Annotated in this window: 36 protein-coding genes (1 of these 36 cut by a window edge); 7 read left to right on the top strand and 29 right to left on the bottom strand. The window is 59.9% G+C overall.

What is annotated here, in order from left to right:
* Positions 1-416 precede the first annotated feature (416 nt).
* The 9 genes from ACFSR7_RS10275 to ACFSR7_RS10235 form a co-directional block, all read right to left on the bottom strand.
* Positions 417-2,012 (bottom strand): glycoside hydrolase family 78 protein, encoded by a 1,596-nt coding sequence (locus ACFSR7_RS10275; RefSeq protein ID WP_378161149.1) that lies wholly within the window; start codon positions 2,010-2,012, stop codon positions 417-419.
* Complete coding sequence (locus tag ACFSR7_RS10270; RefSeq protein ID WP_378161147.1) at positions 2,009-4,534, bottom strand: beta-mannosidase; 2,526 nt, start codon at positions 4,532-4,534, stop codon at positions 2,009-2,011. The genes ACFSR7_RS10275 and ACFSR7_RS10270 overlap by 4 nt, the downstream gene beginning before the upstream one ends.
* Positions 4,531-5,352, bottom strand: coding sequence for a carbohydrate ABC transporter permease (locus ACFSR7_RS10265; RefSeq protein WP_378161145.1), 822 nt, complete (start codon positions 5,350-5,352; stop codon positions 4,531-4,533). The genes ACFSR7_RS10270 and ACFSR7_RS10265 overlap by 4 nt, the downstream gene beginning before the upstream one ends.
* Positions 5,336-6,229: a carbohydrate ABC transporter permease gene (locus ACFSR7_RS10260; RefSeq protein ID WP_378161143.1), complete on the bottom strand. Its 894-nt coding sequence runs from the start codon at positions 6,227-6,229 to the stop codon at positions 5,336-5,338. The genes ACFSR7_RS10265 and ACFSR7_RS10260 overlap by 17 nt, the downstream gene beginning before the upstream one ends.
* Positions 6,230-6,313: 84 nt before the next feature.
* Positions 6,314-7,654, bottom strand: coding sequence for an ABC transporter substrate-binding protein (locus ACFSR7_RS10255; protein WP_378161141.1), 1,341 nt, complete (start codon positions 7,652-7,654; stop codon positions 6,314-6,316).
* A 533-nt stretch (positions 7,655-8,187) separates the two neighbouring features.
* On the bottom strand, positions 8,188-10,182 hold the full coding sequence (locus ACFSR7_RS10250; RefSeq protein WP_378161139.1) for a cache domain-containing sensor histidine kinase: 1,995 nt from the start codon (positions 10,180-10,182) through the stop codon (positions 8,188-8,190).
* Positions 10,175-10,924, bottom strand: coding sequence for a response regulator transcription factor (locus tag ACFSR7_RS10245; protein ID WP_378161137.1), 750 nt, complete (start codon positions 10,922-10,924; stop codon positions 10,175-10,177). Before ACFSR7_RS10245 ends, ACFSR7_RS10250 begins: the two co-directional genes overlap by 8 nt.
* Before the next feature lie 143 nt (positions 10,925-11,067).
* Complete coding sequence (locus tag ACFSR7_RS10240; protein ID WP_378161135.1) at positions 11,068-14,967, bottom strand: fibronectin type III domain-containing protein; 3,900 nt, start codon at positions 14,965-14,967, stop codon at positions 11,068-11,070.
* Between the two features lie 244 nt (positions 14,968-15,211).
* Positions 15,212-16,408: an ROK family protein gene (locus ACFSR7_RS10235; RefSeq protein WP_378161134.1), complete on the bottom strand. Its 1,197-nt coding sequence runs from the start codon at positions 16,406-16,408 to the stop codon at positions 15,212-15,214.
* Positions 16,409-16,636: 228 nt separating this feature from the next.
* Here ACFSR7_RS10235 and ACFSR7_RS10230 point away from each other — a divergent pair, with 228 nt between their 5' ends.
* The 4 genes from ACFSR7_RS10230 to ACFSR7_RS10215 are packed head-to-tail and all read left to right on the top strand — an operon-like array spanning position 16,637 to position 20,309.
* Complete coding sequence (locus ACFSR7_RS10230) at positions 16,637-17,236, top strand: chromate transporter (protein WP_378161132.1); 600 nt, start codon at positions 16,637-16,639, stop codon at positions 17,234-17,236.
* A 23-nt stretch (positions 17,237-17,259) separates the two neighbouring features.
* Positions 17,260-17,802: a chromate transporter gene (locus tag ACFSR7_RS10225; RefSeq protein ID WP_378161131.1), complete on the top strand. Its 543-nt coding sequence runs from the start codon at positions 17,260-17,262 to the stop codon at positions 17,800-17,802.
* A 37-nt stretch (positions 17,803-17,839) separates the two neighbouring features.
* The gene (locus ACFSR7_RS10220) at positions 17,840-18,841 is read left to right on the top strand and encodes a formylglycine-generating enzyme family protein (RefSeq protein ID WP_378161129.1); all 1,002 of its coding nucleotides are present in this window, start codon (positions 17,840-17,842) and stop codon (positions 18,839-18,841) included.
* 13 nt (positions 18,842-18,854) lie between these two features.
* Complete coding sequence (locus tag ACFSR7_RS10215; RefSeq protein ID WP_378161127.1) at positions 18,855-20,309, top strand: sulfatase family protein; 1,455 nt, start codon at positions 18,855-18,857, stop codon at positions 20,307-20,309.
* A gap of 183 nt (positions 20,310-20,492) precedes the next feature.
* Here the strand turns inward: ACFSR7_RS10215 and ACFSR7_RS10210 are convergent, their stop codons facing one another.
* The 4 genes from ACFSR7_RS10210 to ACFSR7_RS10195 form a co-directional block, all read right to left on the bottom strand.
* Positions 20,493-22,520 carry a hypothetical protein gene (locus ACFSR7_RS10210; RefSeq protein ID WP_378161125.1) on the bottom strand — a complete coding sequence of 676 codons (2,028 nt, stop codon included), beginning with the start codon at positions 22,518-22,520 and terminating at the stop codon, positions 20,493-20,495.
* Between the two features lie 156 nt (positions 22,521-22,676).
* Positions 22,677-24,320: an extracellular solute-binding protein gene (locus ACFSR7_RS10205; RefSeq protein WP_378161123.1), complete on the bottom strand. Its 1,644-nt coding sequence runs from the start codon at positions 24,318-24,320 to the stop codon at positions 22,677-22,679.
* Between the two features lie 83 nt (positions 24,321-24,403).
* Positions 24,404-25,303 carry a carbohydrate ABC transporter permease gene (locus tag ACFSR7_RS10200; RefSeq protein ID WP_282906879.1) on the bottom strand — a complete coding sequence of 300 codons (900 nt, stop codon included), beginning with the start codon at positions 25,301-25,303 and terminating at the stop codon, positions 24,404-24,406.
* 25 nt (positions 25,304-25,328) lie between these two features.
* A complete protein-coding gene (locus tag ACFSR7_RS10195; RefSeq protein WP_378161120.1) occupies positions 25,329-26,270 on the bottom strand; it encodes an ABC transporter permease in 942 nt (313 codons plus the stop codon).
* Positions 26,271-26,520: 250 nt separating this feature from the next.
* Between ACFSR7_RS10195 and ACFSR7_RS10190 the strand changes: the two genes are divergently transcribed.
* Both ACFSR7_RS10190 and ACFSR7_RS10185 read left to right on the top strand, forming a co-directional pair.
* Positions 26,521-27,951, top strand: a complete 1,431-nt coding sequence (locus ACFSR7_RS10190) for a response regulator transcription factor (RefSeq protein ID WP_378161118.1) — start codon at positions 26,521-26,523, stop codon at positions 27,949-27,951.
* Entirely contained in the window at positions 27,948-29,762 is a 1,815-nt protein-coding gene (locus ACFSR7_RS10185; RefSeq protein ID WP_378161116.1) for a cache domain-containing sensor histidine kinase, read from the top strand. Before ACFSR7_RS10190 ends, ACFSR7_RS10185 begins: the two co-directional genes overlap by 4 nt.
* Before the next feature lie 63 nt (positions 29,763-29,825).
* Here ACFSR7_RS10185 and ACFSR7_RS10180 read toward each other — a convergent pair whose 3' ends face one another.
* From ACFSR7_RS10180 to ACFSR7_RS10110, 15 genes are all read right to left on the bottom strand, one after another.
* Positions 29,826-30,518 carry an LrgB family protein gene (locus ACFSR7_RS10180; RefSeq protein ID WP_378161113.1) on the bottom strand — a complete coding sequence of 231 codons (693 nt, stop codon included), beginning with the start codon at positions 30,516-30,518 and terminating at the stop codon, positions 29,826-29,828.
* Positions 30,515-30,895 (bottom strand): CidA/LrgA family protein, encoded by a 381-nt coding sequence (locus ACFSR7_RS10175; RefSeq protein WP_378161111.1) that lies wholly within the window; start codon positions 30,893-30,895, stop codon positions 30,515-30,517. Before ACFSR7_RS10175 ends, ACFSR7_RS10180 begins: the two co-directional genes overlap by 4 nt.
* A complete protein-coding gene (locus ACFSR7_RS10170) occupies positions 30,895-31,269 on the bottom strand; it encodes a hypothetical protein (RefSeq protein ID WP_378161110.1) in 375 nt (124 codons plus the stop codon). The genes ACFSR7_RS10175 and ACFSR7_RS10170 overlap by 1 nt, the downstream gene beginning before the upstream one ends.
* Positions 31,270-31,568: 299 nt before the next feature.
* Positions 31,569-35,381, bottom strand: coding sequence for a discoidin domain-containing protein (locus ACFSR7_RS10165; RefSeq protein ID WP_378161108.1), 3,813 nt, complete (start codon positions 35,379-35,381; stop codon positions 31,569-31,571).
* A gap of 185 nt (positions 35,382-35,566) precedes the next feature.
* Positions 35,567-36,949 carry an alpha-L-fucosidase gene (locus tag ACFSR7_RS10160; RefSeq protein WP_378161106.1) on the bottom strand — a complete coding sequence of 461 codons (1,383 nt, stop codon included), beginning with the start codon at positions 36,947-36,949 and terminating at the stop codon, positions 35,567-35,569.
* 72 nt (positions 36,950-37,021) lie between these two features.
* Entirely contained in the window at positions 37,022-38,584 is a 1,563-nt protein-coding gene (locus ACFSR7_RS10155; protein ID WP_378161104.1) for an ABC transporter substrate-binding protein, read from the bottom strand.
* An 83-nt stretch (positions 38,585-38,667) separates the two neighbouring features.
* Positions 38,668-39,582: a carbohydrate ABC transporter permease gene (locus ACFSR7_RS10150; protein ID WP_378161102.1), complete on the bottom strand. Its 915-nt coding sequence runs from the start codon at positions 39,580-39,582 to the stop codon at positions 38,668-38,670.
* A 17-nt stretch (positions 39,583-39,599) separates the two neighbouring features.
* Complete coding sequence (locus ACFSR7_RS10145; protein ID WP_378161100.1) at positions 39,600-40,529, bottom strand: ABC transporter permease; 930 nt, start codon at positions 40,527-40,529, stop codon at positions 39,600-39,602.
* Between the two features lie 239 nt (positions 40,530-40,768).
* On the bottom strand, positions 40,769-42,346 hold the full coding sequence (locus ACFSR7_RS10140; protein ID WP_378161098.1) for a response regulator: 1,578 nt from the start codon (positions 42,344-42,346) through the stop codon (positions 40,769-40,771).
* A 6-nt stretch (positions 42,347-42,352) separates the two neighbouring features.
* A complete protein-coding gene (locus tag ACFSR7_RS10135; protein ID WP_378161096.1) occupies positions 42,353-44,173 on the bottom strand; it encodes a sensor histidine kinase in 1,821 nt (606 codons plus the stop codon).
* A gap of 329 nt (positions 44,174-44,502) precedes the next feature.
* Positions 44,503-45,885, bottom strand: coding sequence for a sulfatase family protein (locus tag ACFSR7_RS10130; protein ID WP_378161094.1), 1,383 nt, complete (start codon positions 45,883-45,885; stop codon positions 44,503-44,505).
* A 25-nt stretch (positions 45,886-45,910) separates the two neighbouring features.
* On the bottom strand, positions 45,911-46,735 hold the full coding sequence (locus tag ACFSR7_RS10125) for a carbohydrate ABC transporter permease (RefSeq protein WP_378161092.1): 825 nt from the start codon (positions 46,733-46,735) through the stop codon (positions 45,911-45,913).
* Positions 46,732-47,655 (bottom strand): carbohydrate ABC transporter permease, encoded by a 924-nt coding sequence (locus ACFSR7_RS10120; RefSeq protein WP_378161090.1) that lies wholly within the window; start codon positions 47,653-47,655, stop codon positions 46,732-46,734. The genes ACFSR7_RS10125 and ACFSR7_RS10120 overlap by 4 nt, the downstream gene beginning before the upstream one ends.
* 28 nt (positions 47,656-47,683) lie before the next feature.
* The gene (locus ACFSR7_RS10115) at positions 47,684-49,222 is read right to left on the bottom strand and encodes an ABC transporter substrate-binding protein (protein WP_378161178.1); all 1,539 of its coding nucleotides are present in this window, start codon (positions 49,220-49,222) and stop codon (positions 47,684-47,686) included.
* A gap of 118 nt (positions 49,223-49,340) precedes the next feature.
* Positions 49,341-50,192, bottom strand: a complete 852-nt coding sequence (locus tag ACFSR7_RS10110) for a helix-turn-helix domain-containing protein (RefSeq protein WP_378161088.1) — start codon at positions 50,190-50,192, stop codon at positions 49,341-49,343.
* Positions 50,193-50,607: 415 nt separating this feature from the next.
* On the opposite strand from ACFSR7_RS10110, the gene ACFSR7_RS10105 reads away from it, so the two are divergent.
* Positions 50,608-50,967 (top strand): hypothetical protein, encoded by a 360-nt coding sequence (locus ACFSR7_RS10105; protein ID WP_378161086.1) that lies wholly within the window; start codon positions 50,608-50,610, stop codon positions 50,965-50,967.
* Positions 50,968-51,553: 586 nt separating this feature from the next.
* Here ACFSR7_RS10105 and ACFSR7_RS10100 read toward each other — a convergent pair.
* Positions 51,554-56,249: the 3' portion of a glycosyl hydrolase gene (locus ACFSR7_RS10100; RefSeq protein WP_378161084.1), read on the bottom strand. 1,739 nt of this gene lie beyond the right edge of the window; only the last 4,696 of its 6,435 coding nucleotides appear in the window; its start codon lies beyond the right edge, outside the window; the stop codon is at positions 51,554-51,556.

Here is a 56,249-nt window from a genome sequence, read left to right as displayed (position 1 = left end):
GCGCATCCGCGAAGCAAAACCAGCCGCTTAACCTCAAAAAAAAGGACTTCCCCAACATTGGCCTCACGCTTGGCTCCATGACCAAATTAATTATGAAATTGACTTAATATACATCTTTTTTCGCCGATCGCTATCCTTTCGAGAAGAAAAGATGCAGATCTGCAGGTATTTTCCTCCATCTGCCCCCTTTCCGGCTTGTGCTTTGAATTTACCTGCACATTTGCAGGCATTTCATCACGTGTCGCGAGTCGGTAGAAAATACATGTACGAATGCAGGTTTTTCGACCCGCCATACATCAAAACTCCCCGGCACCGAAGGCGCGTTTACCTGTTACGAATCGCCGCCAAATTTTTAATTGCTGATCTAGCAACAAAAAGGACGCCTAAACAGCCCCAAGGTTGTTAGGCGTCCTTCCTTATTCGCTTGTCAGCCTGCGAATCTGCGCTTGCGCCCAGATGAACCAGCTTGCCTGCTCCTGGTTGCCTCCGTCCTGGATGTAGGCTTCTCCGCGGGAAAACGGAAGGAAGTTGAACGCTTCCCCGAAAAACGGGGCCGTGTTGTATGTTTCCAACCATTCTTGCAAGAGGGACAGCCGATTCCAATCGCCGCTCGCGGCATAGAAATAACAAGCCCACGCCAACCCTTTGCCGATGACCTGCGCGCCGGCATTCGCCGTATTCGGCGTGATGTACGTATGAAGCATGCGGAATTCGCCCCACATAAACGAACCTTGGCGTTCATAGGCTTGCAACGTATTGCGCACCTTCTCCCCTGCGCCCGGCACGGCGGCCGGAATCGGCGCCAGATTCACGAAGGAATAGCCTTGCAGCAGCCGGTCCGCGCTGTCCCGGCCACGCAGCTCTCCAAAAACGGAGCGACGCTCCTCGTCAACCGCTGACAATCGCCCGTCAATTCCCGTCTGCAGCGCCGCCGCATACGCCTCCAGCGCCGAAGCCGTATCGCGATCCGCCAGCCGCCGTGCAACGCCCGCAACCTTGGTCAGGGCCTGCACGGCAAACTGATTGGTAATCAAGTCGTACACGCTCATATGCACATTCTCGCGGGCATGTTCGTAGGCCGGGTTCCAGAGCAGGTTCAGCTCCGGATCGAAATACGGCTCCTTCAAGTAATAGAGAGCGAATCCGCTTATGAGCGGGTAATACTTGCGTTCCGTCTCCCTGTCATCCGCCAGCTGCACATAATCCGCCCAGGCCATCAGAAGCTGATAATGGCCGTCCGGTTGGTCAAGCATGACCGGCGGACTTCCGTCAGCGAACATGATTTGCGGCGCCCGTTCCACCCCGCAGGCATCGATCCGGTCCAGCAGGGACGCGAGCACCTTGCGCGCTTCGGAGAAATCAGACAATACGAGCAAAGCGAATAGATGTGCGGCCGTGTCTCTCACGAATTGCCCCGGATAAGCGCCGGTGACGGAAGTCGGCACGTACCCGCCGGGCGTCGTTCGGCTATAAAGACTGTCCAGCGTGGTCCGATAGATCGCTTCGTTGCGCTCGCCGAACACCCGGCGCGCCGCCGCCGTTTTGGCATCGGGCAGATCGTCCGTCATCTTGAACGCGGCCGCTTCCGAAAAGGCGGACATCTCCGTCTCGCCGTCCCCGATCTGCACCTTCCAATAGTAGGTACGCCCGGCCAACAGCGCCGGCCCCGCATACCGCACTTTGCCGCGCGCACAAATGTCCGGGTCTCCCCACTGTCTAACGATGCCCGTATCCCATTGGTCCGCTGTTGCCGGCAGCAGCAGCTCGGGGCACGATGCCACCAGCAGCCGAAAAGCGCGCTCTTCGCGGCTGCCTTCGATCGTCCAGCGGAACAAGGGCGTATTCGAGCGAACGGCCCCCGTCTCCGTCAATGGTCCGATAGCAAGGCCAACCGGCTGATCAGGGCTCGTTTCGTTCGTTTCGTTCGTTTCGTTCGTTTCGTTCGTTTCGTTTGTTTCGTTCGTTACATTCGTCCCGCTTGCGCTATTCATTCCGTTTGTCATTCCGCTCATCGCTCCACCCCCGACCGCACCGACACTTGCGCATGGCGCAGCGGGTCCAGGCCGGCAATCTTCACGATTCTCCGCTGTCCTGGCAGCAAATCAAAATAATTGTCGGACGGGACCGCATCGTTCCCAGGGCCAAAATCGAAATGAACGGCGTGGGCGAATACGTCCGTCGAGACCTCCACCGTCCATTGTCCGTCTTCAATCGAGACCGGAGCGAGCCTTAACGTCGGCATCGGCAGCCGCATTTCCCTGTACGTGTTCGTCCGCAGCCACGCCGGCTCGGCAATATCCGTTGACAGCGGCAGAACGTAGCGAACGCCTGTGAGATTATCGAACGCGCCTTTGGGGAAACGAAGCGTCCGGCTGCGGGAAAACGGCTTTAAAACGACCGCTGCCGTTTCTGCATTTTTGACGGTGCCGTCGAATGATCGATAGCCGTATTCCAAACGAAACTCGACCTCGGCGGCCGTATCGTTGCAGCCGGTGACCTCGACTTCCCCGCCCACTTCTCGCAAAATAAACCGGACCGGCGCAAACGCCCGCTTCACGAAATAATAAGCGATTTTCCGACGGCGATAGTAATCGACGATGGACCAGCCGACTTCGCCCCAGCAATCGTTGTACATCCAGAACAGGCTGCCCGAGCAATCTTCCTTCTGCCGGATCGCCTCCAGCGAATATTGCAGCATCAGTCCTTGCGTCAGCCCCGCGTAATGCAGATAGCCGTCCAGCTCCAGCTTTTCCGGATCCGCGTAGTGCTTGGCGATGCCCGCCGGCACCGTTTTTTTCTCGTGCACGTTCGTATGGTTGTCCCAGATCGCGCTCGAGCGGTCCGGTTCGTGCGGTCCGAAGTATTGCCGGATCGACGCGAGGCCCGGCGGGCCGATATAGCCGTATTCGGAGATGAATTTGCCGCTCAGCTTATCGTATTCCTCGGGCGCGATCCGCTTCTCCATCTCTTCGTTCATCGTGCATTCGAACCAGTGATGGCGGTCTCCCGCCTCGCTGCCGTTGGGGTGCGCGCCGCCGTAAGGCGAGCTGTTCCAATACGGAATAAGCGGGCTATTCCTGCGCACGACGGCCGGCGCAATATAGTTGTAGCAGAACGCGCCTCCGAAATATTCCGCCTGCTTTTCCCCGGTCCACCACTCGTCGAAAGCCCAATGGTTTTCGTTGCTGCCGCACCACAAAGCCAGCGAAGCATGGTTGCGCAGCCGCCGCGTCTGATAATCCATCTCGCGCTCCACTTCGCCGCGGAACCATGCCAGCCGATCCGGATACGCGGCGCAGGCGAACATAAAGTCCTGCCAGACCAGCAATCCCATACGGTCGCACAGCTCGTAAAAGCAATCCGGCTCGTAGCGCCCGCCGCCCCATACGCGAATCAGGTTAAAATTCGCTTGCGCGGCCTCGCCGAGCAGCTTCTCGTATGCGGTGACGCCAACCCTCGCATAGATGGAATCCGGCGGAATCCAGTTGGCGCCTTTGCCGTACAACGCAACGCCGTTAATCTCGATGGCGAATCGCCGCTCCGCCCCGCCGCCTATCCGCTCCTGGTTCAACCGGATCGTCCGCACGCCGAACGCAACCGGCGGGTGCTCTGCCCGCTCATCCTCGACCGTCATGGCGACCTGGACGGCGTACAGCTGCTGCTCGCCCATGCCGCTCGGCCACCACAGCTTGACCTCGGGTATCCGTCCGTCCAGCCTGATGTAATTCAGTCCGGAAGCCAGCGGCACTTCCGCGATCATCGTCTCGATCAGCGCCTCCCCGTCGTAGAGACCGATCTCGAACCGAGCCTCGCGGGTCGCATAAGAATGAAACTGATCCGCTTCCACCGTCACCGTAATACAGCCGTCGTCCCCTTCGACGCGCGTATCGACCGCGACCGAACGAATCGCCGCAAACCGGTGGAAGCGCAAAGTCACGTCCCCCATGATGCCGCAGCTGGCCAGGCGCGGCCCCCAATCCCAGCCGAACACGTACTGCGGCTTGCGCAGCATAATTCTCCCGGCTTCTCCGCGGCCGTTAAAGCCTTCCATGCCGATCGTGTTCTTCAGCTTGGCGACATCGGCTTCGCTGTGCAGCTCGCTGCCCGTCGTCAGGCGCACGACGAGCTCGTTGTCCCCCGCGCGCAGCCATGCCTTTACATCGCGGCTAAAAGGATAGAATGCGCTGCGATGATGCCCCAGGCGGCGGCCGTTCAAGAAAAGGTCCGCTTCGCAATCGAGCGATTCAAGCTCCAGCTCCGCCACGCAAGCATCCGCCAGATCGGCCTCGTCCACGCGGAAGCTTTTTCTGAACCACCACGATCGCCGTTCCACCCATTCGCTGTCGAAGCAATGATTGGCGGTCAACGGCTCCTCGATGATCCCTTCGCGGATCAGCGGCATTCGGACATCGCACGGCAGATCGGCCGCCAGCCAGCCGTCATTGTCCAGAAGCACCCGCTTCAGCTCGTCGGCCCCCACATGCAGCTCGCAGGCTTTCACCCGCCACGCTTCGTTTAACGACTGCTGCTTCATTTGACCGCTCCCATCGCGATGCCGGAGAAGATCCAGCGTTGAAAGATTAGATAGACCAACACGGAAGGCACGGTAATGACCAGAATGCCCGCCGACATGTAATTCCACAGCACCATCCGGTCGCCGGTGAATCCGATCAGCAGCGTGGCCACCGTACGCAGATGCGCGGACGGCATGTACAAATACGGAATGTACATGTCGTTAAAGACGCCGATGATTTTCAGGATGGCCACGGTCGCGGTCGCAGGCGCCAGCAGCGGAAGGAAAATGCGGTAATAGACTTTAAAATACGAAGCCCCCTCGATCATCGCGGCTTCGTCCAGGCTGTAGGGGAGCGTCCTAGAAAACTGCAGGAACATGTAAATTTGAATGATGTCCGTGCCCACGTAGAGCAGGGTCGGCGCGAGCAGCGTATCGTAGACGCCAAGCTGGTTCACCAGCGAGAACCGGGCGACCTCGGTCGTGATGCCGGGTACGATCAGGGCGATCATATACACAAACAAGATGAGCGGTTTGGCCTTGAAACGGAATCGGCCGAGCACATAAGCCACCATCGACCCGAGCAGTATATTGCCGACGACGCTCACCGCGATCAGAACGAGGGAATTGCCGAACGCCGTACCGACGTTGCCGACCTGAAAAAAGTAGGCGTAGTTGGACAGGTGCAGGAAGCTGTCGGGCAACGCGAACGGCCGATTCAGCAGCAGCTCTTCGTTGGACTTGAAGGAAGTGAAGAGCACGATCAGAATCGGCGCGATAAAGAGCAGGCTCACCGATCCTATCAGGGCATAGATCAACGTTTTATTTAAAATCTTCATGGTTGTCGCCCTTTTCCCTTACTAGAATATGCTGCGTCAGCTGCACGACCAGCACGATCGCGATCAGCACGACCGCCATTGCGGAAGCCAGCCCATAGCGGCTGAACTGGAACGCCTCGTGCACCGAGTACAGCGCAAAGGTCATGCTCGCGTATCCCGGGCCGCCCTGTCCGGTCAGCAGGAACGGTTGCTCGAACGTCTGCACGCTGCCGGTGAACACCAGAAATACCGACAGCTTCGCGATATCGCTGATGCACGGCAGCGTGATGAACCGGAACGATTGCCACCTTCCCGCGCCGTCGATGACGGCCGCTTCGTACAGATCGTCGGGTATCGATTGCAAGGCGGCGATCAGGATGACCATATAGAAACCGACGGTTTTCCAGACGACGATCAGCGCCAGCGAGACATTGACCACGGAAGGGTCGCTTAGCCAGCGCTGCTCCAAAAATCCGAGCCCGAGCGCTCGCAGGGCGACGTTGATCGCTCCCGATTCGGTCTCGTACAGGAAGCCGAACATAAAGGAAACGGCGGTGGCGTTCAAAATAAACGGTGCGAAAACGATTGAGCGGAAGCCTTTGGCAAACCTGAGCTTGCCGGTGAGCAGCACCGCCAGGAACAACGAGAACGCAACCCCGACAAGACCGGTCAGGAAATAAATCAGGTTGTTGCGCAGCGACACCCATACTTCCTTGGATTGCACGACCTCGCGGTAGTTGTCCAAGCCGATCCACCTCGCGCCGTCCAGGCCGTTCCAATCCGTAAAGCTCAGTTGGAAGAGCTTAAACGTCGGATACAGGACGAACATGGCATAGAGGGCGAGCGGCACGAGGAGAAACGACGACACGAACACCCTTTTTTTCATCTGCAAACTCATCGGGTTCACTCCTGCTCCTCCCGATCAAGCCGGGGTCGGGAGCGCAGGCTTTCCCGACCTCCGGGCCGACCGGGGCTTTTGCTATTATTTGGCCGAAGCGACGGCTTTCTTGAATTTGCCGTTCAGGTCCTTGACCACCTGGTCCACCGTTCTGCCGGCGACCAGCTCCTGCAGCGATTTGTACAGCGTGATGCCGGAGTTGTTCCATACTTTGATCGCTTTTTCTTGCTGCGGCGCAAGCGTCACGATGTTCAATCGATAGTCCTTCACGAAGCCGGCCCACGGGATGGAGGAATTGTCCGCATCCTTGAGCGGGGAGAGCATGCCGCTGTAGGTCATGAATTCCGAATCGTACTTGCTGTAGTACCAGTCCAGAAACGCGAGCGCCGCGTCCATGCTCTTGGTATTCTTGTTGATTGCCATCGGCAGGTCCGGCGAAGCCGTCAGCATGGTCGTATCGGCGGGCGTTTCGGATACCGGGAAGGGGAAGATCGCAAAGTGGGTCATGTCCACGCCTTTTTCGCTCAGGTTCTGATACAGCCACGTGCCCATCAGCATCATCGCCGACTTGCCCGAGACGAAATCGTTGGTGGCGGCGTCGAACCCGACGGACAGCGGATCCTTCTCGAAATAGCCCTTGTCCACCAAATCCTTCAAAATGCCGAAGCTCTTGACGTAGCCGCTATCCGCGGTGAACGGTTCCTCCTGCTCGGCAAACGCATTGTAGATGTTCGTATCGTTGCCGATGATCGGAGCGAGCTGCTGGTACGGATCCAGTGGCCACGCGTCTTTGGCGCCGGAGGACAACGGGATGTACTTGCCGCTGTCCTTGATCTTATGGCTCACTTCCAGAAACGCCGAGTACGTCTTCGGTACTTCCAGTCCGAGCTCCGCGAAAATATCCTTGTTGTACCAGACGACCGGCGTCAGCATCAAACCGCGCGGCACCGTATAGTTTTTGCCGTCCGGCGCGACCAGCGAATCCATGCCGATCAGCTTGTCGGCGATGGGCAGATCGTTGAGCGGGACAAAAAACTTGGACCACTGATCCCGGCTCAGGTGCGTATCCGTCACGTTGACGATGTCCGGCAAGCTGTTGGAAGCGGCTCTGATCTTGATCGTCTGATTGTCCGTGAAGCCCTCGATCTTCAGCTCGACGCCCGGATAATCCGCCATGAACCGGTCGGCCATATCCTTCAGCTTCGTGTCGACGATATTCGTTTCCCACGTCAGAAAAGTAAGCTTGCCCGTTACTGTCGGCTGCTCCGGCGAGCCGGAGGCCTGCCCGGTCGCTTGTCCGGACGAGGACGGCGCGCTTGCGCTTGCGCTGCCGCCCGGCGCGTTGTCCTTGCTGCCGCCGCAGCCCGCGAGCAAGCCTGTCAGCGTCATTGCGAGCGCGAGCGATACGATTTTGCTTTTTTTCATTGTTCAAGTCCCCCCGCTGGTTGTTGTGCCGCAAGTTCATTGTAAAGCGCTTGCAGAATACTTATAATGGACTCGATTTATGTTTATCTGGATTGGATTAAGGCCTTTGTCCGGCGTTCAGGACGCATAAGAAAAACCGGCAGAGCTCGCCCTGACGGTCCTATTGGTGCTTTCTGTCGCGCGTTCCGCTGCTCTCGATCGCGTTCTGCGGCGTTCCTCTCCAAGCCAGCCGCAATACCTGCAAAAATACATCATATTTCGCCTATACCGCGCACTTCAGAACGAAAAGATGCAAATACGCATTTATTTTCCTGATTTAGCGAGACTGCCGGCGCATTCTTCAAAATTACCTGTATATTGCATCAATTTCATCTAGCGTCGCTGTTCGGTAGAAAATAGATGTACAAATGCTGGTTTTTCTCCCGACACAACCGTCAGAGAGAGCGCGCTCTCCCCTTCGAAGAACGTCCGCCGTTCCTATCTTCACCAGCCCGCCGAATTCCCTGAACCGTCGGCAACCCCCCACCTTCGGTCTACTTGCGCAGCAGCTCAAGCGCGAGCGCGCCGTCCTTCGCCTGCAACGGAAGGGTCAGCGTCACGCAAGTGCCGGCCCCCTCCTCGCTCTCCACGCTTAAGCCATAGGCGTCGCCGTAGTAGAGCTTGAGGCGCTCGTTGACGTTCCCCATGCCGAGTCCGCCGACCTCCGCCGCCTGGAAATCCCGATCGTGGGCCGCAGTCTCTGTTTTTGCTGTCATTGCCGCCCCCCCCGTCTCCGCTGCCATCGTCCCCGCAGCCGCCATCGCCGTACCTGCCGATGCAGCGCCCGACCGCATGGCCGCCGCGCCTCTCTTCTGCTTCGCCTGAAGCTCCGCGCGCTGCTGCGCGTTCATTCCGCAGCCGTTGTCGCGAATCCTGAACTGCGCCGTCTGACCGTTCACCGTTCCCGACAAGCTCAGCAGACCGCCTGCCGGCGTATCGGCAAAGCCGTGAACGATCGCGTTTTCCACGATCGGCTGGAAGACGAATTTGAGAATCTCGCAAGCGTACAACCGCTCGTCGAATTGCACCTCCCATGCGAAGCGGTTGCCGAACCGGATTTTCTGCAGCTCGACGTAGCTGGTCAGATGGTCCAGCTCCTTCTTCAGCGATACGGTCTCGTCCGCGTTCTCGGTAATGTAATAACGGTAAAACTTCCCGAGCATGCGCGCCATCCGCGACGTGTCCGCATCGTCGTTCAGCTCCGCCATCATGTGGATCGATTCCAGCGTGTTGAAGAGAAAATGCGGATGAATCTGCAGCTTGAGCGCGTGCAGCTCGGCCTCCTTCTGCTTCAGCTGCGCGACGAACAGCATCCGGATCAGGCCGTTTATTTTTTTGATCATTTTGTTGAACTCGTGGCTGATCTGAAAAATTTCATTTTTGTCGCCCTTGCGCAGCTTCATATGCAAATTGCCTTGCTGCACCCGCTTCATGGTCGCGCTAAGACGCTTAATCGGCAGCGTCAGCCGTACCGCGAACCAGACGGACACGATCAGCGCGATCAGCACGCAGCCCGACATGAGCAGCAGCGCATAGATCGTCGTCGTCGTGTTGGAGACGTTCAGCTCTTTTTTCGGAAAAAAGGAAATGACCGACCAGCCCGTCTCCGATACCGCCGTTCTCGTCCGAACGTAAGATTCGCCCCCGATGGTTAACTGATCGGCCGTACCGTCCCCGCTGTCGTCCAGCACCTGCGCAGCGATCAGGCTGCTTTGGTCCGCGGCTCCGCCGGAATCGTAGATGAATTGTCCATCCTCGTCGACCACGATCGTCCGCTGCCGATTCACGACGTTCAGCGCCTGGAACAACGGAGCCAGCTCCTCGACCTTCAGGCTGATCAAAATGCCGGCGACCGGCTCGAACGAGCCGTTGTAATCGCGCAGCGCCTTGCCGACGGAGATGACGTCCATGAAGCGCGCCTCGCCGACCAGCTTCAGCCGGTGACGGGGCAACAGCACGCTCTCGCCGTCCGCCGCGATCAAGGCCGGATACCAGCGCTCGCCGACGGGGTTGAAGTCCGCATCCAGATTGATGTCCGTATCTCTCAGCTTGTTGATGCTGCGGCCCGCCATGTCGAAAATGACCACGGAAGAAATCTCTTTCTTGTAAAATAGCGTCGATTCCATGAAGCTCATTAGAATGCCTTGCGTGCGCAGATCGAAATAATAATTCGGATTATGGATGGCGTTGTCGTGAAGCTCTTGCATGATCTCGGAATCGTTCAACGGAATTTCGGACAAATACTTCATGTCCTTGATATACATCGACAGCTGATCCGCCGCCTGGTTGACCATCACGTTCAGCGAGCTGATATAGTTGGATTTTTGGTTGTAGTTGTACACGTAGGAAGAGATCAGGATAATGGCCAGCATCGGAATAAAAATCAGCACGACGAAGCCGCCGATCAGCTTAAACGTCAGGCTGCGCCGGCTCAGGCTGACGGCCCGTCCAAACCGGAGCCGCAGCCGCCTCCATTGCCGTCTACGCATTGCGTCCTCCGCGTTGCGCGCGATACTCCTGCGGCGACAGACCGGTCATTCGTTTGAAGATCCGGCTAAAATAGTTCGGATCCTCGTATCCGACCTCAAGCGAGATCTCGGCGATCCGGTTGTGCGGATCCTCCAACAGCCGCTGCGCCTGCTCGATCCGGCAGCGGATCAGATAGCCGGTGAAGTTTTCCCCCGTTTCCTTCTTGAACAGCTGCGAGAAATAGATGGCGTTCAAATGCACGATACCCGCAATTTCGTTCAAGGAAATATTGTGCCGGTAATGCTCTGCGATGTAGGCCTTCGCTCGGCTGATGGGATCGTTCTTGGGGGCGGGAGAGGCGGGAGGCGCGTCAGGCACGCTGCCTGCTGCCCCCGGCTTCCGGCCGATCTCGGTCAGCAGGTCGAGCAGGTCCTGGTTGTCCACCGGCTTCAACAAATAGTCCACCGCGCCGTACTTCATCGTCTCCCGCACGAATTCGAATTCGGCATAGCCGCTGAGCACGATGACGCGAACCCCGGGATGCCGGCTGAAAATGGATTTGACGAATTCGACGCCGTTCATCCCCGGCATTTTGATGTCCGTAATGACCGTATGAAACCGGTGCGCGGCCAGCTTCTCCAGGCCTTCGTTGCCGTTTCCGGCTTCTCCACGGACCTGGAACTCCGCTCGCGCGTTATCGATAATTTTTTTCAGGCCCAGCCGAATGAGGGGCTCGTCGTCTACCACCAGTATGTCCTGCACTTGGGCGTCCCTCACTTTGCAAGCGGATTCAACTATTATCCCAGAACGCTGTCGCCTTTCATAGAGATAGGGCGGCAAAAGCGGCTTCTTCCGGAGAAGAAGCCGCCTTCTAGCCAACTAGCCGACACTGCCGCGCTTAACGCTTAATAGGAAATCCAGACGCTGCCGAGCTGCGGCGTAAAGATCTGCCCGGTGTCCGTGTCAGCGAATTCAATTTTCAGGTAATTGACCCCGCTGAGACCGGATTTAAAGTACATCACTCTTCTCCATACGCCTCCCTGGTCGCTGACCGCGGGCGTCACTTGCGTATAATTGACGCCGTCCGCGGAGGTGTAGAACATGAAATGGTCGATCGTCGCGTCCGATTCCCACCAATGCGCGCGTACCGTGAAGCCAGTCATGCCCGTCACCTGATACACCAGTTGATCCGCCGCGTTGGCCGTGCGGGACACCCGGCTCCGGTCGCCGCCGAAGTTCGCCCAGGCCGACGAATCCAGAATGATCGTGTTGGTCGCGCTCTTCGTCCATTTCAGGTCGTCGAGGTTGTCGACGAGCATCTTGCCGCCGTACGTCAGGTCCACGTTTGCGATTTGCGAAGCCCAGGGATACGAATCCATATCCCGGAATTCGATTTTCAGGAAGTTGACGTTGGTCAGCCCGCTTTTCGTATATTTGATCTTTTTCCACGTGCCGCCCAGATCCGCGATGACCGGCGTAATCTCGCTAAAGGCGACGCCGTCGGCCGAACCGTAGAACTTGAAGTGCGTGACCGTCGTATCGCCTTCCCACCAGAAGGCATTCATCTCGAAGCCCTTGATGTTGTTCGCGTAATAAGTCACGGAATTGTAGCTGAGCGTCGTGCGCTTCAGCCTGCTTCGGTCTCCTTCGAAAGAAGGAACGCTGCTGTAGTCGAAGTCCAGTCCCGCATCCATGTTGTACATCAGGGTCGAATTGTCCATCGGATCCATCAGCACATAATCCGTCTGCGTCGTTCCCGTGCGGTAGCCGATCTCGATTCGGCCCAGTTGCGGGTAAGCGACAGGCGAATCGGATTCCGCGTAAACGACCTTCAGGAAGTTCGTGTCGGTCGGCAGCTCTGACAACGTATATACGATTCTTCTTTTCGTCCCGCCCTTGTCCTCGATCGTCAGCGGCGTAATCTCCCGATAATTGCTGTCGGTGGACGAGATATAAAACTTGAAATGATTGATTGTCGTATCGGTATCCGACCAATAGGCGAACAGCTTCACGCTGTCCATGCCGCTCTTGTTGTAAACGATCGATTCCGCGGAGTTCGCGGTGCGCATCAGCCGGCTCGTATCGTCCTCGAAGCCGGATGGAGAAGAGGCATCGAAGCTCAGGCCCGCCGTATGGCTGTACATTTTCGCAAAATCATTCATGTCGTCGATCAGCTTCGCCGTCTGCACCGTCGTCGCCGTGCCGCTTCCCTGACTCGATACGGCGCCTTTGTTGCCCGCCTTGTCTACCGCAAGCACCTTGTAGTAGTAGGTCCGGCCGGGCAGCAGATTCGTATCCAGCCACTTATTCGTTTGCGGAATGGCGATCAGATTAGCCGCTCCGGGCGTAAAGCCGCTGGTCGTCCCCCGGTACACTTCGTAATAGCGAAGGTCGGTCGCCGTGCTCGCCGTCCAGCTCAGCGCAAGCTTTGTGTCGCTGATGTTCGCGACGCCGAGCCCGGTCGTCTGTCCCGGTGCCGTCGCGTCCGCCGAGCCGGTCACCTTGATGATCTGAGCGGTCGTGGACGGTACCTTGATGTACCAATAGCCGCTCACGTCGATCAAGCTGAAGCTCAGCGCCGCATTGCTGCCGTCCTGTACCGCGAAGTTCGTATACCCGTTCGCCACCAGGCCGCCGACGGAGATGAACACGTTTTGGGCGGACGTTTCGGTTCGCGTGGCCTGGATGATATTTTTGTTCGCGCCCGTGATCGTGAGCGCGCTGAACTTGTCTGCCGGGGGCAGGATCGGAGAATTGACCGCGACCGGATACATCATCTGAAACGGATTCGGCGCTAGCATCGATTTCATCTCGTCCTGCATGAGCTTGCTGTGAATGTACATGCCCACCGTCCAGAAATGGGTGCTGCCGTTGCCGATATTGTTGATGTCGGGACCGCCGCCGCCCTCGTACGTATCGATGTAGGAGGTCGTGTAGATCCAGTCGTTCGCGACGTACGCATGCTCGAAATAATCGATGAATTCGTTGTAGATGTCCCAGTAGGCTGCGTCCCGGGTTTGCATGTACAGGTAACCGGCCAACTGCGCGGACAGCAGGATCGATTTGTCCTCCATCCGCCATTTCTGGTTGCGCAAATAAGCGAGAATGTCCGTCGCGTACTGGCGATAGCGCAAATCGCCCGTCGTTTCGGCCAACCGGGCCATAACGACGCCGGCCTGCCATTCGAAGAAGTGCCAAGGCGCGGTAAAGGCGCTGCCCGAATCGGGCGAGCCGTTGCGGCCGAACCAGCCGCCGCCGATCGGGTCCTTCTGCCAGCCGTATTTGATCCAGCTGTCCGCCTGCGTCTTCACGATGTCGTAATACTTCTGCTCGCCGTACAGATCGTAAAGGCTCAGCAAAAAGTTATAGAGATCGAACGCGCCGACGTCCAGACCGTACACGTCGAAGCTGTCGCCGAACGGATGGCCGCTGCGCCCGCCCGCGCTGTTGTAGTTCGGCATCAGATTCGTCAGGTCGCTTCGCTCGCGCCAGGCCGTATCCAGGATGTTGTCGAATTGCGCCTTCCACTTCGCGTCTCCGGTCGACTGGTACAGGAACCACAGGTTGGCGAAGGATCTCGCGCCGCTGTCCCCCATCTCGTTAAAATTCAACTGGTACGCGTAGGTGTTCAAGTCCACGATATTTTCCCAGAAGTACGAATACGGCATCCAGTAATGCGTGCCCCAGTAGTTGCTTTGCGTCGTGCGGTCCGCATAGGCGCGGTTCCAGAGCGCCGCATAGTCGCCTGGCCGCTGCAGCATGACCACGTCGTTGGGGGCGGGCTGCAGCCATTTATGCACGATAGGCGTGCCCTCGTATGCGGTCGTGAAGGAATAGCGGATGCCGCCGCTGCGGACATGGATGCCGACGCCGTCCGTATAGGCGGCCGTTACGTAGTCATTGTAAGCCTGTTTGAACGTTGCGTTGCCGTTGAGCAGGTAGATGGAATTGAGGCCGAGCAGGTCATAGCGCTGCCCCATCTCCAGCAAGCTATCTTTGGCCGTGCCGGGAACCGTGCCGCTCGACCATAGCTTGGACGGCTGCTGAGCCCGCTGCCGATACAGCTCCGCAGCCGCCTCCGCCTTTTGGAGCGGCGTCTTGGACGTATTCGCGTAAGTCGAGATTTTCAGATTGTCGAAATAGACATTGCCGTAATTCCCTCCGTCCCACCAGTCGCCGATCCGGCTTTTTACGATCGCCCCTTGCCGGATGCCGGTCGCCGTTATGGCGCTCAACTCTGTTCCGTTCAGCTTGGGCGTGATGACGCCGTCCACCCAATTGACCGTCAGCTCCAGCGTGTTCCATTGATTGGCGTTCAGCGTACCCGAGGTCGTCGTATCGTGAATGCCGCCGGACGTGTCGAAGTAGCGCACCTTGAACTTTCGGTTCTGATCGACGATAAAATAGAAAAACTCCTCAGTGAAGCCCGCATCCTTGGCGAACGCCACCACCATCTCTCCCGTGATCGAGACCGGGTATACGTCGACGCCGACCCGGTATTGACCCGAAGCGATCGCGATCGACTTTTCCGCATACGCTTTGCTGCTGACGGCCGATCCGTTCAGATGCAGGCTTCGCGTCCCTTCCGATTTGATGCTTGTATCGTAAACCGCGCTGCCGGAACCGGAGGACGACGTGCTCCAATAGCTGTCTTCAAAGCCTTCCGTTTTCATCAACTGCCATTCGCTCAGCGCCTCCGACCTGCCGCCGAAGGCGAATAGCGCCAGCACCGCCGGCAGCAGCGCCAGCCAGCCTTTGGCGCGCCATCGCTTGCCTCTTTTCATTTTTTCCATCAGTGTTGTCACGGGTTCCCGCCCTTTCGTGAGGAATGGAATCTATGTAAGCGGAGGACGAGATTGTCTCCGTTATTTTAAATTAAGCGCTTTCAATATCCGCGTCATTCGCGTCGGATCCATCGTCTCCTTTCTTTCCGATTGTAACGCCGTCCTCGGGCAAGCAGACAGGACTGCGTTCGTGTTTTTCTGGACTGGATTAGGATAAAGGCGCGAATCTGCACAAAAAAGCCGGCTCCCTGGGGAACCGGCTGCTCTAGATCTCCAAGCCTCTCCACATCATGAGCGCCGCGCCGGTGGCGACGGCGTCCTCGCGCAGCTCGCCTTTGGTAAAGACCGGCTGATACGAAGGATAATAATAGACGTTCTGACGCGCGGTCTCGATGGCCTTTTTGTAAAATCGCTCGTCCGAGTAGATGAGCGACCCGCCCAGGATGACGGTCTCCGGGTGGAACATGTTAATCATGTTGGCGAGGCCGATGCCGAGATACACGGCCGCGCCGTCGAACAGCTCGACCGCGGACGGATGCCCCTGCCTCAGCGCCTGCAGCAGGTCTTCGTAGCGGATCTGCTCCGGCGCGAGCCGCAGCTGCTCCGTCCAGCCTCCGCGCCCCAGTTTGGCCTGCGCTTGCGCTTGCTTTTCCAGCGCCTGAATGGAGGCGTACGCCTCCAGGGCGCCGAAGTTGCCTCCGTCGTGCAGCCGCGTGCCGTCGGCCTGGATAATCATCTGTCCGACCGCGCCCTCCAAGTCGATCGAGCCGTGGACGATCCGGCCGTTGGACATCATCGCGGAGCGAAGTCCCACGCCCGCATGCATATACAGCAGATGCTGCGGATTGGACTGCCTGAGCGACCAGCGCTCGCCCATGAGCGCCGCGTTCGCGCCGTTCTCGAGGCGTGCCGGGAAGCCGGTCGCCTCCTCGGCCATTCGGCAGATCGGCACGTCCTGCCAGCCCGGCGCCGCGAAGTGAAGCGGCCGAAGCACGACGCCGCGCTCGCGGTCAAGCGGACCGACGGCGCCGATGCCGAACCCCTTTACCTGGCTAGGATCGATCTTGTGATCGAACAGAATGGCCTTGACCGTTTTCTCCGCATGCGCAATCAGCTTGTCCGGCGTCATCGCTTCGTCCATCCGCCAGCGCGTGAACGACATCGGGTTCATGCGGACGTCGAAAAAGCCGAGCGAGGCGTGGAACCGGGAAATCTCCAGACCGAAAAAGTAACCGAACGCCGGGTTCGTCTCATACACGATCGGCCTTCTGCCGCCGCTGGACGGGCCGAGGCCCGAAACCTGGATCAGCCGGTCCGCGGTCATCTCTTCGAGCGTGCGCGTAAGCGTGCTGCTTGGAATCCGGAAACGATCAAGCAGCTCGGCCTTGGAAGCGAAGCCCTGCTCGGCGATATGGTGATAGATCAATTCCTTGGACGTAGGCACTCGATTCCCGCGGTTCATGGACTAGGCACTTCCTCGCTCGCTTGTTCGTTCGGCTGCAATCATTCTTTTTATTATATCGAAACGCCCTGAAGCGATCTATACCCTGTCTTCCTCTCGGATTAATGCCAAAATGAATTTAAGTATGGATTTATATCTTCTATAAAAAGTTATTATGACCCAACCCCCGAATACTTAATACCATTTTGGAATAAAGATGGTATACTGATGGAGACGGGAGGCTTTGCTATGACCGATAAAAGAAAGCTCCATCTCTCGCTCTTTCTCGTATTTCTGAAAATGAGCCCCTTTACGTTCGGCGGCGGATACGCGCTGATCCCGGCGATCGAACGCGAGGTCGTCGAGAAGAAACGTTGGCTGCAAGAAGAGGAAATCGCCGATTTATTCGCGGTATCCGGCACCGTGCCCGGCGCGGTCGCGGTCAATTCGGCCGCCTTTATCGGCTATAGGATCGGCGGCGTATTCGGCGCGATCGCGGCGCTGCTCGGCATTTGCCTGCCGACCTTCGCGCTCATGATCGTCTTGTCGATCTTCTACGTTCAATTCAAGGACAATCCCAAAGTCGAAGCCGCCTTCACCGCCATACGCGCCACGGTCGCCGCGCTCATCGCCTTCGCGGCGGTCAAGATCGCCCGATCTTCGATCGTGGACTTCGCCTCCGGCGCGCTGGCCGCGGCTGCCGCGCTCCTGCTTTTCACCGGCATTCATCCGCTATGGGTCGTCGCGCTGGGCGCGACCGCCGGCATCCTCTGGGTACAATTCCGCGGGTTGAAGGGCAAAAGCCCGAAGCTCAAGGAAAAAGAGCCGGTCTTCGACTACATGATATAATCTGAGCAAATGAGGTTTTAGACATGCTGATCCCACTGTTCGCCATGTTCTTCCTCGTCGGGCTCGTCTCCTTCGGAGGCGGCTACGCGATGATCCCGCTCATTCAGGAAGAGATCCTGAACCGCCATCACTGGATGGGAGCCGGACAGCTCGCGGACATCGTAGCGGTCGCGGGCATGTCGCCCGGTCCGATCGCTACCAACATCGCGGTGGCGGTCGGCTATCAAAAAGCCGGCCTGCTCGGGGCCGCCCTGGCCGCGATCGCGGTCGTACTGCCTTCGTTCGCGCTGATTCTGGCGACAGGCAAGCTTTTTCTCCGCTATCGCGACCATCGCAGGGTGGCAGCGGCATTTTACGGTCTGCGGGCCGTCGTCGTCGGACTGATCGCCTACGCAGCCGTATCGTTCGCGCAGCATGCCGGCATGTGGTCGGCGGCGCCGGACTGGCGGACCTGGTGCCAGCTCGCCATATTCGCCGGCTCTTTGTTCGCGCTTATTTATTTGCACAAGCATCCGTTTGTCGTGATCCTGTTATCCGGATTGGTTGGCATCGCGCTTTACGGTTAGCGGCGGCTTATCCGGGCATTCTTTAATTCCCTGTCGAATGGAGCGAACCAATTTGGAAGAGCAAGTCAGCCCTTGCTGCGCTGCACGCAGATCGTCCGTTCAAGCAAACATGGTGGACAACGCCACACCCTCGCTTGAAGCCGCTGCCGGTTTTGGACGCGGGACGCCCCAGAGACCCGAGCTTGATGCGCAAATGATCCTGATCCCTGGCGGTGAGTTCGTCATGGGCACGGACGCGGCCGACGGATTTCCCGCGGACGGCGAAGGCCCGCCGCGCCCCGTTCGGATCGACGACTTTTATTTGTCGGCCCATGCGGTTACCAACGCCCAATTCAAAGATTTCGTCGAATCTACCGGGTACGTCACCGAGGCGGAGCGCTTCGGCTGGTCGTACGTGTTCCACCTGTTCGTCTCCGAAGCCGTCAAGCAAACCGTGCGCAACGTGCCGCAATCGACGCCCTGGTGGTACGTCGTGAACGGCGCCTGCTGGGACAAGCCCGAAGGGCCGGACTCCGGCATCGGGGACCGATTGAACCATCCGGTCGTCCACGTCACCTGGCACGACGCCGCCGCCTACTGCAGCTGGGCCGGCGGGCGACTGCCGACCGAGGCCGAGTGGGAGTATGCCGCCAGAGGCGGCCTCGCCCGCAAGACTTATCCTTGGGGGGATTTGCTGAAGGAGGGCGGCGAGCACCGCTGCAACATCTGGCAGGGCAAGTTTCCGGTGAAAAACAGCGAGAGTGACGGCTACGCGGGCACCGCGCCCGTCGATGCATACGCTCCCAACGGCTACGGCCTCTACAATATGGCCGGCAATGTGTGGGAATGGTGCGCGGACTGGTTCACGCCCGCCTACCACAAGGTTACCGCCGCGTCGAATCCGATATTCGACCAGCCGACGGACAAGCGCTCCATGCGGGGCGGTTCTTACCTTTGCCACCGCTCCTACTGCAACCGGTACCGCGTCGCCGCGCGCAGCTCGAACACGCCGGACAGCTCCGGCGGCAACTGCGGATTCCGCGTCGCGCGGTCGCGCTGAGGAGGGAGATCGGATGGCAAAGAAGACGCATATCTGGCTGATAACCGCGGATCAGATGCGGGCGGACGCGCTGGGTGTCGTAAATTCGGCCGTGCGCACGCCGTCGCTTGACGCGCTGGCTGCCGAAGGCGCCGTCGTCGAGGGCGCCTATTGCGCGAGCCCCGTATGCACGCCCTCGCGCGCGTCGATCTTCACCGGCCGGTATCCGCACGTTCACGGCGCGTGGAATATCGGGTTGTCGTTAAAGGAAGAAGAAATCACGCTGGCCGACCTTCTGAAGGCGGCAGGCTATCGGACGGTCGGCATCGGAAAGATGCATTTTCGCCCGCAGTGCAAGCCGGGCTTTTCCTGCGAGCCGGAGGATCCTCGTTTCCGCGACAGGGGCCGGACGTCGGACGGCACCTACTTCGGCTTCGACGAGCGTCGCGTGACCGAGGACAACGCGACCGGCGAATATCTGGATTGGCTTCGGACGAAAGCGCCTGCCGTCGCCGAACGATTCGAGCGGGATCGCTATGCCTCCGCCGATGCGGACGGCGACGTGTGGGAGAGCGAGCTCCCGCCGGAGCTGCACCAGACGTACTGGACGGCCGATCGGAGCATCGAGGCGATCCTCTCTCACGACGCTGACCGGCCGCTGTTCCTCTGGACGAGCTTCGTAGATCCGCATCACCCGTTCGATCCGCCGAAGGCCTACGCGGAGCTGTATGAGGGCGTCGATATGCCGCTGCCCGCCGTCGGTCCGGACGACTTGAGACTGCGTCCAGAGCGCCTGCTGCGCAAAGGCAAGCGCGGCTATTGGCCCGGCGGAGGCGAGGAACACGCGCTCGCCGAAGCGCAGATGCGGCGGCTGATCCGCAACTATTACGCGATGATCACCTTCGTCGACGAGCAGATCGGCCGCATCCGCGAGGCTTGGCGCCTGAAGGGCATGGACGAGGAGCTGCTCGTCCTGTTCACCAGCGACCACGGCGAGCTCCTCGGCGATCACGGGTTGCTGTACAAAGGGCCCTGGTTTTACGAAGGGCTGACCCGCGTTCCGATGATCGTTCGCGGACCGGGCATCGTTCCCGGACAGCGCGTGTCCGCGCTGATGGAGCACGTCGACATCGTGCCGACCCTGCTGGACGCCGTCGGTCTCGAACGCGCCTCCGGCTTGCAGGGCTTATCGCTCATGGCGTCGCTCCGCGGAAGCTCGGCCGGCGTTCGGGACTCGGCCATGACGGCCTATGACGCCCATGACCGCGGCATAAGCGCAAAGTGCCTGCGCACTTCGCGTTACAAGCTCGTCGTCTTCGCCGGAGAGACGTATGGCGAGCTGTACGATCTGCAGGAAGATCCGGGCGAGAACCGCAATCTGTTCGATGACCCGGACAGCCGCGAGCTCCGCCGCCGGATGATGGAGTTGCTCGTGCAGCGCATGATCCGGGACCAAGACCCCCTCCCCGTGCGGCAGGCGAATTGGTAGACGGAGCGGATGTCCGCGCTCGGCATTTCTAATCCAGTCCGCACGACAAAATAAGCGGCAGCCCTAGACGAGAAAAACGCGTCCGGGACTGCCGCTTATTTATTTTTGCATCATGCATCTTTCCGTTTCGTTACCCGCTCATTCGACCGCTGCGGCATGCACCCGATCTTCTCATTCCCAAGCCTAGAGGAGAATGCCGAATACTTGCGTCTCCACGTAGTGATTCCACGCGTTGACGCTGCTGCCGTTCGACCAGATTCGTACGTACCGCGCCGTTACGGAATTGAAGACGATCTCTTTGCCCGCCGCCGTCTCGGCATATTCGGCGTCCGTGCCCGCACCCTTGCCGGCGCTGTTGTTCGCGTCGTTGTTGAACACCGTCGTCACGCCCGACGAGAAGTCGGCCGTCGTCGACATCTGCACGATGATGTCCTTATAAATCCGGTTGTCGTAGAAGCGCCACAGCTTCACGCGGTTCACGGCATAGCTTGCGCCCAGGTCGAGCTGCAGGTATTGCAATCCCTGATCCAGTCCCGCGTACAAGTTTTTGTCTCCGGTCGCGCCGTCCGTCGCATAAGCGGCATTATTCACGAAGCTGCCGGAGGTCGGCGTCTTGCCCGCCGCCGCGTTCACGACCGCCGGATGCTCGAAGGCGCCGCGATCCGGCTTTTGAACGTAAAGCGCATTGCCCCAGAAGTCCTTGCCTCCGTTGGACGCGACGGCGACGCCGCGGTCGATGGCCGGCGAGGCGGCCTGCAGCTTGTAGCCGCCCAGCCCATCGATTCCCGTCCCGCTTCCCGGATTGACGAACAGCGGATTGGACGTGAGCATCCCCGCGTCGGGAATGACGGTCGAAGACGGCACGTTGTTTCCGTAGAACACGTTGCTGTCGTACGTCCAGGTCGACTTTTTCGTATAACCGCCCGTGCCGAGATTGTAAAAGATATTGTTCTTGAACGAGGCGGCGCCGTTGCCGCCCTGGTTCACCAGCAGATTGTTCGCGAGGCCGGAGCCGACGTAGAAGACGTTGTTGTAAAATTGCATATTGCCGTAATTGGCCCCGCTGCACACCGTGATCATCTGATACTTGTCGTTTTGGCTGATGTTGTAACGGAAGACGCCGTCCGTCACCGATCCGCCCGTCTCGTTCTGGCAGATGAGCACCGTGCCGCCCTCGTTGTCGTGGCTGTAATTGTATTGGAAGACGAGGCCCTTGGTGCCGTTGTCGAAATCGAAGGACATGCCGTCCTTGATCGTCTTGCCGCCGGACACCTCGTTGTACTGATAGACCGTATAATCGCCGTTGTACGTCCACATGCCGGCGTTATAGTCGACTTGCGCCTCGTTGTAGCCGTCGACGCGGTTATGCTCGACGAGCGCGCCCGTCGACACGTGCGGGACGATGCCGTCGCCGCTCACGTGCAGCACCTCGTTGCCCCGTATGACGACCCCGGTCGCAGGCGTCCAGGGCCGGTTCGCATTGCGGACGCCGCCCTGCTGGTCGCGGTCGTACCATTCGGAGTTGACCATGATCCCGGTGCGGGTGACGCGCTCGATCTTGTTGTTCTCGATCAGCACCTGATCGAACTTGGTGACGCGGTTCGGAGAGCCGTCGGACCTGGCCCGGACGACGACGTTGATGCCCGCGCTGCCGTACACCGTCTTCGTATGCAGACCGTTGACGTCGTGAATATACAAGTCGTGCAGGTGAATGTCGTGAAGCACGGCGACGTTGACGATATCACTGACCGTGCCGGCCTGATAGTCTTCTCCGATGACCAGCACGCCGCTGCGTGCCGTCGTCCCCTGCGTCGCGGTCTGATTGGTAATCTCGAGATGGCCGATGCTCCAGTACTCCTGATTATAGAGCCGGACGACCGCGTTCGCTCCCTGGCCGTCGATCCGCGGATCCGCGCCCGTGCCGTACCGGTCCAGCACGATCCGGCTTCCCGCCGCACCCGAGCCTTGCGGCTGAAGCGTTCCGGTCCAAGTTCCCCCGGCCTTCAACAGAATCTTGTCGCCCGGGCCGAACGTCGTCGCGTTTACTTTGATCAGCGACTTCCAGGCGGCCGTCTGCGACAGACCCGTATTGCCGTCGCTGCCCGCCGCCGCATCTACGTAATAAGTCTTGTTGTCCGCATGCGCCGTTCCGTTCACGAAGAGACAAGCAAAAAGAATGACGAGGCCGTACATCCAATATTGCGCTTTCATGAATATTCCTCCTTTGGATTCGGTGCGACTAAGAGACGAACAGCTTCCGGACGACACTCTCTCGCAAGCGGTGCCTCGGAAGCTGTTCAATACGGATGCCGGGTCCGGCCGGGCCCGGCGAATGCAAGACGGAGTTACGGATTACCAAATTACTGTTTACTGAATGCCTTCTTCCTTCGCTTTTGCGTTCACTTCCTCGATCATCTTGTCGAGACCCTTCGCCTTGTAGCTTTTCAGGATGTCGTTCCAGGCCTTCTCGACCGGCTCCTTGGACAGCATGACCTTGAGCAGGTCGTCCTGATCGAGCACGGAGAACTTATCCTTCGTCGGCGTAGACATATAGGTCAAACGAATGTCATAGTCCGGCACCTTCGTGTTTTTCAGCACCCAGTCAATATAATCGACGGCTTCCTTGCGGATCGACTCGTTCGCGATGAGCGGATTGTTCATGTCGTAGCTGTCGGACGTCTCGTAGGCGACCAGCTGCCGCAGGAAGTTGCGGGCCGGATACTTTTCGTTCAGCGAGGCCGTTTCGATCATGACCTTTTTGCCGCCTTCGACCTTGTAGTCCACGCCCTCTTTGCCGTATATCAGCAAGTCCTTGCCTTCGGGCGACAGGATATAGTCGTACAGCGCCATGATGCGGTCCATCTTCTTGTCGTCGACCTTGCCGCTGAAGTAGCTCTCCGACCAGTACGTCTTGAAGACGGCATGCGCGCGCTCGCCGTCGGGTCCGACGAGCGGCTTCAGCACCTTGACGCTCTGCGTGATGTCCGTATCCGGATACGCGGTCTTCCAGCGCTTTTCGTAGATCTCGCCGTTGAAATTGACGAAGCCGCCGCCGCTGAGCAGGGCCGCCGCCTTGCCGGACACGAATTTATCGTACGAATCGGAGCCCTTGGCAAGCGCGATGTCCGGATCGATCAGGCCCTTATCGTACATATCCCGCATATTCTGCAGTGCGGGCAGCGCCTTTTTGGAGAATACCGCCGGCACGAGCTTGCCGTCCTCCTCGATCCACTTGAAGTCGCTGCCGCTGCCGTCGCTCGTGGCGACGGGATTGCCGTACAGCCAGAACAGGCCGCCGATCAGCTTGTTCTGCGTGGTCGTGAGGCCCCCGATGCGCTTGCCTTCCGGGTCCGCCTTCGTGATCGCCTCCAGCATCGCCTCGAACTCGTCCCAAGTCTCGGGCTCTTTTGTAATGCCGGCCTTCTGGGCCAAGTCCCAGCGATAGAGTACGACGCGGTCGAGCGCGCTCCAGTCGACGCTCGGGAACATTCTCCGCGGCACCGTGTAATATTTGCCGTCCACGCTCAATCCCTTGATGTCCGGCGCCTCGAAGTATTCGGCGAGGTTCGGGTACTTGGCCAGGTCCGGCAGCGCCTTGACGACGCCCTGCTCGACCCACTTGCGCTGATACTGGGTGCCGATCGCGTCGATCGCGAAAATATCCGGGAGCTGGTCCGACGCCGCCCACATCTGGATTTTTTGCGCGTAGTCGTCCCACGTCGTGTTGACGGGCTTCAGCGTTATATTGAATTTCCGGAGCACTTCCTGCGCTATCGGATCCTTGGCGATCTTGGCGATCTCGGCGTCCGCGTCCCAGAACGCGACCGAGATCTCCATCGGATCCTTGTACGGATTGTCCGCCGCCGCGGAAGCGCCTTGCGACGCAGTCGAGCCCGATGCTGCGGGGGATGCGGCCTGATTGTTGCCGTTGTTGTCGTTGCCTCCGCAGCCTGCGAGCAATGCCGTGGACAGCGCCAGTCCGGCAGCGACTGCCGTGAGTTTTTTAACCATGTGAATGAATCCTCCCTTTGACGATTATAGGATAAAATTTTTATATGGTTAAAAAATTTCTTATCCCTGTCCGTTGTTAGTCCCTATCCTTTGATGGAGCCGACCATGATGCCCTTGTCGAAATGCTTCTGCAAAAACGGGTAGACGGCGATGATCGGCAGGCTGGAGACGACGATCGCGGCCATCTGCAGCGCCGGCGCGTACACCTTGGCGGACTGCCGCTGCTCCGCCAGCGTTTGGGCCATGAGGCTGAGCATGGAATTGGACGTAATCAGCGTTTCCCGCAGGTAGATCTGCAGCGGGGCCTTTGAGGCATCGCTGATGAAGATGAGCGCGTACCACCATTCGTTCCATCGCTCCACCGCGTAGAAGAGCGCGAAGGTCGCCATGAACGGCGCCGAGATCGGCAGGATGATCTTGTAGAGAATGTACAGGTCGTTCGCCCCGTCAAGCTTGGCCGATTCCTCCAGGCTCTCCGGGATGCCGCCGAAGTAATTTTTCATGATGATCAGGTAAAACGTATTGAGTCCTGCCGGGACGATCATGACCAGCAGGTTGTTGACGAGACCGAGGTCTTTGACGATCAGGTAGAACGGAATCAGGCCGCCGTTGAAAAACATGGTGAACAGGATCAGGCTCAGCATCGCATTGCGCCCCGGCATGCCCCGCTTGGACAAGGCATACGCGCCCGCCACGGAGATCGCCATGCTGAACGCGACGCCCGCGGCGGTGACGATAACGGAGTTCAGGAACGACGTCCAGAACTTCGTATCCTCGAGCAGCAGCTTGTAGGCGGTCAGGTCGAACGAGAGCGGGAGAATGTAGAAGTCGCTCTTGCTGATCGCCTCGAACTTGGCCACCGAGACGATCAGGACGTTGTAGAACGGAAAGAAAGTAATGACGGCTAGGAGCCCCAGGACGATAAAAGCCCCGATATCGAACGGACTCCATTTTTTCTTCGCAGCGGCCGCGCTGGCGCTCATGGGCGATCCTCCTATGCTGTCTTCGTTAATAGAGCCCCTGCTCTCCCATTCGCTTGGCGAACGTATTGGCCGCCCACAGCAGCACGAGGCTGATGACCGACTTGACGACGCCGACCGCGGTCATATAGCCGAAGTCTCCGCCGACGGTGAAGGACGTCCGGTAGATGTACGTGTCGATCGTGTCCGCCACTGAATAGACCGGAGAGCTGTAGAGGTTAAAAATCTGCTCGAAGCTGGCCCCCTGCGTCAGCATCTGCCCGACGTGAAGAATCAGCAGCACGGAGACGGTGCTCTTGATGCCCGGCCACGCAATGCTCAGCAGCCTGCGGAATCGTCCGGCGCCGTCCACCTCCGCGGCCTCGAACAGCTCGGGATTGATGCCCGCCAGCGCCGCCAGATAGATGATCGAATCCCATCCGATCTCCCGCCAGACGTGAGTGATGTACAGGATCGGCCTGAACGCCCTCTCGTCCACGAGCGGCGAGCTCGGGTCGGCCCCGAACAGCATCGCGATCTGGTTGTAAATGCCGTCCTTGCTCAGGATGTTCATGACGATGCCAGCGAGCACGACCCAGGAGATGAAGTGCGGAAACGTGAGGATCGTCTGGAAAAACCGCCGGGCCTTGTTGCGGGAAAATTCGTACAGCACGATCGCCAGGACGATCGGCATGGGAAAGTGAATGACCAGCTTCATGACGCTGATGACGATGGTGTTTAAAAAGGCTGTGCGGAACTCGGGATCGGTCAGCAGCGTCTTGAAATTGTCCAAGCCCGTCCACGGACTGCCCAGGATGCCCTTGCCGTAGTTAAAGGTCTTGAACGCCAGCGTCACGCCGTACATCGGTCCGTAGCTGAAGAGCGCGTACCAGACCAGGATCGGCAGCACCATGAGATAGAAGTACTTGTACTGCAATATCGTCTTGCCCAAGCTCCGCCCCGGAGCCCGGGCCGTCGTCGGATCGGCCAACCCTCTCCCCGCCTTCCATGTTGTGTTTGGCGCCAAGTAAGCGTTTTATATGCTAAATTATAAGGAGCGCAAAAGCGGCCGAGTATAGAGGATTCACGCCGAAGATGTGGACTTTACATACGTAACGGCACAGAGTGCGGCAGGTTCGGAGGATCGGACATATCGAACGTAAGATCGTCCATACCCGCGCCCGGCGGGAGCCGATAGGATGAACCTACACGGGAGCAAAAAGCGATTCGGGAGGACTGACATGCATACAGCGATAATCGCCGACGACGAACCATGGATCGTGGAGGGCATCAAAGCGGCGGTGGACTGGGCCAAGTACGGATTCGAGGTGATCGGGGACGCCGAGGACGGACAGGCGGCGCTCACGCTGATCGAGGCGCTGCGCCCGACGCTCGTCTTCACCGACATCAAGATGCCCGCGATGAACGGCCTGGAGCTGATCCAGCGGGGCAAAGCCGTCTCCCCGGACACGCTGTTCGTCGTGCTCAGCGGACACGCGGAGTTCGCTTACGCGCAAAAGGCGATCAACTACGGCACCTTCGGCTACTGCCTGAAGCCCTTCGAAATCGACGAGATTCACGGCATGCTTGCCCGGATCGCGCAGCATCTCGAATCGAGCGAAAAGAAAGCGCCGACCTCCCATTCGTACGCGCTCTACGAAGCCATCTGCTCGGGCGACCTGGATCGGATCAGCCGGCTCTTGGATAAGAGCGGCATGCCGGTATCGGCCGGGACGCCACTCGTCCCGGTCGTGGTGCAGGGTCGGCATACGCCGCCCGCCGTGCCGGGCGTCGCCTGCCTGTCGTTCCCTATGAGCAGCAGGCGGCACGGCTTTTTATTGGAGGAACGCCTGAAGGCGGCGTTTCTCCAGGGAATAAGCGGCGCGGCAAGGCCGATCGAATTCGGCGTCGGCATAGGCCCGTCCCTCTCGGACGTCGCGGAGCTGGATGCGGCTCTCGAGGCTGCCTCGCTCGCAGCCTACGGCATGTTCGCCACGGGGCGACCCGGCATCTACCCGGCGTCCGCGTCCGGCGCCGAACGTCCGATCGAGGAGCGGCTCAGGGAGATCGCCAGGATGCTCGAACGCAAGGACCGGCTGGGCTTTATCGCGGCTATGGAGTCGGCCAAGGCGGGATTCCGCGACGGCGCCTTCACGATCAAGGAAGCGTACGTACTCTATACCTCGGTGCTGTATCTGTTCCCGCGGGAGGGCTCGAAGCCGAGCGGACGCTTTTTCGAAGGCTACGAGCAGCTCTATTATCGGTACGGAACCGCGGAGGCGATGGTGGACGACCTGACGACAATGACGCTCGACTCGTTCGCCGAGGGCGTCGAAACGGCGGAAAGCCGGATCTCCCACAAAAAGGTGAAGGAGATCGTCCTCTACATTCGCAACCGCTTCAATCAGGAGCTCTCCATTCAAAGCCTGGCGGAGCAGTTCTATTTAAGCCCGAATTATTTATGCCAGCTATTCAAGCGGGAGGTCGGCGAGACGATTGTGGAGCATATCTCGCGGCAACGCATCGAATACGCCTGCAAACTGCTGGAGGAGACCGATCTATCCATCTATCAAGTAGGGGAAAAGTGCGGATTCCAAGACTACTTCTATTTCACCCGAATCTTCAAAAGATACCGTAAAATGACGCCGACGCAATACCGGGAGCGGTCATGAAGGCCTTCGGCCGGCTGTCCATCCGCACGCAAGTGCTTCTGATCGGCGCCCTCATCGTCGCCATCATTCCGTTCGTCATCGTCCGCGTCTACCAGCAGTCCAGCGCGACGATCATCGATCAGAACACCGAGTACAACACGGAGCTCGTCTCAATCCTCAAGCAGCGGGTATCGGCCAACTACGCCAACGTGTCGGGGCTTATGATGAATCTCGGCTACGACGCGACCCTTCAGAAGTTCCTCCTCGAGACGGACAAGCTCAAGCTGTACGATCTGTCGCAGAAGGTGGAGAGCCTGATGAGCATCGTGCGAAATACGAACCAGGATATCCTCGACATCGTCGCGGTCGGGCGTTCCGGCTCGTATACGTCCTTGGCGGGCAGAACCCAGCACATCCGGGAGCTGATGGCGACCGCAGGCGATGACGGCACCGTGCACTATCGCGGCTACAGCCCGCCGGACAAGGTGCTCGACAAAGGCAAGCTGCTGTTCGGCATGAATATCTTCGCTTCCGGCGACACCCAGTTCTACGGCGAGAAGATCGGCTACATTCTGGTCGTCCTCGACGTTCAGTCCATTCATTCGGCGTTCGAAGGCTATCCTCGGCTCGCCGGCACGAACTTTTTCATGATGGACGACAAGGGCGTCATCTACGCGAACGGCGGAGAATGGGAGCGCACGCTGGACGCCATGGGCATCGAAGATGCGGGCGATGGGCTCCAAGCGGCGGAAACAGGAAAAGCAGTTGTCCGGAAAGTCGGCGGCAAAAATTACGCCGTCCAGACGTTCGCGCTGCCGGAGATCTCGGGCAAGATCGTGACGGCCGTCCCGATCCACAATCTGATGAAGGAGCTCGAGCGGCTGCGCAAGACCAGCTATTGGCTGCTCGCCGTCACGCTGCTGGTCGTCTCGATCCCTTACGCAATGCTCATGGTGAATATTTTAAGGCCGCTGACCCGGCTCATGCGGTTCATGAAGCGGCTGAAGGGCGGCAATCTGGAGGTACTTCACGACAAAGTGGACCTGAAGGGGTACGCGGAGATCGAGGTCATCTCGAGCGAATTCAACACGATGATGACGCGCATCAACGATCTGACGGGGCAGCTGGTGGACGCGACGTCGAAGCTGTACCGGGTCGATCTGGAGAAGCAGCGGGCCGAATACGCCTATCTGCAGAGCCAGATTAATCCGCATTTTCTGAGCAACACGCTGGATTCGATCAAGGGCATCGCCATCGTCAAAGGGAACCGGGACATCTTCGAGATGACGACGGCGCTCAGCTCGATGCTGCGGTACAGCATCAAGGGCAAGGACGAGGTGAGTCTCGCGGACGAGCTGAAAATCGCGGAAGCCTGCGTCAAGATCCACCAGGGCCGGTTCCCCGGCAGGCTGACGTTCAAGCTTCTATGCCCGGCGGAGCTGCAGGACATCCCCGTGCCGCGGATGATCGTCCAGCCGATCGTCGAAAACGCGCTCGGCCATGGACTGGAGCCCCGCGGACGAGGCGGCGTCCTGCTCATCTGCGCCGCGGAAAACGCGGACGGACGGCTCGAGATCGCAGTCGAGGACAACGGCGTCGGCATCGAGCCGGATCGCTTGGCGCTCATGACAGCGTCGCTTGCGAGCAGGAACGCGGAGGCGAGCGGGCATATCGGCGTCCGCAACGTGCACAACCGGCTGTGGCTAAAATACGGCGAGCCCTGCGGCGTTCGGCTGGAGAGCGAGCCGGGGCGCGGGACGAAGGTCGTGCTGACGCTGGCAGGGAGACGGGCTGAGGAGGACTATGCGCGGTCCGGGGATGAAGCCGTTTGAGCGATTGGCGAATAGCGAGCCGCAGCGCTGGCGCAAGGCAAGCTCCTTCCGTCTGCGGTCTCGCTAATGAAACCAGACGTACAAAGGAATAAACAGCAGCGACGTCACGATGCCCGCCAGCGCCATGGACACGCCGCTGACGCTGCCCTGCAGCTCGGAATCGCGGATCACGCGTCCGGTGCCGATGCCGTGCGAGGAAGTACCGATGGCGACGGCGATCGGCATATCACCGGAGATGCCCAGCCGGCGCAGCAGCGCAGGTCCGACCATGCTGCCGAGTAGCCCGGTAAGCACCGTCAGCACGGCGGCGAGCTCCGGAATGCCGCCGGCCTGGCGGGCGATCTCCACCGAGATCGCGCTGGAGACGGACTTCGGCATCATGGTCGCCATGAGCTCCCGCGTCCCGCCCATCAGCCAGACGAGCAGCCCCGCGCCGGCGATGCCGCTCACCGATCCTAAGGTGACCCCGGAGAGAATGGCGGCGAAGTAACGTCTTAGGAAATGCCGCTGCTTGTAAAGCGGTACGCCCAGCGCCACGGTCGCCGGTCCCAGGAAAAAGGTGATCAGATCGCCGCCCGCCCGGTAGTCGTCATAGGGAATATCAAGCGTGAGCAGCAGCGCGATGATCGCGCCCGAGCAGACGAATAATGGATGGATCGACTTCCACCTGCCCTGCACCTTCAGGGCAATGACATAGGCGCCGACGGTAATCGTTACGCCGAACAACGGGTGCTCATAAAACTCTTGCAGGTTCATAAGCCGGCGCTCGCCTCTCCCTGCTCGGATCCGGCCGCCAGCGACGCTTTGCGGCCGACCCGGGCGGCGACGCTCCCGGCAACCAGCATGACGATCAACGTGCTGCCCACGAGACTGACGACAATCGCGAGCCCGTTCTCCCGCAGCACCGGCAGGAAGGCGATCGTACCGACGATATACGGCACGAAGAACAGCATCATATGCCGCGTCAGCAGCTCGGCGGAGCGTTCCACCCACTCCAGCTTGACGATACGCAGAAACAAGGCGGCCGTGAACAGAATAAGGCCGATGACATTGCCCGGAATCGGCAAATGCAATGCGCGCTCCGCAAGCAAGCCTAGCAAATTAAACCCGAGCAAAATGGCGAATCCGGTCATTATAGCACCCTCACTAAACCTTTAAACGTATAGGCCAGCACCGGCTTGCCATCCAGCGCGATTTCTTCCTCCTCGCAAGCTTCGCTGAAGGACAGCCAATCGTCCTCGTTAAAATGCTGCACCGAGGGCCCGTTTCCCACATGAAGGCAAAGAATGTATGACGCGCCCGTGACGGAACGGCAGTCGAGTACATAATGCGCCGATGTCTCCCGGCCTTCCCGAACGTAGGCGGTAATGGGCGCCTCATTCACCGGCTCGTCGCCGGCCGATACGATGCCGGCTCCTTCCGGTGATGCGAGCGACTCGCGCAGAATCGCCTCGATCCCTTCCCCTGCGAAGCGTTCCGCTTCCGCGAACGAATTGATTTTTCTCATGAAAACCTTCATCTCCATTCAAGCAGTTTGCCGTTCATGACGTTCATCCGAAAAGGTGAGCGTTCTTATCGCTTCAACACCTCCAGTTGTCCTCGTCGTTGCGTCACGTATGTCACTCTGCGACCAAAATCTTAACGACGGTCTGCCAACGCTTGGAGTCGTTCCTCATTTATTTTCTTCGATCGCTCCTATGATTGTCATCCCTTTTTTGAAGTTGCCGCGGAAATGGAACACAAAACGAAAGGAGGCCGCATCCCTATCGGATGGGCCTCTCTTCCATTCGCGGCAATCGGCGCGCTTTAAACGACTTGAACGAGCATCAGCTTCTGGTTGTCGCCGCCGCCTGCCGCGTACTGGACAAACTGCGTGCCGGCCGTCGTGCTGGAACCGGGCATATCGACCGACTTTCCGCTTTTACGGTTGATGAATCGGCTGTACCCGGAGCCGGCGTCCGTTACGCTCCATTCGTCCTCATAGGACGCGTCCGCCGTGTACGTCTGCTGCACGATGCCGGCGTTGTCCGCGGTCGAGGCTCCCGCTACGGCGAGTGCCTTGCCGGTGCTCTTGGAGACGACCTTGTAATAGCCGTTGGCAAGACTCGTCAGGGTGAACTGCTGGTTCAGGCCCGACGTCGCCGTCCATTGGATGATCGCCGTTCCGTCGTTCGGGCTGTTGCCGCTAACGTCCATATTTAATCCGCTGCTCTTGACCTGAATCTTGTACGTCTTGCCGTCCAGATCGAGCGCGGCGTCCAGATAGACCCCGAATTCGTAGACGGAAGGCCCGAGCGTCCCGTTCACGTTCGCAATCTGGAGCCGCACCTTGCTCGCCGCGACCTTGGGGAACGCGTCCGTCTGCGCCTGTGCGGGCGCGCTTCCCGAATAGGCGTCGATCCAGCCGGAGCCGTCGTAATATTGAATCTTATAGCTGCCGATCCGCTGGCCCAATTGGCTGATCGTCGTCTTGTTGAACGCCGTGACCGCGCCCAGATCGACCTCCAGCCAGGCGCTGGCCGTACCGTCCGCCGTCGCCCACCGGGAGCCGGCGTCTCCGTCGGTAGCCTTGGCCGCCGCATAAGGCGCGGAGTGCGCGCCGCTCGCAGTCGTCGGCTTGTTCAGCGCCAGATTCGCGCCCGCGCGGCCGACGCTCAGCTGGTACGTCTTGGTCGTCCCGCTCTCGGAGGTCACTTCTACCGCGATGACGGATGCGCCGGCAGGCAGAGTGACCGTCGCTTCCCCGAGCGCGTCGACCGCCTGGCCGTTCACCTTCACCGTCGCGGCGGGATCGGCCGATACGGCAGTCACCTTCGCGCTCGCGGAGCTGCCGCTCACGGATACGCCGTAATTTGTCGTCGAGGCCGCGAAGGCCGGCGACAGCGCGCTCCCCTCCACGCCCAGCGTCATCAGATCGGCGTTCATCGATGACGCGGACTTGTTTTCGTCCCAATAGAACAACTCGCCCTCTCCCCCGCCGAGATTGAGAGTGAGCGTATATTGCCCGCCTCCGATCGCGGTCAGCGCCACGTTTTCGATGGCTCCCGTGAACCGGTTGACCTTCTTCAGCGTCGTCGGATTCGCGAAGGTCAGTGTCACGGTCTGCCGGGTGTCCGCGAGCGAACCGTGCTGGTTTTCCGGTCTCTGTCCATTGCCGGCAGCCAGGCCGTTAACGACCATGAAGTATTTGGGCGCCGTGGACGTGAAGAAAGTGCGCGTATCGTATCCCGGCAGCGGCTTGAAGTAGCCGACGACGACGTCGCCCGGCAGGCCGTCGTTCTGCGTGCCCGCATTGACTGCCGACACGTCCGTCAGATGGTACTCCGCGTTAGCCGCGAAGGTGCCGGTGTTCCAGCCCGTCGGGGCCGTATTGGCCGTCGCCGCCCCGCCGCTCGAGTGCTGGCCCGGCTTGACGCGCAGGTCCACGTTGTTCAACCGTACCAGATGCGGCCCCCAGTTCCGCGCCTGCCGGAAGTTCTCGGCGTATTCGTAGTAGTGACGCGTCGGGAAGCCATTTTCGTCGAACAACATCGCGTATTGGTGATCGTACTCGAACCGGAACAGATCGAGCCACTTCATGCCTCCGGCGAGACTCAAATTGGTGATCAGGTACTTCTCGGACTCCGTGCTCTCGTACCAGCCGGATCCCGCCTGTGAGCCGCCGTTCTTGAAGGCGCCGAGATATTGGCCGAAGGCAATCGGCCGGGTCCCCGTGCCATCGATTCCGAGCAGCGCCTTTTGCCGCTGATAATTGATCGCGTTCACGATCTTGAGCGTCGACTCGTAATCCTTGATCGAGCCGCCTTGATCCCAATAATACGTGTCGAACGTGAGCAGATCGGGCTTCGCAGCCTGCATGTATTCGTCCAGCTGCGCGCCGCTCCATTGGCCCTGGTATTGATTCGTATGGACGAGCACCCGCGGGTACAGCTTGTGCGACAGCTCGAACCAGTTTTTTAAATAGCCCGTCTCCGCCGCGGAATACCCCTGCTCGTCGCCGAAGCAGAAGCTGACGGCGTTCGAGATGTCCGCGATCTGGGCCGCCGACAAGAAGTCGCCGCTGCCCGGCGGATTCTGCCCGACCGCGTTGGTGGCGTAAGGCGCCTTGGCCAGATTCCACTGGATGCCCGGCAGTCGGTCCTGCAGCGGCTGATTGTAGAGCGGCGGATCGTAGTACGTCACGCCGGTCATATTCGTCCCCGTGAATTCGGAAGCCGTCGGCACCGCCCGCCCGTATTGATCCGAAGGCATCCATGTGTGAATCTGGAGCCCCTTCTCGATCAGAACCTGGCTCGCGAGCGACAGACGGGGGTTGACGTAGGCTGCCGGAGCCGCGACCGGGGCGGCAGACCCCTGCGTTTCGGTGTCGCGGTAGACGTTGATCTCGCTGGCGATCGGATTCGGGTATGTCGCGCTGTGCACGGTCAGCATCTCGATCTTGAGGTAGCGTGCCGTCACCGGTTCGAAGTAACCGAAAATCTTCGTCTTGGGGTCGTTTAAGATCGTGCGAATCTCGTAGCCCGTCCAGTGGAAATTCCCTTGCATGACGACCGGCGCGTAGTTCGATCCGTCCGTGCTCGCGTACACCTTATATTGGTCGACATGGTTCTGAAGATTGGCCGGATCGCCGAGATAATCGATCTTGCTGAGGGGATACGCCGCGCCCAGGTCGATCGTGACCGTCTGCGGCGTCGTGCCCGAAGCGACCCAGGACGTCGCGATGTCGCCGTCGAACGCTTTGGCGATCTCGTGACCGGTCTGCTGGCTCGTCGCCGAGACCGCGAGCTGGGATTGCGGAATCTTGACCCTGCCGCGGTAATCGAAGGACGCTGCCATGTTCGCGATCTCGGTCGCGGACAGCGCCCGGCCGTACAGCTTGAGATCGTCGATTCTGCCGTTCCAGGCAGCGGTGTTATCCTTGGACAGTCCGACCCGATAAGCGCCTGTTGCGGCTTCGGCCACCACCGTGCGCGCCGATTCCTGCGCGCCGTTGACGAAGAGCTTAAGCGACTGGGATGCGGAATCGTACGTCACCGCGACGTGATACCAGATTCCCGTCGAAGCGACGGTCGTCCCTGTCGTCGTCACGCCTCCCAGATACGAGTAGAATTTGCCCGTGCCGTCCAGCCCGATCCAATTGCGCCCCGTCGACCCCTCCTGCTGGAAGATCAGATGCGTAGACCCTCCGCCTGACGCGGCCGCGTTCACCCAAGCGGACAAGGTAAAGCTGGAGGCCGCCGGGTTCAGCTTGTACGGAATGCCGACGTACGCCGTATTGTCTCCGGCGAAGGACAGCGCCTGCCCCATGAGCCCCGTCGCGAGCGCCGGCTTGGTTGTCCCGTACAGCGTGCCGTGCGCGCCGTCCACCGCGTCCGGCGTGACGTTGCTGCGGATTTCGTCGAACTTCCAGCCGCCGGCCTGCCCGGTCGGGAATGCCGCCGCCTCCGCCGTCGAAGCCTGATACGAGATAGCCGGCATCGCCAGCGCGGCGGCGAGCAGCGCGACCAGCATACTGCTTTTTGGCCTGAGGCGCGCTCCGCATCCGCCCCCCTGTCCCCTATCCCCGCGACCGGAATCCGGCCGTCCGTCATCCCGCCATTCATCGTTCCGTTTCAACATCCGATTCCCTCCTTCGTTCGATTCCTTGCCGCTTGCCGTCCGGTCGCGCCCGTCTAGACGCCTTGAATCCCCTCCTCTCCGATTGAGGAATACGCTTACATGAACGATTATTGAGGACGATCCCCTGCTTCGCTCCCTCCTTCCCCGGCCCGCCGGCCAGGGAAGGGGGAAGCGAAGCGGCATCCTTACCGTTCAAGCCGGAAGACATGCGCATAAGGCGCTGCACCGGCCATCCGGGACCGCAGCTTGATGAAGGGCGGCCGGCCCGTCTCCGTCACGAGTTCCGCCTCGCCTTCGCCGCCCAGGAGGCTGACCGACCTGATGACCGTGAAGGTGTCGGGCAGTTCGAATTCGCTTAGCGGCTCCACCGTTTCGTCCGCATACAGGTAGAAGGCGTAGACCGTATCGCCCTTACGCGTAAAGGCCATATTGCCGCTTAGATACGGGGCGCATGCGCGCGTGCCGTAGATGGCTTCGCCGTATCGCCTTACGAACGAGCCCAGCCCCCGAAGCGCTTCGATGCCGCCGCCCGGCAGCCTGCCGTCCGGCTGCGGCGCGATGTTGAGCGCCAGATTGCCGCCTTTGGCGATGATGCCGACCAAAAGGTGTACCAACTGTCTCGGCGACTTGAACGTATCGTCGAAATTAAACGAGAAGCGCTTGCCCACCGTTACGCAGCTCTCCCACGGGACAAGGATCGGCTCGTCCGGCACCGTCTGCTCGGGCGTGATAAAGTTCTCGTACGCACCGCCGACGGTGCGGTCGACCGCGAGCAGGTGCGGCTGCGTCGTCGCCCGGATTTCTTCCACGATCTCGCCGATCCGCACGTCCTGCCCTTTGTTGTCGGGGCGTACCCAGCCGCCGTCCAGCCAGAGCGCCTCGATCCGGCCGTAATGCGTCAAGAGCTCCCTGATCTGCGCGTGCGTGAACCGGACGAACCGCTCCCACCGCTCGGGATGTTCGCTCACGTCGTAGTTGACGTTGCGGTCCGTGCGGCCGTCCGGCCAGGCGAAAGCGGGCGACCAGTAATCCGGACTGCTCCAATCCGGCTTTGAAAAGTAGGCGTGCACGGCGATGCCCCGCTCGCGGAACGCGTCGAACAGATGCCGGACGATGTCTGCGTGCTTGTGCGCGTGAAACGGGGTGTTCGGACTCGTGATCTTGTAGTCGGTCGTCTGCGTATCCCACATGCAGAAGCCGTCGTGATGCTTGGTCGTGAACAGCAAATATTCGAAGCCGCATTCCTTGGCGAGATCGGCCCAGGCGTCCGGCTGAAAACGGATCGGATTGAACGTCGTCCGCAGGCCGCGGTACTGCCGACGGAACTCGTCCATGTCGTCGGTCCAGTCGACGTCCTGCTTCGACCAGGCCGCGCTGTCTTCGCTCATGCACCAGGACTCGTAAATGCCGAGCTGGCAGGCGGACGACCAGTGCATCATCAGGCCGAGCTTGCGGTCGCCAAATCGCTCCAGCGACTCGAGCACCTCGGGCCTGTCCGGCTGCACGTACCCTTCGGCGGTATAGTCGTGAATCCCGTTGTTCGTTGCGTCTTTTTTGGTGCCCGTCATGCTGCTTCTCCTCCTGTAGAACGGCATCCCCCCCAGACGGGAGGATGCCGCGGACTTGAACTTATAAGCGAATTATTGCGCTGCCTTCCAAGCGTCGTACTGCTTTTGCATTTCGGCGATGACCTTGTCGGAGCCGGCGTCCTTCAGCTTCTCGATCGCGCTGGGCAGGAACTTGTCGGGATCGACGGAGCCCGTGATCAGCGGCAGCTTGATCGCCGCCGTCACGTTCTGGATATTGGCGATCTCGGCTTGCACCGGCGTCGGGTCGAAGACGAAGCCGACCAGCGGCGATACCTGCGCCTGCTCGTTGAACGCCTTGAACTGATCCCACTTGTCCGCCGGATCCGCCTCGGTCAGATAGGTGAGGAAGCCGTTGCCGAATTGGAACCAGCCGGTATTCCAACGCTCCTTGCGCGCGGGCAGATCCTTGACGACGTTGTCGGAAACCTTTTCATAGTGCACGCCCTCGATGCCGTAGACGAACAGATTGTGAAGGTACTTGTCGGCATGCAGCAAATTGATGAACATCATGGCCCGCTCCGGGTTTTTGGAGGTGGTCGGGATTGTCAGCATCGAACCCATGACGGAGCTGGTGGTGACGATCGGCTTTTCGATCGGCGCGTAGGTGACGTCGAAGCCCGCGCGATTCGACCAGATGACGTCGGCCGTCGGGATGCCGCCGGCGATGCCGGTCAGCCACTTGCCCGCCTGCTCTTCGTTGTCCGGCCGCTTGTAGGTGGCTGCGTCCGGACGGACATAGCCGGCCTTGTAGTACGCCCGGACGGTCGCAAGCGCCTGCTTGGCCTGCGAGGTCTCCCACATGTTCACGATCTTGCCGTCCGTGGCGGCAGGATCGTAGATCATGCCGAACGGGATGTTCTCGTTCATGACGTAGTCGAAGGGCACATACCACAACGCCTGCTGGCTCGGTTCGATCGGGTAGATGGTCGGATCCTTTTCCTTCAGTTGCTTAAGGACCGGCTCTGCGTCGGCGATTGACTTGACGCCAGACAAGTCGATCCCGTTCTTGTCCGCGAGCGGCTTGTTGAAGCGCAGTACCCACTCAGACGCGATCTCCTTCGGATTTTGGACCGCATAATTTTTGCCGCCGACCTTGGACAGATCGAGGAACTTGCCGTACATGGAGCCGAGCGCATCCTGCCCGTACTTCTCCAGCAGATCGTTAACCGGCGTCAGCGCGCCCTTGGAGGCGAGCGGGATCATATGCTTGGCCTGCGTGAACAGTACGTCTATTTTCTGACCCGAAGCCAGCAATACCGGCACCTTCTGCTCGGCCTCGGCCCACGGGATGAAGTTGATCTTGACCGTGGCGTTGATCTTGGGACCGATATACTTATCTACTTCCTTCTCGATGAGCTCCGTATCCTTCTGCGGATCGCCGAAGAAATACAGCGTCAGCTCGTAGGGATCCAGCGCGCTCTCTGAAGGCGCCGCGCCGCCGCTTGCCGTCGCGGTCTGCGACGGGCTGGCCGCAGCGGTGCCGGATGCACTCCCGCTCGGCGAAGACGTCTTGTCGTCGCCGTTGCCGTTGCCGCAGGCGCTTAGCGCCCCCGTTAAAACGAGGGACAGCGCAAGCGTGTACCCGATCCCCTTCTTTTGACGTGCGTAAAACATAGCTTGACCTCCTGTATGTTCATTGTCGTTCGTTGATTTATTTAAGCGCGCCGCCCTGCAGTGACGGCCCGTTAAATACCTATCTAGCCTTTGATCGAGCCGACCGTCAGGCCCTGGATAAAGAAGCGCTGGAAAAACGGATAAGCCAGCACGATCGGCAGCGTCGCGACGACGACCATCGCCATCCGGATCGTCTCCTGGGGCAGATCGGCGAGCAGCGTCGCATTGGAAGCGGACAGCGAATCGGTATTTTCGAGCAGGTACTGCAGGTTGTTCTGGATTCTCGACAGCATATATTGAAGCGGCGTCAACGCCGGCTTGTCGATGAACAGCATCGCGTTGAACCAGTCGTTCCAGTAAGCCAGCGCGCTGAACAATCCGATCGTCGCGATGCCGGGCAGCGAGATCGGCAGCACCATCCGGACGAAGATGGAGAAGTCTCCGGCGCCGTCGATTTTCGCGGCTTCGATCATTCCCTCGGACACGGTCGTCCGGTAAAAGGTTCGCATCACGATAATATAGAAGGCGTTCACGCAGAGCGGGAGGATAAGCGCCCAGATTGTGTCCTTGAGGTGCAGCACCTGCGCCACGACCATGTAGAAGGGCACGAGGCCCGCGTCGAACAGCATCGTCAGGAAGGCGAGGAGCGTAAAGAAGCGACGGTATTCAAACTCGGGTCTTGCGAGCGCGTAGGCGTACGGCAGGATGAAGACGAGACTTAAGAGCACGCCGATCGCCGTCACGCCGATCGTCACCAGATAGGCATTCAGCATCTGTCCGGAATCTTCGAACAGATATTTGTAAGCGGACAAGCTCAGACGCTCGGGCCAGAGGCTGTAACCGTGCAGCGCCAGCGACTGTTCGTCCGTGAAGGAGATGACGACCGTGAACAAGAAAGGCAGGATGCAGGCGGCCGCGACGATCGCGGCAAGGACGTTCCAGGCGATATTCCAGCCCCGGGTGAATCCGTCGATGTTGGCGTAGGACTTTGACTTCATGCTTATGCTCCCTTCGTTTAGAACAAGGCGTCGTCTCTGCTGATCCGACGAACGACCAGATTCGCCGACAGAACCAGCATGCAACCGACGACCGACTGATACAGTCCGGCAGCTGCGCTCATGCTGAACACGCCCATCTCTCTCATGCTCCTGAAGACGTACGTATCGATGACGTTGGTCACCGGGAACAGGACGCCCGACTCGCGCGGCACTTGATAGAACAAGCCGAAGTCCGAGCGGAAAATCTGCCCGATCGCCAGGATGGTGAGGATGATCATCAGCGGCTTCAGATGCGGGACAGTGACGTTGCGGATCTGCTGCCATTTGCTCGCGCCGTCGATGACGGCCGCTTCGTAATAGGTTTTGTCGATGCCGGAGATGGCCGCGATATAGATGACGCTGGAGTAGCCGATCGACTTCCAGACTTGGGCCAGGATTAAGAAGAAAGGCCAGTAAGCCGGCTCGGTGTACCACATCTTGGGTTCGAGGCCTAAGCTTGAGAGGACGTTGTTCGCGAAGCCCTTGTCCATGCTGAGGAAGGCAAAGGCGAAATAACCGACGACGACCCAGGACAGGAAGTGAGGCAGCATCATGCCGGTCTGATAGAGCTTCGAGGTCCGTTTGTTGTTCAGGCTGCTCAAGATGACGGCCAGGGCGACGGGGAGAATCAGTCCCAGCGCGATGAACGCGAAGTTGTACAGCAGCGTATTTCTCGTGATGAGATAGGCATCGCTCGTCTGGAACAAAAATTTGAAATTGTCGAATCCGACCCACTTCGCCTTCCAGATGCCGTGGAAAAGTCCCTTGCTGTCGTAGGCGAACTGTTGGAACGCGATCAGGTTGCCGACGATGGGCAAATACTTCAACAAGACAAACCAGAGCGTGGCCGGCAGTACCATGAGCAGAAACATTTTATTTCTTTTCAGTCGCTTCCATTTCGTACGCATGCGCGATTCCCCGTTTCCATTCTAAGCTTGGGCTTGTTGCCGTGAAGCGTTTTCAGGATACTTCTAGTATCCATGCTCCGCCCGCTTGCAGAAAGAGGAATAAAGCAAGGTGAACCGTCGGAACTCAATATACTTGGGGGAATAAAAGACGGCGGCCCGTACGGGCCGCCGTCGCGGGCCTCCATCCCGGACTGCCGTCGATTGCCGGCCTCGCGCCATACGGCGCGGGTACGGCAAGCTCAGCCCTCCGCCGTTCCCTTGATCAGGTTGCGGTAATCCGTAGGCGAAGAGCCGGTAAACTTGGCGAACAGCTTGTAAAAGTAGTTCGGATCCAGGCAGCCGACCTTCGCCGCGATCTCGCTTGCCTTCAGATCGGTATGGACAAGCATCTCCTTGGCGATTTGAATGCGGTAGCCGGTGACATAGTCGGTGAAGCCGACGCCGATCTCTTTCTTAAAAAGCTGTCCGAGGTAGACCGGATGGACGTTATACGCCTGGCCGAGCGTCTTCAGCGACAGCTCCGACGCGTAGCGGTCGTGAATATCCAGCATGACCTTGCGGATCACGGGGCTGCGATCTTCCTCGGCGCGCGTCAGAGACGCCAGCGTCTCGGATGCGAACTCCCGGACGTACATTCGGATCCGGTCGACGCTCCGCAGCCGGAACAAATGCGCGAAAAGCTCCATGAAGCTGCTGCGCCCCGCCAGCTTCCCGATCTGGATCAAGAGCTCCAGGGCGACCTCTTGCGCATCGGCCAGGGAGGCGTTGGCGTGCGCCTTCAACCTGCCGAATTCGTCGTCGATCCATAGGTTCAAGCGCGAGAGATCCCGTTTGTTCAACAGGTCCGCGAAGCCGAGACGATCGTGGAAATTCGCGATGCCCTGGGCGCGGGGCGGCAGCTGCTCGCCGTCCACGACGAAACGGCTGCCGGCGAGCGGCGTACGGCCCTGCTGTTCCTTGGCGCGGCGGTAGCTCTCGGGAACATCGGCGTACCCGTTCGCGGTCGTCCCGATCGAAAACAGGAGCTCGGCGCGCCATTGCTCCCGGATGCGCCGATGAATCTTCTCCAGCCCGCGCTGGATAACGGCACGGTCCAGCGGACCGGCCGGATCGGACAGGAGCAGCACGATATCGCCGTCGGGGTCGACGAGCTCCATCGTCAGGCAGTCCGGAAGCCATTCGGCCGACAGCGACCTGACGACCTCGAGTATCCCGGAGATCAGCTCGCCTCGAATGTCCGCAGAATACGCTTCGCCCGTCGGCTCGCCTCCGAATAGACAGCCCGTCACGACGGCATAAGAGAGATGATTGAGCGGGATCTCCGCAATCTCGGCCCGGTGCTTCAGCTCCGACCTTGGCATCGTCCGGTTCATCCAGCGAAGCAGCACGTTGTTGCGCAGGATTTGCTTCTCCTCCACGGACCGGCTCCTGCGGATCCCTTCCTGCTCCAGCTTCCGGACGGCGCCCTCGACCGTCGCGCTCAATTCTTTGACGTCGATGGGCTTCAGCAGGTAGTTCTCGATGCCGAACTTGATCCCCTCCTTCACGTAGCCGAAGTCGTCATAGCCGCTCAGCACGATGAACTTGACGCTCGGATCGACGGAGCGGAGCGTCTCGATCAGCTTCAGGCCGCTGATGCCCGGCATGCGGATATCGGTGATGACGATATCGACCGGATGCGCCAGGAACCGCTCGGCCGCCTCCTCTCCACTTGCGGCTTGGGCCTCGATCCGAAGCCCGTGCCGTCCCCAATCGAGAATCGAATGCATGCCCTTCAGAATCAAGGGCTCGTCGTCGACGATCATGACCTTGTACATGATGGCTCACTCCTTGCGGCCGGCGGGGATCTTCAGGATAACCTCCGTCCCGACGCCGTCCGTGCTGTCTATCGTCAAGCCGTAGTCCCCGCCGTAGACCATCTGCAATCGCATATGGACGTTGCGAAGGCCGATGGAGCCGTTTTCGGCCGGCTCGTCCTTCATGCCGAGCGAGCGCCGGAGCTTCAGCAGCTCCGCCAGCGGAATGCCTCTGCCGTTGTCGCCGACCCGCACGAAGACCGCGTCCGCCTCTGCCGAGCCTTCGACGCGGAGCCGGTTGTCCATGCGATCCGCACGGAAGCCGTGCAGGACGTAGTTCTCGACCAGCGGCTGCACGGACAGCTTCACGATGTCGTGCCTCGCGATCTCCTCGGGCATGTCTATCTCTACCTGCAGCCGCTCCGGGAAGCGGATCTGGAACAGCTCCAGGTACAGCCGGCATCGCTCCATTTCCTCGGAGAGCTCGACGATCATCGCGCTCTTCAGCGAGGTACGGAACAGCGTCGCCAGCAAGAAAATCGAATGACCGACTTCCGGCACGCCGTGCGCTACGGCATTCATCCGGATCGCCTCCAGCGTGTTGTACAGGAAATGCGGATTGATCTGCATCTGCATGGCGACGATCTCGGCGTTTTTCTGCTTGATCTCGGAGACGTACACTTTCTCGATGTAGTGATTCACTCGCTCGCACATCCGGTTGAAGTTGGAAGAGATCTGATACAGCTCGTCCCCCTTGGTCAACGGAATCCGGACGTTCCATTGGCCGATGTCCAGCTTTTCCATGGCTCTTACGATCACTTTGGTACGTTTGGAAAATCGCAGGATCAGAATATACGTGAGGAGGACGGAGCCGGAAATGCATAGCGCCGTCAGGATCAGAATCCAGCGCTTGAGCACCTGCGTACCCGCCCGCATCTCCTCGTAGGGCACCGCCCCCGCGACGATGACGCCAGCCTGGTTGGACGTCGATACGGTGTAGTACGCCCGCTGATCGTCTCTCGGCTTCGGCGCATCGCCGTTCAGCAGATGCTCGACCGGATAGCGCCGGCCGGTCCAGAAGCCATTGGAGTCGTAGAGGACGTCTCCATCCCGCGTAAGCGCCAGCAGATAGCCTTTCATATCCGGCTTTAGACGCTGATTCGGCTTCTCCAACCCGCTCGCTCGGAATCGGACGACGAGCTTGCCGATCGGCGCCAGCGTCGTCGGATTTTTCAGCTCCGCATCGACGGCGTACAGCTCCGTTCCTTCCGCCTCCGCGCCGTCGACGGGATACGCCCCGCTCTGCGCCCCCGCGCCTTCGCCCGACGCGTAGAGCGCCTCCGGCTGCCGGCCGTTCGCGGACAAGATCTCCAGCGATAGCTGCTCGTTGACGCGGTACCGCTCTCCCGACCGTCCGACGAACACAAGCGACTCGATGTCGAACCCGCCGTTGAAAAACGTGGACAACGGTTTAAGCGGGTCGTAAGCGAACGAGCCGTCGTTGAAGTACCGCTTGAAGCTGGTGTCCAAATAACTGGCGTAGCCCTCCTGCAGCAGAGAGGAGACGTCCTGCATGAGCGTGTTGTTCGAATAAAGGCTTTCCCGGATCAGCCTGGCGGCGTCGACGCGCTGATCGAGGTAAGCGCCGATATTGGCCACGGCCTCGCGCTCCCGCGCCATCTCCTTGTTCAGCAGGTACTGCGTGAAGTAGTGATAGATAAAGAAGGACAAGGCGGCCAGCGTCACGATCACCACGGCGGCATAGATCAGCAGAATCTTGTTGAACAGCTTCTGGGCAAAGTGCTTGCGGTACATCTCGGCGATCGTCCGGCCGATCCTGCGTATCATGGCGCTCGCGTCCCTTCTCCTCGTGTGACATTCACTCGGCGAAAGCGTATGCAATTATTATATAAATGAAGCTTGCATCCAACAATCGATCGCGCACGATGCCCAAGCGCTACAGATGGCGCGGACGGACGGGGAAGAGGGATTGCCGCGGCGCTTGCCGTGGCAACCCCTTGCAAACTCTATTATTTATCGCGGGCCGCATGCGACTAAAGTGGAATGATCCAAGATGGACAGTAAAAAATAAAGATGCCCGGCGACTGCCCGGGGATTCCGATCCGCCTTGAAAAGCCGCCCGGCGATCCGGGCGGCTTCTTGGCGATTCCAGCTCTCTATTTCTTCGCATAATCCTTCGCATGGTAAGGCCCGCCCTCGCGCATGACCGTCCACAGCGGGTCCGTGTCGTACGGCATCGAGGCCATCATCCCGTCGTGCCATTCGTTCAGCAGATAGACGGCCTCCTTGCAGATATCCCGGCGCTCTCCGGCCAGATCGCGCTGCTCGAACGGATCGCTTTTGAGATCGAACAGCATCTCTCCCGGGAAGCCGTGATGGCCGTCGTGATAGGTGCGGATGTACAGCCAGTCCCCGAAGCGAACGCTGCGTTGGCATACGTGCGCGCACTGCGAGACGACGAGGTAATCGCGCCCCGCGGCCCCGCCCTGCAGCACCGCGTCCGCATAGCTCTCCCCGTCCCAGGACGGCGCGGCCGGGATGCCGAGCAGGCCGGCCAGCGTCGGCCCCAGATCGAGGTGATAATGCAGCCCCTCGTCGACGGCGCCCTGCGCGCCGCCCGGCCAGCGGACGATCATCGGGATGCGGCAGGTCGCCTGGTCCGCGGTCCCGTGCTCGGAATAGATGCCGAGCTCGCCCATATTTTCGCCGTGGTCCGCGCTGATCAAGATGGCCGTATCCGCCAGCACGCCGAGGCTGCCGAGCTTGGCGAGCACCCTGCCGACATGCTCGTCCATGTAGCGGATCGCGGCGTCGTAGTTGTCGAGGATGACCCGCAGGTCTTCCCGCCGCTCGATCGCTTTGCCGTGTCGCGGGTGCCGGTAATAATGCGACTTGGCGAGCGCGTTCATGTCGTCGATGCTGTGCTGGCCCTTCTTCGCCAGATGGCGCTCGAAGACATCCTCGGTCAGCCAGTCCGGCAGCGGATCGTCCGCGAACGGGCTGCCGTAATCCTCCGGCGCGCGGTACGGCGTATGCGGATCCCAGAAGTTCAGGTGCAGGAACCAATCGTCCTGCGCCCCGTTGTCCTCCAGCCACTTGAGCGCGACCGGCAGCACCTGCTCCGCCGACTCCCCGCCCTTGCCGCCGACGTTGAACACTTCGTTGAAGCCTGCGTTAAACGTCCAGGCCGAGTGCCGCTCCGAAAACGTGCTGACTGACGCCGTCTTCATCGCCGCTTGACGCAGGACGGCAGGCAGGCTCTCCATCGCGAGCCGGTCGTTGAAGCCGCGCGTCTCGCCGTCCCGGCGCATGTCCGCCGCGGTGCCGCCGTGCCCGACGATGCCGCTCTTAATGCCGAACCGGCCGGACATGAGGGCCGAGCGCGACGGCAGGCAAGGCGCGTCCGAGCAGTAGTAATTCGTGAAGCGCACGCCTTCCCCCGCGATCGCGTCGATGTTCGGTGAAGTGTCGCGGTGGTAGCCGTAGCAGCCCAGATGATCGGGACGAAGCGAATCCAGATCGAGATACAAAATTCTCATTATGCGTTACCCGCCTTTGCTGTATTTAACCTTTGACCGCTCCGGCGACCCCGTCTACGAAGAAGCGCTGGAGCAGCAGGAAGATGACGACGATCGGGAGGATCGCGATCGCGCCGCCCGCCGCGATGCCGGTCCAGTCGACGACGTTCTCGCCTTGGAGCGCATAGAGGCCGACCGCGAGCGGACGCAGATCGGGCTTGCTGAGCGTCAGGATCAGCGGCAGCATGAACGAATTCCACGACCAGATGAACTGCATGATCGTCACGCTGCCGGCGACCGGCTTGGCCAGGGGCAGCATGACCTGCGCGAACGTCCGGAAAAATCCGCTGCCGTCCATGACGGCCGCTTCCTCCAGTTCGTTTGGAATCTCGCGGAAAAACGTGGCGAACAGCAGGATAAAAATGATGTGGTTGCCGCCCGCCTCCGCCAGAATAACGCCGAGCAAATTGTTCATGAGACCGAGATTTTTAATCAGGTCGAAAATCGGGATGATCGCGAACTCCATCGGCACGAACATGCTGGCCACCAGGAACGCGAACACAAGCTTTTTGCCGCGGAACGAATGTCTGCCCATAATGTAACCGCAGGTCGCCGTCGCGAAGAGAACCAACACGATTGTACTCGCGGAGATGACGACGCTGTTCAGGAAGTAGGTGTCGAAGTTCGCGCCTTCCCAGGCGCGCTTGAAGTTATCCAGCCGAAATTGCGCCGGAATCAGCTTGAGGCCGTTCGAGAAAAACTCGCCGTCCGTCTTGAAGGCGGCCGACAGCATCCACAGAAACGGGTAGATCCAGACGAAGCAGAACGCGAGCATAACGAGGTGAAATAACGGCTTCTTCAGCGTTCTCATAGCGGCGACCGCCCCCTTATCCGCTTGGTGATCACATTCTGCGCCACGGCCAGCACGCAGATCGTGACGGCGAAGAAGATGCCCGCGGCGGCGGCGTAGCCGAGCTGCGGCAGTCCCATCTCGCTGGAGAATGCATAACGGTAAATATAAGTCGAGACGACGTCGGTGGCGAAGAACGGCCCGCCGTTGGTCATCGTCTTGATCAGGTCGAACGCCTTGAGCGAGTTGACGACGTTCAACAGCAGGATGACCGCCCCGATGGGCAGAAGCAGCGGCACGGTAATGCGGAAGAACAACTTCGAGCCGCGCGCGCCGTCCATTTCCGCCGCCTCGTAGAGCTCCCTCGGAATGCTCTGCAGCCCGGCCAGCCAATACACCATGTTGATGCCGAGGTTTTTCCACACCGATACGATCACGACCGTGAACATCGACCAGCTCGGATTGCCGAGCCAGTCGATCGGCTCATCGAGCAGCCCGATGCCGTGCAGCGCGCCGTTCACGGCGCCGTCGCTCCCCCAGATGAACACCATGATGATCCCGACGATCGACGTCGTCGTGACGACGGGCAGGAAGATCAAGGTGCGATAGAAGCTCGCGCCCCGAAGGCCCGGACGGTTCAGGACGACGGCGAGGACGAGCGGGACGAACAGGTGCAGGGGTACGACGCCGAGCATGAATTTAAAGCTGTTTTTGAACGCGTTCCAGAAGTAATAATCGTTCGCCACGTTAACGAAGTTGTCCGTCCCCACGAAGGTCGCGTCCGACGTCAGACCCGACCAATCCAGCATGGCGTAGTACACGCCGGCCACGATCGGCCAGGCTTGAAACGCCAGGAAAAGCAGCAGCGTGGGCGTTAAAAACAACCAGCACCAGGCCTGAATCTTCAGGCGCGACTTTTTGGTCTCAGCGGTCCGTCCCATGTTGTCCTCCCCGTCGGCCGAGCGGCCGTCACTTCAGCGCTTGATAGTCTTCGGCGGAAAAATCCTTGTCCGGGCTCCAGTTCGGGAAGGAGAAATCGCTGCGCTCGACCTTCGCGCCTCCTGTCTTGGCCTGCGCGATCGCCGCATCCAGCGCCTTGTCGATCTGGCCCGACAGCTGCTTCAGCGGGGCCGCGGGATCCTTGAGCGAACCTGCGACGACGCCTTGGAGAATGTCGCCGAGTCCCGGCTTCGGGTCCTTGAAGCTCGCCATGACGGCCGACGCTTCGGGATTGCGCACCGCCACGCTCGGCACGAGGCGCGAGTACTGCTGCACGATCTCGTAGTACTGCTTGAACTGCGGGATGTCCGCGGACGACTCGTTGACGTCCTTCAGGATCGAGAAGCGATCGCCGTTCTTGACGAGGACGGACTGGTAGTCCTTGCTGAAGTATTCCTTGAGATAGATGGCGGCTTCTTCCGGATGCTTGGTGGAAGCGGACATCCCGATCCACGGCGCATAGGTCGAACGAGGCAAATAGCCGTTCTGGCCGTCGTCCGGCACCGGCGGCGCCATGACGCCGAAGTCCAGATCCGGATTGTTCTTCGTCCAGGTGCCGACGTTCCATTCGCCCTGAACGATGAATCCCGCCTGTCCTTCGGCGAACAGGGCGCGGGCTTCCGGCGCGGAGAGGCTCATCGTTTTCGGATGGTAGCTGCCGTCCTGCTTCAGTCCCTTGAACAAATCGAATACGCCCAGCACGGCCTTGGAGTCGTAGGCGGCCTGTCCGTCCTTCAGGCTGACCGGCGATTCGGAGGCGAAGCCGCTGCCAGCGAGCGCCGACCATTCGGTCGCGGCGAGCTTCCAGCGGCCGATCTGCTTGCCGCCTTCGATAATGCCGTAATACTTGCCTTTCCCGGCGGCCGTGATCTGCTTGGCGGCCTCGCGTAATTCGCCGTACGTCTTGGGCGGATTGTTCGAATCGAGGCCGGCTTCCTGGAAGAGCTTCTTGTTGTAAAAAACGAGCGTGCTGGGTACGCCGGTGAGCGCGGGGATCGAATAGATCTTGCCGTCCAGCATCGTCGTGCCTTCGGTGAACGCGCCGTCCACGAAGCTGCTCTTGAACGCGTCGTCGAGATAAGCGTCGAGCGGCTGGTACCAGCCTTCCTTCACCGCCGTGCTCAGCTTCATCGTGGCGGGGATCGGGAACAGGTCGGGCGCGTCGCCCGATTTGATGGCGGTCAGAATCGTATTCTGGAACTGGTCGACCGTCAGCAGCGTATATTCGATCTTAATGTTCGGGTATTTCGCTTCGAAGTCTTTGATGAATTGCTCGCGGTAGGACTTCTCGCTGTCGGCCCAATCCATGATCCGGAGCGTGACCTGCTCGCCGGATGGCGAAGACGGAGCCGCAGCCGAGGAAGAAGGGCTGGCGGACGCGCCGGCGGATGCGGAAGGCGAGCTTGCCGATTCGCTGCCCGACCCGTTATTCGAGGATCCTGAGCAAGCGGTTACCGCTTGTACGATTAGTGCCATGGACACGAGCGCTCCTGCATGCTTCCATTTCATTCTCAACGATAATCCCCCTCTGATTTGGTTGGATCCGCAGAACAAAAAAAACTTCAAGATTCCCGATGCGGCAGCGTTTTTAATGCCGCCGGCAAGGTTTCTTGAAGTTTATGTTAGTTTATATTTCATAATCGAACCATGTAGGGACGATGCTTCTTCTTGTAATTTTGATACTTTTGCGATAATCGGTCGGCGATTGTCCGAACGCTTTCTGGAACGCCCGGCTAAAGTGCGCCGCATCGTAGTGCCCGCTATGCTGCGCGATGTGATCGATCGTATAATCCGTATTTTCGAGCATCTGCCTGGCCTTTTGCAGCCGCATCTTCTTGAGCATCTTCATCGGCGTGATCCCGTAGATCTTCTGGAACGCCCGGCTGAAGTAAACCGGATTCATATGGTAGATCTGGGCGAGCTCCTCGCGGGAAATGTCTTCTTCGAGCCCGTTCTCGATATAATGCAGCGCGTTGTTGAAGCGGTCCGTGACGATCGGGTCCCGCGAGGACCGCCGCTCCCCCAGCTTCGTGCTCTCGAGAATCTCGTGCAGCAGGAAGAAGGCCAGGAAGCCGGTCTGCACGGTGCGGAAATCGTCTTCCTCCTGCAGCCACAAGCTCCGGAGCTCGTCGAACTTTTTTTCGTACAGACCGGGGTCACGCACCTTGACCACCTTGCCGAGCGGAAATACGTCGAAAAAATCTTGCTCCCCCTTGACCTTAATGTCGACGTTGAACAAGTAGTGCACGCCGTCGGTCTGGGAAATGACGTTAAACGGCTTGTGCGGACGGTGAATCATCACGTCTCCCGTCTTGGCTACGAACTCCTTGTCCTCGAATGTCGTGATGACCTCGCCCTTTTGGATATAAGAGACGGTATAGCAGGATTGGACGTAATCGAAAATGATTCTGGACTTGTACTGAACCTTCGTCACGTTCAATACGGCGATGCGCAGCTGGTCGTGAACTTCATACGACATGCCCGCCCCCTCCTTCCTATCGCTCGTCCTCGTCGTCGCGGAACAGTTCGTCCAACACCTTTTGCCGATTTTCCAGAAACGCTTGGTCACGATTGTAGAATCGGCGGATCATCTCCCCGCCGCACGATCTTTTTCCTAGCATAACCGTAACGATTCTTCGCGCCGGGGTCAACTATTGCGGGTCGTGGTCTCTGTAACCAACCTTGCTTTCAGTCGTTTTAACGATATCCCCTTCTGTCAGGATAGCCCTTCAGGGCGCTTCCTTTAACCGCTCGCAAGCCGCTCGACTTATCGCATTGCCGAGACTCGATTAATTGCGACGTTCGTCCGCTCCGCTTCCCGACTCGGACAAACGTCCAAACTTGTCCCTTGCGCCTGGAATAACCTGCTGTATATTCCCTCAGGAGGTGACGGCGTGCTTCAATTAAACGGAATCGTTGGCGGAAAGTCGCCGATCTCGCTAGGTGCCGGAAAGGGCATCGATGTCCAGACGATCGTGATCGATGTGCCAAAAGGCAAAAAGCTGGTGCTGAAAAGTTTGAATTTCCTGTTGTCCAACGACGCTTTTGTCTTCAAAATCGAAGCCTTGCCTTCGACCGGAACGTTTACCGCGAGGGGCGGGGCAGGCGACTTGACGCCTAACAAGGTGCTATTCAACAACACGACCGGCGACGGGGTCCGGATTTTTCTCAACATTTCCGTCCGCAATAGCGCGCGGAATACGCGGACGCTGGACCGTACCTCCAGCTGGCTGCTCAAGCTGGCCCGCGTCTGAGGCGTATCCGCAGCAAGCGTGAGTCAAACACCATACTGCGCTCATGGGGCTCTCTTTTCGCGCAGCTCCCCACGCGGGGTGCGGCGGCGCGTGTCGGCTGCCTTTGGGCAGATCAGTGTGAACATGCCTTGCTGCTTAGGCAGAGACGACTTCTTCTACCGCCGCCGATCGATTAGTTGCTGAAAAGCAGTTATTTCCCCTCATCGATCCGCGCCAAAGCATATAAGTGTCAGAAGGCATTTAATTCCTGCGAGATGGGCGTTTCTGCCTCTTCTTGAGGCAATTTACTGCCTTATAGCAACTAATTTGTTCATTTTGCAATTACGACGCGGAAATAGATGTCTTTTAACCACTATCGCCTCCGACGATCCCGATGCTGCCTATGCCCCGACACTTCCGACGCCCCTGATTCCCCCGATGCCTCGGCGCCCCCCCGCCGCTGCGCAGAAAAACGCCAAGCCCGGGGGCTTGGCGTTCTTACAGCGTTTTTGCACCGTTCTTGTACCGTTCTTGTACCGTTCTTGCACCGTTCTTGTACCGTTATTGTACCGTTCTTGTACCGTTCTTGTACCGTTCTTGTACGATGTTACTTCTGCAGCAAATTGTACACCGACTGCGCGGCTTCGGCGCGCGTCGTCACGCCTTGCGGCGCGAACTGTCCTGCGCCCCGGCCGGACAGCAGGCCGAGCGACGAGGCTTCGGCCACGTAAGGCGCCGCCCAGGCCGCGATGCGGTCCGCGTCGGCGAAGCTTGCGCCTGCGCCGGAACCTGCCGCGGTGCCGTGCAGGTAGTGGTACGCCTTCACGATCATCGTCGCCATCTCCTGGCGGGTGATCGCGCCGCCCGGATCGAACGTGCCGTCGCCGCGGCCCGTCACGATGCCGGCTTCCGCTGCCAGCGCGATCGGCTTCGCGTACCAAGCGCCTGCCGATACGTCGGCGAAGGATTGCGTGCCTTCGTCCGTCAGCTTCAACGCGCCTGCCAGCAGCTGCGTGAACTCGGCGCGCGTGATCGTGCGGCCCGGCTCGAACGTCGTCTCGCTCGTACCGCCGACGATTTGCTTGGCCGCCAGCTCCTTGATCACGTCGATCGCCCAGTGCGAAGCCGGGACGTCGGCGAAGTTCTTGGTGACTTCAAGCACCGCATACTTGCTGAAGTGGTGAATCTGCGCGACATACGTACCGTCGACATACTTGCTGTCGACATACTGCCGCTGTCCGTTGCCCGTCAGGTAGAAGATACCGCCGAGCTTCGGATTCGTGACGCCATCCGCCTTCAGCGACAGCGTGATCGGCGCGTCGAACGTCGTCACGGCCGTGCTTGCGTCGCCAACGACAATAGTCAGCGTGAACTCAATGACGTCGCCTGCAAGGCGTACGGCAGTAACGTCGGTGGAACCTCCAACCGCCTGCGCAGCCTCAGCCGCGTCGACTGCCTTGAACGATACCTGCACCTGCGCATCGCCGAGGCGATCCGCCGGAATCGCGGCCGCCAGCTGTTTCAGCACGGCTGCCGGCAGCGTGAGCGACAGGTCGCCCGCCTTCAGCGCCAGGCTCTTGCCTTCCGCCTTGCCGAGCAAGCTCATCGGCAATTGCACCGTCTTCGTGCCGACAGGCAGCGTCACGGATGCACCTGCGTCGCCCACCGTCAGCATCGCGTCCGTCACCTTAAGCATGCCGTCTGCCGATGGCGTACCCGTTCCAGTTCCCGTGTTCGGCGTCGTCACCGGCGGGACGTACGGCGGTACATAGATCGGCGCGATCGTCAGGCTTGCCGCCACCGTTGCCGTGCGTTCCTCCGCATCCGTCGCCGTAATCGTCAGCGGGAACGTGCCGCTGCTCGTCGGCGTACCGGAAATGTGCAGTGTCGCAGGATCGAATGTCAGCCCTGTCGGCAATCCGCTCACGCTCCACGTATACGGCTCCGTGCCGCCCGTGGCTGTCAGCGTCAACGCTTGATCATAAGCGCTGCCTTCATTGCCCGATACGAGCGCGCTGCCGGCAGTTGGCGCTACAATTGTCAGCTCGACTGTGCCCGGATCGCCTGGATCTGTCGGATCGACCGGATCCGATGGCCCGACGATGAGAGATGCCGTCATTTCCCGGGAAACATTGGCGGAATCCGTCACGCGAATGACGATCTCGTACGGGCTGCCGACATCCGTGCCCGCAGCCGGTACGCCGCTAATCTTCTGCGTCTCAGCATCCAGCGCAAGCCCTTCCGGCAGTCCCGTCACCGCCCAGGTGTAGGGCTCGGTGCCGCCATAAGCCGCCAATTGCATACTGTATGCCGCGCCAACCTTAGCGGACGGGATCGCATTTCCGCTTGCCGGCTGCCCGATGCCCAGCGCCTCACCGACCGCCAGCGTGTTCGTTACGGATGCCGTCTCGCCGTTCGCATCCTTCGCCGAGATCGTGACCGCATACGGACTCGCGGCTACAGCTCCATCCGCTACGAAACCCGTTATTTTCCCGCTCGCAGCGTCGAAGCGCAATCCCTCCGGCAGCCCCGATACTGACCACGAATAAGGAGCGGATCCGCCCGTGGCTTCAAGCGCTAGCGCCAAGTCGTAAGCGACGTCGGGCCGCGCGGCCGGAAGCGTCGCGCCTTCAACAGGCTTCGCGATCGCCAGCGGATCGGCAGGTACGCTGCCCGGGCCGAAGACGTTAAGCTCGTTAATCGTCCATCTCCAAAAGCCGTCGTAGCCCGTCTGCGTCACTTTGATATACCGCGCATCCTGTGCAGTCCAGCTCACTCTGAGCAGTTGGGCGCTGCCGGTACCCGTCGCTGCGGTCGTCCAGCGCTCGCCGTCGGCGGACAGCTCCACCCGGTATCCTCTCGCATAGTCGAACGTCGCGTTCGCGCCCGCATCCAGCCAGAGGCCGTTCGTGCGATTCGTTTTGCCCATGTCGAGCAAGTACCACTCCCCGCCGACCTGCCCGGCATCGGTAGACCATTGCCGCCCGGCATCGCCGTCGAAGGCGAACTCAGGCGCCGCGCCGAAGGCCGTTGACGAGGCTGCCGCATGCCAGCCCGCGCGCTCCAGCTGCACGTCCTCCGGCCCTGAAGGCGGTACGCTTGCCGGATCTTTGAACGCCTCGCCGGTCGCGGTCAGCCGATCCGAAAGATCGTACAGCGACGTGTAAGCGCAACCTTGATCATGCGCGCAATTGTCTCCGAACCAGGCGTAGCGCTCGACGAAAGGCAGCGATTCCAGCATCGGCAGCAGCTGCGCGACGAACGAAGACGCAAGCGCCTGGGTCGGCGTCCGATAGGTCGTACCGAACGGAATGGCCCCAATCTCCGTGATCCAGATTGGTTTGCCGTACTTGTCGTGAATGGCCGTAAGCGTGCTTTTCAGCTTGGCAACCGCTTCCGGATCGGTGAAGTCCGGATAAACATGCAGCGCGATAAAGTCGACGGGATAGCCGGCCGCCGCCGTCTGCGTCATGAAATCGTCCAGCCAGCCTTTGCCTGCCGCGTAAGAATTGTCGTACGTATACGCGACGGCTGGACTGCCAAGCCGCAGTCCCGTATCCATCAACCGCGGCCACAGCTTGATCGCGTCGGCCACGCTTGTGTTGGACTGCTCCGCCAGCTCGGGCTCGTTGTACCCCAGCACGCTGTCGTACCTTCCCGCCGCCTTACCTTCCTTCAGCTTCGCGATCGTATCGTCCGTCACCGCGCCCGGTCCCCACAGCATCGGAACATAGTCCATGCCGGTCAGGCTGCCTGAATAGTCGATCGACCAATTGTACGTCCAGCCCGCGCCGACATCCGCCAGCTTGGCAGGATCGGTCGACAAATACTTGATCGCGGCGACGCCTTTCTTGACGGCAATCGGCTGTGGCTGTGGATCGCCGGCAATGACCGAGACGACGGAGTCCGCCGAAAAGCCGCCATCGTTTGTCGTCGCTGTAATCGTGGCGCGCCCCGTCCGAAGAGCCGTGACTCTGCCGGCGTTATCTACCATGGCGATGGCCGGATCGCTGGAATGCCAGGTTACCGTTCGATCGCTCGCGTCCGCCGGACTGACGACAGCCTTCAGTATGACAGCCTGCCGTTCCTTCAGATCGAGCGCTGCCGGCTCCACTGCGATGCCGGTCGCAGGCGTAGCCGCCCCGCTGACATAAACGTTAATCTCGTTAATCGACCACCAGTTGGCGGACGCCGTCCCCGTCTGAACGATGCGGATGTAACGGGCGGTTTGCCGTCCGACAGTCGCATCGATCGTCTCCAAGCCTACCCCCGAAGCGATATCTGTCCAGGCTGCCCCGTCGTCCGAAACCTGGATACGGTAGCCGCGTCCATAATCGCCGCCCGACTCGATCTTCACGCGATCGAAGGCGCGGGCCGCCCCCATATCGATTTGAAACCACTGGTCCCCCGACGGCAGCTGCGCTTCCCGGTTCGCCCAGCGCGTGCCGGCGTTGCCGTCGATCGCATTCGCCGCGGTCGAATCTCCGCCTGCATCCTTATATGCCGATGCGATCCAGCCTGCGCGATCCAGCGCCGTCCAGACGACGCTGCCGTCTCCGCCCGCATACTCGGCGACGGTCTGGCGGACGCCGCCCTGCGTAGCCGCCGTGCCCGTCCGGTTGACGACATGGCTGATCTCGCCGTTGCCCGCCAGCAGCACGGAGGTCGCATGATGGATTTTCACGCCCGGCACGTCCGGCACCTCGATCGCGCTGTCCAGCTTCACGACGGCATCCCTGAAATAGGAGTAAACGCCGAGGCCCCACGCTTCGTGGTCCTTAACGCCGTCCGCCACCTTATAGGAAGCGTAGCCGTTCACCTTTCCGCCGCCGCTCATCCACGACGCTTGATCGGGCACCTCGTACGGAATTTCGGATTGGTAAAAGTAGAGCTGTCCGCGTTCGCCGTTCCAGAGCGTCTGATAGGCATTGTGGTGCTCATTGAACAAGCCGTAGACGGTGACGTCCTCGCCGTTCACGACGAGCCCGTTCATCGAGTCGTTCGTCCGCCACCCGCCTGCGCTCGCGCCGTGATCCGCGCGCCAGATCCAGAAGTGATCGCCGATGACATCGTCGCTGTTGATGACCAGGTTCGCGTCCGTCTTGCCGGCATGCGCGCCGCCGACGCGGAAGAACAGATCGTGCAGCGAGATCGGATTCGCCGCGTGGTCCCGGCTTGCGCCATCGGGTCCGACCTGGAGCAGCTCCGGAGAACCGGCGGCGCCCGCGTCGAACAGCAGGCTGGAGACGATGATGCCGTCTTCGTCCGCCACGGTCATCGCGGCTTTGCCTTCGGGCGGAATC

The sequence above is a fragment of the Cohnella sp. GCM10020058 genome (assembly GCF_042683485.1).
Classification (GTDB): domain Bacteria; phylum Bacillota; class Bacilli; order Paenibacillales; family Paenibacillaceae; genus Cohnella.
Note: the sequence above shows the minus strand (reverse complement) of the source record. Positions and strands in the feature narration are given on the sequence as shown.

What these genes read in the sequence shown, in the direction of transcription:
- ACFSR7_RS10275 (WP_378161149.1), bottom strand. Translation starts at nt 2,012, where the DNA reads ATGAGCGGAATGACAAACGGAATGAATAGCGCAAGCGGGACGAATGTA.
- ACFSR7_RS10270 (WP_378161147.1), bottom strand. Translation starts at nt 4,534, where the DNA reads ATGAAGCAGCAGTCGTTAAACGAAGCGTGGCGGGTGAAAGCCTGCGAG.
- ACFSR7_RS10265 (WP_378161145.1), bottom strand. Translation starts at nt 5,352, where the DNA reads ATGAAGATTTTAAATAAAACGTTGATCTATGCCCTGATAGGATCGGTG.
- ACFSR7_RS10260 (WP_378161143.1), bottom strand. Translation starts at nt 6,229, where the DNA reads ATGAGTTTGCAGATGAAAAAAAGGGTGTTCGTGTCGTCGTTTCTCCTC.
- ACFSR7_RS10255 (WP_378161141.1), bottom strand. Translation starts at nt 7,654, where the DNA reads ATGAAAAAAAGCAAAATCGTATCGCTCGCGCTCGCAATGACGCTGACA.
- ACFSR7_RS10250 (WP_378161139.1), bottom strand. Translation starts at nt 10,182, where the DNA reads ATGCGTAGACGGCAATGGAGGCGGCTGCGGCTCCGGTTTGGACGGGCC.
- ACFSR7_RS10235 (WP_378161134.1), bottom strand. Translation starts at nt 16,408, where the DNA reads ATGAACCGCGGGAATCGAGTGCCTACGTCCAAGGAATTGATCTATCAC.
- ACFSR7_RS10230 (WP_378161132.1), top strand. Translation starts at nt 16,637, where the DNA reads ATGACCGATAAAAGAAAGCTCCATCTCTCGCTCTTTCTCGTATTTCTG.
- ACFSR7_RS10225 (WP_378161131.1), top strand. Translation starts at nt 17,260, where the DNA reads ATGCTGATCCCACTGTTCGCCATGTTCTTCCTCGTCGGGCTCGTCTCC.
- ACFSR7_RS10220 (WP_378161129.1), top strand. Translation starts at nt 17,840, where the DNA reads ATGGAGCGAACCAATTTGGAAGAGCAAGTCAGCCCTTGCTGCGCTGCA.
- ACFSR7_RS10215 (WP_378161127.1), top strand. Translation starts at nt 18,855, where the DNA reads ATGGCAAAGAAGACGCATATCTGGCTGATAACCGCGGATCAGATGCGG.
- ACFSR7_RS10210 (WP_378161125.1), bottom strand. Translation starts at nt 22,520, where the DNA reads ATGAAAGCGCAATATTGGATGTACGGCCTCGTCATTCTTTTTGCTTGT.
- ACFSR7_RS10205 (WP_378161123.1), bottom strand. Translation starts at nt 24,320, where the DNA reads ATGGTTAAAAAACTCACGGCAGTCGCTGCCGGACTGGCGCTGTCCACG.
- ACFSR7_RS10200 (WP_282906879.1), bottom strand. Translation starts at nt 25,303, where the DNA reads ATGAGCGCCAGCGCGGCCGCTGCGAAGAAAAAATGGAGTCCGTTCGAT.
- ACFSR7_RS10190 (WP_378161118.1), top strand. Translation starts at nt 26,521, where the DNA reads ATGCATACAGCGATAATCGCCGACGACGAACCATGGATCGTGGAGGGC.
- ACFSR7_RS10185 (WP_378161116.1), top strand. Translation starts at nt 27,948, where the DNA reads ATGAAGGCCTTCGGCCGGCTGTCCATCCGCACGCAAGTGCTTCTGATC.
- ACFSR7_RS10180 (WP_378161113.1), bottom strand. Translation starts at nt 30,518, where the DNA reads ATGAACCTGCAAGAGTTTTATGAGCACCCGTTGTTCGGCGTAACGATT.
- ACFSR7_RS10175 (WP_378161111.1), bottom strand. Translation starts at nt 30,895, where the DNA reads ATGACCGGATTCGCCATTTTGCTCGGGTTTAATTTGCTAGGCTTGCTT.
- ACFSR7_RS10170 (WP_378161110.1), bottom strand. Translation starts at nt 31,269, where the DNA reads ATGAGAAAAATCAATTCGTTCGCGGAAGCGGAACGCTTCGCAGGGGAA.
- ACFSR7_RS10165 (WP_378161108.1), bottom strand. Translation starts at nt 35,381, where the DNA reads ATGTTGAAACGGAACGATGAATGGCGGGATGACGGACGGCCGGATTCC.
- ACFSR7_RS10160 (WP_378161106.1), bottom strand. Translation starts at nt 36,949, where the DNA reads ATGACGGGCACCAAAAAAGACGCAACGAACAACGGGATTCACGACTAT.
- ACFSR7_RS10155 (WP_378161104.1), bottom strand. Translation starts at nt 38,584, where the DNA reads ATGTTTTACGCACGTCAAAAGAAGGGGATCGGGTACACGCTTGCGCTG.
- ACFSR7_RS10150 (WP_378161102.1), bottom strand. Translation starts at nt 39,582, where the DNA reads ATGAAGTCAAAGTCCTACGCCAACATCGACGGATTCACCCGGGGCTGG.
- ACFSR7_RS10145 (WP_378161100.1), bottom strand. Translation starts at nt 40,529, where the DNA reads ATGCGTACGAAATGGAAGCGACTGAAAAGAAATAAAATGTTTCTGCTC.
- ACFSR7_RS10140 (WP_378161098.1), bottom strand. Translation starts at nt 42,346, where the DNA reads ATGTACAAGGTCATGATCGTCGACGACGAGCCCTTGATTCTGAAGGGC.
- ACFSR7_RS10135 (WP_378161096.1), bottom strand. Translation starts at nt 44,173, where the DNA reads ATGATACGCAGGATCGGCCGGACGATCGCCGAGATGTACCGCAAGCAC.
- ACFSR7_RS10130 (WP_378161094.1), bottom strand. Translation starts at nt 45,885, where the DNA reads ATGAGAATTTTGTATCTCGATCTGGATTCGCTTCGTCCCGATCATCTG.
- ACFSR7_RS10125 (WP_378161092.1), bottom strand. Translation starts at nt 46,735, where the DNA reads ATGAGAACGCTGAAGAAGCCGTTATTTCACCTCGTTATGCTCGCGTTC.
- ACFSR7_RS10120 (WP_378161090.1), bottom strand. Translation starts at nt 47,655, where the DNA reads ATGGGACGGACCGCTGAGACCAAAAAGTCGCGCCTGAAGATTCAGGCC.
- ACFSR7_RS10115 (WP_378161178.1), bottom strand. Translation starts at nt 49,222, where the DNA reads ATGAAATGGAAGCATGCAGGAGCGCTCGTGTCCATGGCACTAATCGTA.
- ACFSR7_RS10110 (WP_378161088.1), bottom strand. Translation starts at nt 50,192, where the DNA reads ATGTCGTATGAAGTTCACGACCAGCTGCGCATCGCCGTATTGAACGTG.